54 protein-coding genes, 1 tRNA gene, 1 riboswitch and 2 other annotated features (2 of these 58 cut by a window edge) are annotated in these 57,671 nt (G+C 36.4%); of the genes, 46 read left to right on the top strand and 9 right to left on the bottom strand.

Annotated elements, in window-relative coordinates; all coding sequences use genetic code 11:
- The 15 genes from AC1DEF_RS08025 to thrS form a co-directional block, all read left to right on the top strand.
- A protein-coding gene (locus AC1DEF_RS08025; protein ID WP_097823402.1) for an amino acid permease crosses the window boundary here: on the top strand, positions 1-1,126 show its 3' portion. It extends 356 nt beyond the left edge of the window; 1,126 of the gene's 1,482 nt are visible here — the last part of the coding sequence; the start codon falls outside the window, past its left edge; the stop codon is at positions 1,124-1,126.
- Positions 1,127-1,364: 238 nt separating this feature from the next.
- On the top strand, positions 1,365-2,111 hold the full coding sequence (locus AC1DEF_RS08020; RefSeq protein ID WP_097823401.1) for an MBL fold metallo-hydrolase: 747 nt from the start codon (positions 1,365-1,367) through the stop codon (positions 2,109-2,111).
- 66 nt (positions 2,112-2,177) lie between these two features.
- Positions 2,178-2,435 (top strand): SunI/YnzG family protein, encoded by a 258-nt coding sequence (locus AC1DEF_RS08015; RefSeq protein WP_097823400.1) that lies wholly within the window; start codon positions 2,178-2,180, stop codon positions 2,433-2,435.
- Between the two features lie 39 nt (positions 2,436-2,474).
- Positions 2,475-2,936, top strand: a complete 462-nt coding sequence (locus tag AC1DEF_RS08010; protein WP_043982503.1) for a GNAT family N-acetyltransferase — start codon at positions 2,475-2,477, stop codon at positions 2,934-2,936.
- A gap of 190 nt (positions 2,937-3,126) precedes the next feature.
- Entirely contained in the window at positions 3,127-4,299 is a 1,173-nt protein-coding gene (locus AC1DEF_RS08005; protein ID WP_097823399.1) for an iron-containing alcohol dehydrogenase, read from the top strand.
- 181 nt (positions 4,300-4,480) lie between these two features.
- The gene (locus AC1DEF_RS08000; RefSeq protein ID WP_097823398.1) at positions 4,481-5,686 is read left to right on the top strand and encodes an MFS transporter; all 1,206 of its coding nucleotides are present in this window, start codon (positions 4,481-4,483) and stop codon (positions 5,684-5,686) included.
- Between the two features lie 143 nt (positions 5,687-5,829).
- The gene (locus tag AC1DEF_RS07995; protein WP_097823397.1) at positions 5,830-6,165 is read left to right on the top strand and encodes a hypothetical protein; all 336 of its coding nucleotides are present in this window, start codon (positions 5,830-5,832) and stop codon (positions 6,163-6,165) included.
- 307 nt (positions 6,166-6,472) lie between these two features.
- Positions 6,473-7,735 (top strand): ATP-grasp domain-containing protein, encoded by a 1,263-nt coding sequence (locus AC1DEF_RS07990; protein WP_318331311.1) that lies wholly within the window; start codon positions 6,473-6,475, stop codon positions 7,733-7,735.
- A gap of 15 nt (positions 7,736-7,750) precedes the next feature.
- Complete coding sequence (locus tag AC1DEF_RS07985) at positions 7,751-8,311, top strand: type 2 periplasmic-binding domain-containing protein (protein ID WP_097823395.1); 561 nt, start codon at positions 7,751-7,753, stop codon at positions 8,309-8,311.
- A 32-nt stretch (positions 8,312-8,343) separates the two neighbouring features.
- Positions 8,344-9,282 (top strand): DMT family transporter, encoded by a 939-nt coding sequence (locus tag AC1DEF_RS07980; protein ID WP_016764143.1) that lies wholly within the window; start codon positions 8,344-8,346, stop codon positions 9,280-9,282.
- 27 nt (positions 9,283-9,309) lie between these two features.
- Positions 9,310-10,545 carry a DUF6421 family protein gene (locus AC1DEF_RS07975; protein WP_097823393.1) on the top strand — a complete coding sequence of 412 codons (1,236 nt, stop codon included), beginning with the start codon at positions 9,310-9,312 and terminating at the stop codon, positions 10,543-10,545.
- Positions 10,546-10,560: 15 nt separating this feature from the next.
- On the top strand, positions 10,561-11,862 hold the full coding sequence (locus AC1DEF_RS07970; protein WP_097823392.1) for a valine--pyruvate transaminase: 1,302 nt from the start codon (positions 10,561-10,563) through the stop codon (positions 11,860-11,862).
- A 189-nt stretch (positions 11,863-12,051) separates the two neighbouring features.
- Positions 12,052-12,510 carry a cell wall hydrolase gene (locus AC1DEF_RS07965; RefSeq protein ID WP_025751889.1) on the top strand — a complete coding sequence of 153 codons (459 nt, stop codon included), beginning with the start codon at positions 12,052-12,054 and terminating at the stop codon, positions 12,508-12,510.
- Between the two features lie 506 nt (positions 12,511-13,016).
- Positions 13,017-14,759: a sulfatase family protein gene (locus AC1DEF_RS07960; protein ID WP_097823391.1), complete on the top strand. Its 1,743-nt coding sequence runs from the start codon at positions 13,017-13,019 to the stop codon at positions 14,757-14,759.
- A 403-nt stretch (positions 14,760-15,162) separates the two neighbouring features.
- Positions 15,163-15,389, top strand: a binding site (T-box leader).
- 39 nt (positions 15,390-15,428) lie between these two features.
- Positions 15,429-15,657: a binding site (T-box leader), on the top strand.
- 53 nt (positions 15,658-15,710) lie between these two features.
- The gene (thrS, locus tag AC1DEF_RS07955; RefSeq protein WP_477727344.1) at positions 15,711-16,928 is read left to right on the top strand and encodes a threonine--tRNA ligase; all 1,218 of its coding nucleotides are present in this window, start codon (positions 15,711-15,713) and stop codon (positions 16,926-16,928) included.
- Between the two features lie 171 nt (positions 16,929-17,099).
- Here thrS and AC1DEF_RS07950 read toward each other — a convergent pair whose 3' ends face one another.
- Positions 17,100-17,306 (bottom strand): hypothetical protein, encoded by a 207-nt coding sequence (locus tag AC1DEF_RS07950; RefSeq protein WP_026106588.1) that lies wholly within the window; start codon positions 17,304-17,306, stop codon positions 17,100-17,102.
- A gap of 384 nt (positions 17,307-17,690) precedes the next feature.
- Here AC1DEF_RS07950 and AC1DEF_RS07945 point away from each other — a divergent pair, with 384 nt between their 5' ends.
- Positions 17,691-19,091: an amino acid permease gene (locus AC1DEF_RS07945; protein WP_048020877.1), complete on the top strand. Its 1,401-nt coding sequence runs from the start codon at positions 17,691-17,693 to the stop codon at positions 19,089-19,091.
- A gap of 64 nt (positions 19,092-19,155) precedes the next feature.
- Here AC1DEF_RS07945 and AC1DEF_RS07940 read toward each other — a convergent pair whose 3' ends face one another.
- Positions 19,156-20,364 carry an MFS transporter gene (locus AC1DEF_RS07940; RefSeq protein WP_097823390.1) on the bottom strand — a complete coding sequence of 403 codons (1,209 nt, stop codon included), beginning with the start codon at positions 20,362-20,364 and terminating at the stop codon, positions 19,156-19,158.
- Between the two features lie 256 nt (positions 20,365-20,620).
- Here AC1DEF_RS07940 and AC1DEF_RS07935 point away from each other — a divergent pair, with 256 nt between their 5' ends.
- The 9 genes from AC1DEF_RS07935 (at position 20,621) to AC1DEF_RS07895 (ending at position 30,733) form a co-directional block, all read left to right on the top strand.
- Positions 20,621-21,082, top strand: a complete 462-nt coding sequence (locus AC1DEF_RS07935; protein ID WP_014460056.1) for a MarR family winged helix-turn-helix transcriptional regulator — start codon at positions 20,621-20,623, stop codon at positions 21,080-21,082.
- A complete protein-coding gene (locus AC1DEF_RS07930) occupies positions 21,079-23,748 on the top strand; it encodes an MMPL family transporter (RefSeq protein WP_097823389.1) in 2,670 nt (889 codons plus the stop codon). Before AC1DEF_RS07935 ends, AC1DEF_RS07930 begins: the two co-directional genes overlap by 4 nt.
- Positions 23,749-24,010: 262 nt before the next feature.
- Positions 24,011-24,175: a hypothetical protein gene (locus tag AC1DEF_RS07925; protein ID WP_016764155.1), complete on the top strand. Its 165-nt coding sequence runs from the start codon at positions 24,011-24,013 to the stop codon at positions 24,173-24,175.
- A gap of 301 nt (positions 24,176-24,476) precedes the next feature.
- Complete coding sequence (locus AC1DEF_RS07920) at positions 24,477-25,625, top strand: ABC transporter ATP-binding protein (protein ID WP_477727343.1); 1,149 nt, start codon at positions 24,477-24,479, stop codon at positions 25,623-25,625.
- A 79-nt stretch (positions 25,626-25,704) separates the two neighbouring features.
- Positions 25,705-26,691, top strand: coding sequence for an SIS domain-containing protein (locus tag AC1DEF_RS07915; protein WP_097823387.1), 987 nt, complete (start codon positions 25,705-25,707; stop codon positions 26,689-26,691).
- A gap of 116 nt (positions 26,692-26,807) precedes the next feature.
- Positions 26,808-28,094 carry an ABC transporter substrate-binding protein gene (locus AC1DEF_RS07910; RefSeq protein ID WP_013083210.1) on the top strand — a complete coding sequence of 429 codons (1,287 nt, stop codon included), beginning with the start codon at positions 26,808-26,810 and terminating at the stop codon, positions 28,092-28,094.
- 15 nt (positions 28,095-28,109) lie between these two features.
- A complete protein-coding gene (locus tag AC1DEF_RS07905) occupies positions 28,110-28,991 on the top strand; it encodes a carbohydrate ABC transporter permease (RefSeq protein ID WP_318331315.1) in 882 nt (293 codons plus the stop codon).
- Positions 28,991-29,875, top strand: coding sequence for a carbohydrate ABC transporter permease (locus AC1DEF_RS07900; RefSeq protein ID WP_043982526.1), 885 nt, complete (start codon positions 28,991-28,993; stop codon positions 29,873-29,875). Before AC1DEF_RS07905 ends, AC1DEF_RS07900 begins: the two co-directional genes overlap by 1 nt.
- A gap of 15 nt (positions 29,876-29,890) precedes the next feature.
- Entirely contained in the window at positions 29,891-30,733 is an 843-nt protein-coding gene (locus AC1DEF_RS07895; RefSeq protein ID WP_097823385.1) for a fructoselysine 6-kinase, read from the top strand.
- A gap of 41 nt (positions 30,734-30,774) precedes the next feature.
- On the opposite strand, the gene AC1DEF_RS07890 is transcribed toward AC1DEF_RS07895, so the two are convergent.
- Positions 30,775-31,506, bottom strand: coding sequence for a GntR family transcriptional regulator (locus tag AC1DEF_RS07890; RefSeq protein ID WP_013057106.1), 732 nt, complete (start codon positions 31,504-31,506; stop codon positions 30,775-30,777).
- 291 nt (positions 31,507-31,797) lie between these two features.
- Here AC1DEF_RS07890 and AC1DEF_RS07885 point away from each other — a divergent pair, with 291 nt between their 5' ends.
- From AC1DEF_RS07885 to AC1DEF_RS07870, 4 genes are all read left to right on the top strand, one after another.
- Positions 31,798-32,817, top strand: a complete 1,020-nt coding sequence (locus AC1DEF_RS07885; RefSeq protein ID WP_097823384.1) for an STAS domain-containing protein — start codon at positions 31,798-31,800, stop codon at positions 32,815-32,817.
- Positions 32,818-33,005: 188 nt separating this feature from the next.
- Entirely contained in the window at positions 33,006-33,434 is a 429-nt protein-coding gene (locus AC1DEF_RS07880; protein WP_097823383.1) for an SRPBCC family protein, read from the top strand.
- On the top strand, positions 33,435-33,770 hold the full coding sequence (locus AC1DEF_RS07875; protein ID WP_043982530.1) for an ArsR/SmtB family transcription factor: 336 nt from the start codon (positions 33,435-33,437) through the stop codon (positions 33,768-33,770).
- 184 nt (positions 33,771-33,954) lie between these two features.
- Positions 33,955-34,734, top strand: coding sequence for an MBL fold metallo-hydrolase (locus AC1DEF_RS07870; protein ID WP_097823382.1), 780 nt, complete (start codon positions 33,955-33,957; stop codon positions 34,732-34,734).
- An 81-nt stretch (positions 34,735-34,815) separates the two neighbouring features.
- Here the strand turns inward: AC1DEF_RS07870 and AC1DEF_RS07865 are convergent, their stop codons facing one another.
- Complete coding sequence (locus tag AC1DEF_RS07865; protein WP_176521219.1) at positions 34,816-35,619, bottom strand: alpha/beta fold hydrolase; 804 nt, start codon at positions 35,617-35,619, stop codon at positions 34,816-34,818.
- Positions 35,620-35,953: 334 nt separating this feature from the next.
- Here AC1DEF_RS07865 and trhO point away from each other — a divergent pair, with 334 nt between their 5' ends.
- The 6 genes from trhO to AC1DEF_RS07835 all read left to right on the top strand — a co-directional run bounded on the left by trhO (position 35,954) and on the right by AC1DEF_RS07835 (position 41,695).
- Entirely contained in the window at positions 35,954-36,922 is a 969-nt protein-coding gene (gene trhO, locus AC1DEF_RS07860) for an oxygen-dependent tRNA uridine(34) hydroxylase TrhO (RefSeq protein ID WP_097823381.1), read from the top strand.
- Positions 36,923-37,130: 208 nt separating this feature from the next.
- Entirely contained in the window at positions 37,131-37,988 is an 858-nt protein-coding gene (locus AC1DEF_RS07855; protein ID WP_097823380.1) for an SMP-30/gluconolactonase/LRE family protein, read from the top strand.
- A 224-nt stretch (positions 37,989-38,212) separates the two neighbouring features.
- Positions 38,213-38,575: a group I truncated hemoglobin gene (locus AC1DEF_RS07850; protein WP_097823379.1), complete on the top strand. Its 363-nt coding sequence runs from the start codon at positions 38,213-38,215 to the stop codon at positions 38,573-38,575.
- A gap of 139 nt (positions 38,576-38,714) precedes the next feature.
- Entirely contained in the window at positions 38,715-40,151 is a 1,437-nt protein-coding gene (gene hpaB, locus AC1DEF_RS07845) for a 4-hydroxyphenylacetate 3-monooxygenase, oxygenase component (RefSeq protein ID WP_097823378.1), read from the top strand.
- Between the two features lie 148 nt (positions 40,152-40,299).
- Complete coding sequence (locus AC1DEF_RS07840) at positions 40,300-41,106, top strand: DUF817 domain-containing protein (RefSeq protein ID WP_097823377.1); 807 nt, start codon at positions 40,300-40,302, stop codon at positions 41,104-41,106.
- A gap of 55 nt (positions 41,107-41,161) precedes the next feature.
- Positions 41,162-41,695: a tubby C-terminal domain-like protein gene (locus tag AC1DEF_RS07835; protein WP_477727342.1), complete on the top strand. Its 534-nt coding sequence runs from the start codon at positions 41,162-41,164 to the stop codon at positions 41,693-41,695.
- Positions 41,696-41,751: 56 nt separating this feature from the next.
- Here the strand turns inward: AC1DEF_RS07835 and htpG are convergent, their stop codons facing one another.
- Positions 41,752-43,629 carry a molecular chaperone HtpG gene (gene htpG, locus AC1DEF_RS07830; RefSeq protein ID WP_097823375.1) on the bottom strand — a complete coding sequence of 626 codons (1,878 nt, stop codon included), beginning with the start codon at positions 43,627-43,629 and terminating at the stop codon, positions 41,752-41,754.
- 210 nt (positions 43,630-43,839) lie between these two features.
- A riboswitch (ZMP/ZTP riboswitch) is annotated at positions 43,840-43,918 on the top strand.
- 168 nt (positions 43,919-44,086) lie between these two features.
- Between htpG and AC1DEF_RS07825 the strand changes: the two genes are divergently transcribed.
- The 3 genes from AC1DEF_RS07825 to AC1DEF_RS07815 all read left to right on the top strand — a co-directional run bounded on the left by AC1DEF_RS07825 (position 44,087) and on the right by AC1DEF_RS07815 (position 46,876).
- The gene (locus tag AC1DEF_RS07825; RefSeq protein ID WP_097823374.1) at positions 44,087-45,286 is read left to right on the top strand and encodes a phosphoglycerate dehydrogenase; all 1,200 of its coding nucleotides are present in this window, start codon (positions 44,087-44,089) and stop codon (positions 45,284-45,286) included.
- 132 nt (positions 45,287-45,418) lie between these two features.
- Positions 45,419-45,871 carry a hypothetical protein gene (locus AC1DEF_RS07820; RefSeq protein ID WP_477727341.1) on the top strand — a complete coding sequence of 151 codons (453 nt, stop codon included), beginning with the start codon at positions 45,419-45,421 and terminating at the stop codon, positions 45,869-45,871.
- A gap of 855 nt (positions 45,872-46,726) precedes the next feature.
- Complete coding sequence (locus AC1DEF_RS07815) at positions 46,727-46,876, top strand: hypothetical protein (protein WP_013057122.1); 150 nt, start codon at positions 46,727-46,729, stop codon at positions 46,874-46,876.
- 117 nt (positions 46,877-46,993) lie between these two features.
- Here AC1DEF_RS07815 and AC1DEF_RS07810 read toward each other — a convergent pair.
- A tRNA-Ala gene (locus tag AC1DEF_RS07810) sits at positions 46,994-47,065 on the bottom strand.
- A gap of 106 nt (positions 47,066-47,171) precedes the next feature.
- Positions 47,172-47,720: an HD domain-containing protein gene (locus tag AC1DEF_RS07805; protein ID WP_043982544.1), complete on the bottom strand. Its 549-nt coding sequence runs from the start codon at positions 47,718-47,720 to the stop codon at positions 47,172-47,174.
- A gap of 225 nt (positions 47,721-47,945) precedes the next feature.
- Here AC1DEF_RS07805 and AC1DEF_RS07800 point away from each other — a divergent pair, with 225 nt between their 5' ends.
- Together AC1DEF_RS07800 and AC1DEF_RS07795 are read left to right on the top strand one after the other, a co-directional pair.
- Positions 47,946-49,247 (top strand): GH25 family lysozyme, encoded by a 1,302-nt coding sequence (locus AC1DEF_RS07800; RefSeq protein ID WP_057243558.1) that lies wholly within the window; start codon positions 47,946-47,948, stop codon positions 49,245-49,247.
- 181 nt (positions 49,248-49,428) lie between these two features.
- Positions 49,429-49,659, top strand: a complete 231-nt coding sequence (locus tag AC1DEF_RS07795) for a hypothetical protein (protein WP_016764194.1) — start codon at positions 49,429-49,431, stop codon at positions 49,657-49,659.
- Between the two features lie 157 nt (positions 49,660-49,816).
- Here the strand turns inward: AC1DEF_RS07795 and AC1DEF_RS07790 are convergent, their stop codons facing one another.
- Entirely contained in the window at positions 49,817-50,716 is a 900-nt protein-coding gene (locus AC1DEF_RS07790; RefSeq protein ID WP_097823372.1) for a DMT family transporter, read from the bottom strand.
- 135 nt (positions 50,717-50,851) lie between these two features.
- On the opposite strand from AC1DEF_RS07790, the gene pdxR reads away from it, so the two are divergent.
- The 5 genes from pdxR (at position 50,852) to AC1DEF_RS07765 (ending at position 57,006) form a co-directional block, all read left to right on the top strand.
- Positions 50,852-52,285: a MocR-like pyridoxine biosynthesis transcription factor PdxR gene (pdxR, locus tag AC1DEF_RS07785; RefSeq protein WP_477727340.1), complete on the top strand. Its 1,434-nt coding sequence runs from the start codon at positions 50,852-50,854 to the stop codon at positions 52,283-52,285.
- Positions 52,286-52,796: 511 nt separating this feature from the next.
- Entirely contained in the window at positions 52,797-53,429 is a 633-nt protein-coding gene (locus AC1DEF_RS07780) for a hypothetical protein (protein WP_097823370.1), read from the top strand.
- Positions 53,430-53,567: 138 nt separating this feature from the next.
- Positions 53,568-54,413 carry a DUF2971 domain-containing protein gene (locus AC1DEF_RS07775; RefSeq protein WP_097823369.1) on the top strand — a complete coding sequence of 282 codons (846 nt, stop codon included), beginning with the start codon at positions 53,568-53,570 and terminating at the stop codon, positions 54,411-54,413.
- Positions 54,414-54,478: 65 nt separating this feature from the next.
- Positions 54,479-54,676: a ChaB family protein gene (locus tag AC1DEF_RS07770; RefSeq protein WP_013083246.1), complete on the top strand. Its 198-nt coding sequence runs from the start codon at positions 54,479-54,481 to the stop codon at positions 54,674-54,676.
- A gap of 395 nt (positions 54,677-55,071) precedes the next feature.
- Complete coding sequence (locus AC1DEF_RS07765) at positions 55,072-57,006, top strand: alkyl/aryl-sulfatase (RefSeq protein WP_097823368.1); 1,935 nt, start codon at positions 55,072-55,074, stop codon at positions 57,004-57,006.
- 9 nt (positions 57,007-57,015) lie between these two features.
- On the opposite strand, the gene AC1DEF_RS07760 is transcribed toward AC1DEF_RS07765, so the two are convergent.
- The gene (locus AC1DEF_RS07760; protein ID WP_013083248.1) at positions 57,016-57,171 is read right to left on the bottom strand and encodes a hypothetical protein; all 156 of its coding nucleotides are present in this window, start codon (positions 57,169-57,171) and stop codon (positions 57,016-57,018) included.
- Positions 57,172-57,359: 188 nt separating this feature from the next.
- On the opposite strand from AC1DEF_RS07760, the gene AC1DEF_RS07755 reads away from it, so the two are divergent.
- Positions 57,360-57,671: the start of a Glu/Leu/Phe/Val family dehydrogenase gene (locus tag AC1DEF_RS07755; RefSeq protein WP_097823367.1), read on the top strand. 981 nt of this gene lie beyond the right edge of the window; 312 of the gene's 1,293 nt are visible here — the first part of the coding sequence; its start codon is at positions 57,360-57,362; the stop codon falls past the right edge of the window.

Below are 57,671 nucleotides of genomic sequence, written 5' to 3'. Positions count from 1 at the left end.
AGAAATAGCTGCTTCTGCTATTATTATGAAGTTTTGGTTCCCTGATGTGCCAAGTATTATCTGGAGCGCTTTGTTTTTAGGCTTAATTTTTTTACTTAATTTCCTATCTGTAAAAAGCTATGGAGAATCTGAATATTGGTTTGCTCTCGTAAAAGTAGTAACCATCATTGTGTTTATCGGAGTGGGCCTTCTGACCATATTTGGCATTTTCGGCGGTGAATATATCGGTTTTAAAAACTTTACATTAGAAGAAGCGCCGGTCAACGGCGGATTTCTGTCCGTACTAAGCATTTTCTTTATCGCGGGATTTTCTTTTCAAGGTACAGAGCTAGTCGGCATTGCGGCGGGGGAAAGTGAAAACCCTCAAAAAAATATACCAAAAGCCATTCGCCAAGTCTTTTGGCGCATTCTTCTATTTTATATTGCAGCCATTGCTGTAATTGGACTCATCATTCCTTACACAAGTCCATCTCTTCTAGGAGGAGATGTGGATAACATTGCTGTTAGTCCATTTACGCTTGTTTTTGAAAAAGCAGGAATTGCTGCAGCTGCTTCAGTGATGAATGCTGTTATTCTTACCTCGGTTTTATCAGCCGGAACTTCTGGCTTATATGCTTCTACGCGAATGTTGTGGTCCATGGCAAATGAAGGGCAAGCGCCTAAAGCGCTTCGAAAAATTAATCGTCGAGGAATTCCAGTAAACGCGCTTGTTTTAACCACTATCATTGGCGGTCTTGCCTTTTTAACATCAATTTTTGGCGATCAAATGTATATGTGGCTTTTAAACGCTTCAGGCATGAGCGGATTTATTGCGTGGATTGGTATTGCCATCAGCCACTATCGTTTCCGAAAAGCATATGTTGCTTCAGGACGGGATATAAATGAACTGGCGTATAAAGCAAAATGGTTTCCTCTAGGTCCTGTTCTTGCATTTGGAATGTGCCTCATTGTTATTCTAGGACAGAATTATCAAGCGGTACTTTCCGACAAAATTGATTGGTACGGCTTGACGGTCTCATACATCGGTCTGCCTCTCTTTTTAGCGACGTGGTGGGGATATAAAATAGCAAAGAAAACCAAGGTTGTACCTTTGCATGAATGTATCCAAAGAGACGATAAGAAATAAAAAAGCTATACGGCTAACGATAAGTAAAAAAGGTGAACCTTGGACAACAAGGTTCACCTTTTTATTTATAAAAATCTATCATAATAAGCTTTATTTTATAGATATCATAGCATAAAAAGTGATTTTTTTCCAGTCTGGTTTTTATTTTGTTTATTGATAAAATTCAAGAATACCACTGCATGCTAAGCGATTATGGAGGTTGAAAATCTTTGTACTTTAATAAGAAAAGGGGTTTGTAATGAGAATTTCTGCAGGTGTTGAAATGCTACAGTTGACTGCCAGAGCTTTTGACCAAAATATAATATTGAATCCTACGTTAGTTTGGAATAACGATGAAGCTATTCTAATTGATACAGGAATGCCTGGGCAAACCGATCAACTGAAAGAGGCCTTGAGTGAATTGAATATATCTATTGAACAGCTAAAAGTAATTCTTCTAACGCATCAAGATCTAGATCACATAGGATGTGCGACTGATATACGAAAAAAATCAAATAAAAATATCATCGTATATGCTCATGAATTTGATAAGCCGTATATTGAAGGGAAACTTCCGCTTATTAAAACGAATGCGAGTCGAATGAGTAACGAAGAACTAGCAGCTATACCTGATGAAATAAAATCTTTTTATAAAAACCCTCCAAAAGTTGACGTAGATATAGTATTAAAAGGGAGTCAAATGCTCCCATACTGTGAAGGCATTGAACCGATTTTTACCCCTGGACATACGCCTGGGCATGTAAGTTTTTATTTAAGAAAATCAAAAACACTGGTTGCTGGAGATGCTTTAGTGTTGGCAAATGGACGATTAATGGGACCTGTTAAACAAACGACCTTAAATATGGACCAAGCAGTTCAATCACTCGAAAAATTCTTACACTACGACATTGAGCATGTTATTTGTTACCATGGAGGTTATTTTCAAGGCTGTCCGAAAGAAGCAATTTTAAGGATAAAAGAACACATTGTACAGGGAGAAAGTTAAGGGGAAATGAACTTGTTTTTTGCTAGAAGAAGGAAGGGAAAATAGAAACCAAAGGGGATGTATAAAATGTTTACACCAACTATCAGTGTCCGAAAAATAAATGATAATCTCATTATAAAATGGCAGCTTTCACACTTTACGATTCCGTTAGAAGACATTCTTGAAGTAACGGAAGATGACAGGTACGGAGGCAAAGAAGTAAACGCCATTCGAATTGGCCCTCCGTACGGAACGACTGACCGCATCTTTATAAAAACGACCAATAAAAACTATCTGTTATTTACCTCAAACGCACCGGCTATATTAAACGAAATAAATTCATAACGAGCATTACTAAATACGAGATATATAGGAGAGAAAAAATTGAAGATTAGCCGTACTTTCGATACTGGTAAAATTGCCAAGCTTAATCAGTCTGTTCATCAACTGCATGTAGAATTATACCCCGAGCGCTTTCAAACATATGATTTTCAGAAGATACATGAATTTTTTAAGAAAGTGATGAAAGACGATAGATCTATCTTTCTTTTAGGAGAAGACGAAGGTCAGCATGTGGGATTCGCTTGGCTGGAAATAAAGCAGTATTCAGAGACAGTGTTTAAAAAGACTTACAAGTCAATTTATGTTCATCAAATAAACATCCCAGAACCCTACAAAAACAAAGGGTTTGGTTCAAGTTTAATGAAAGAAATTTATAGCATTGCTCGTACAAACGACATCAATACAATTGAGTTAGATTATTGGAATGATAATACGATTGCCGAAAGCTTTTACGAAAAAGAAGGATTTGTTACGTATAGAAAAATGGCTTATAAAGAACTTTAAAGAGAGCATTTACTTGCTCTCTTTTTTATATCTAAGAAGCCATTTTCTTCATTTTAATTACTCAATAAAATAAAGTACGCGATATGAGAACTTAACTCTTGAAAAATTTTTGTTTTACATTTATACTTACATTCTTGTTCGCGTAATGCGACAACTCACTTTATATTCAACTAGGAGGTATACAGATAGTATGGAAAATTTCATTTATCATAATCCCACAAAATTAATCTTCGGAAAAGATCAGCTTCAAGCATTATCAGAAGAGCTCCCGAAATACGGAAAAAATATTTTGCTTGTTTACGGCGGAGGAAGCATTAAGAAAAACGGTTTATACGATCAAGTTCTTACGCTGTTAAAAGAGTTAAACGTAAATATACATGAGTTAGCGGGCGTAGAGCCAAATCCTCGACTATCTACGGTACGAAAAGGAATTGAAATTTGCCGAAATGAAAACATTGACTTCATGTTAGCAGTCGGCGGAGGAAGCGTTATTGACTGCACAAAAGCAATCGCTGCCGGAGCTGAGTATGAAGGAGACGTCTGGGATATTATTAACAAAAAAGTAACGGCTACAAAAGCACTGCCGTTCGGAACGGTATTAACATTGGCAGCAACAGGTTCTGAAATGAATCCTGATTCTGTTATTACGAATTGGGAAACAAATGAAAAATACGTTTGGGGAAGCGCCGTTACGCATCCTGTATTTTCTATATTAGATCCTGTGAACACGATGTCTGTTCCTAGAGATCAAACTATCTACGGCATGGTAGACATGATGAGTCATGTGTTTGAACAATATTTCCATAACGTGAAAAACACGCCTTTACAAGATCGTATGTGCTATTCTGTATTACAAACAGTAATTGAAACAGCACCAAAATTACTAGAAGATCTGCAAAGCTACGAGCACCGCGAAACGATTTTATATTCCGGAACAATCGCGCTAAACGGAACACTTCAAATGGGCTACTTTGGCGATTGGGCTTCACATACAATTGAACACGCGGTATCAGCGGTATATGACATTCCTCATGCAGGCGGTTTAGCAATCCTATTCCCAAATTGGATGCGACACGTTGTAGATCAAGATGTAACTCGTATGAAGCGTGTAATGACAAGCATGTTCGATATTGAAACTGCAGGTAAAAGCGACAAAGAAATTGCATTAGAAGGAATCGATAAGTTAAGCGCTTTTTGGTCAAGCCTTGGTGCACCTTCTCGCTTAGCAGATTACGATATCGGAGAAGAGAGACTAGACGAAATTGCTGGAATTGCTGCTCGTGAAATGGCGTACGGAGGTTTCGGTAACTTTAAAAAACTAAATAAAGATGATATTTTAGCTATTTTAAAAGCGTCACTGTAAAGTGAAAAACAAAAAAGAAGGAGACATCTGTCTTCTTCTTTTTGTTTTATCTTATAAATGACTGGAAATTAAGTAGAATAGGAAGAATGGTTTTTTTCTCAAATTTCAGTTAACAACTAAAGGAAAAGCTTTATAATTAAGTACAGAAAGAAAGTTTTAGAGCATTTAAGGGAGTGGGAAGATGAAAAAGTTTGCGCTAGCTTCATATGCGCTTTATTTGCTGGGCGGATTAGTCATTACAGCTGTAGGGTCCGTCTTACCGCAATTGTTAACACATTATCATGTGTCCTATACAGTTGGCGGACAGCTTGTATTATTAGGTTCTTTAGGATTTTTGATAGGAGTTCCGCTATCTTCTTTTCTATTAGGACGCTTTAGAGAAATGAATTTACTTACAGTTTCCGCACTAATGATAGCGCTATCACAAATAGGTATGCTTTTATTGCCTCCATTTGAGTGGATTATTGCATTCAATTTTTTAAACGGTATTGGTGTAGCCGCATTGGAAGTAGTTGTAGCTACTTTAATGATGGAAGTATTTATCGGTAGAAGAGCTATTGTTATGAGCTATTTAGAAGTATCATTTGGTCTAGGTGCGCTGTTGATGCCGTTAGTAGCTAGCTTATTGATTTCACAGAACAGCTGGAGGTTTTCATTTTTTATAACGAGTGTACTAGCTTTACTAATGGTTGTGGTCTGTAAAATGATTTCTTTTAAAAAAGAGACTGTTTTAACTTCAGAAAGTGATGCTTCAGACGCCAACTCAGAACCTGCGCCTGTGCTTGCTAAAAAACACAGATGGAAAATACTTGCTCTTTTTAGTGTGATGATTTTTATGTACGCCGGAGTAGAAAGCAGTATGAATAATTTTCTTTCGTCTATTTTTATCGCGTATCTAGATGTAATCCCGTCACAGGCTACTTTGAGCATAAGCGTTTTTTGGGTGGCTATGCTAATAGGACGAGTGGCTACTGGATGGATTATTCGAATCGTTACATATGAACGTTATCTTTTTGGCAGCATTGGAGGAACAATTGTGAGTTTAGTGCTGTTTATTGTGTTAAAAGAAGCAGTAGCAGGCTATATTTTATTAGGATTTTTAGGGCTTGCCATGTCAGGTATCTATTCGATAACGATGGTATATGCTAATCATACGTTTACTGGATCTGCTCGTATTGTAACAAGTTTAATTACTGGTTTTTCAGGGCTTGGAGGAGCTATTTTTCCTGCACTTATTGGCTTTACTATGGACGTAAGCGGAATTACCTCAGCACTTTGGTACATAACAGCTTTTGCATGTTTATATCTTTTGGCGCTTTGCATTATTTTTTTCGTTCAGCGTGATGCAAAACAAAAAACTAATAATCATTTGCAGACTATGAAATAAATGCTACGTCAAAAAAAGAAGTGAATTATAAGTTCACTTCTTTTTCTTTTTATTTTCTCTTTCGTTATAGTAAACAAAAAGGGTTCACATAAATTCAAACAAGAAAGTGAAAAATGGATATATCTATGAAAAAGGAGCGCAATATGAAAGAAGTGAAGTTTAACTCAAAGGACATCTTGAGTCAAAAACAAGAAAATGTTCAAATTATAAAAGCAGAAAACGTGCAGCCTCAACAAGCACGTGAAACGTTGGATAAACATTTGCTCCTTCTTCACCGTACCGCTAAGCCTGTTGTGATTCAAGAAACAGTAGCAGACAGCTTTCATGGAGGAGTAGCTTTTAAAAATGATATTAACTTTATTCCTGCTGGAGCTGAAAGCACTTGCGAATGGAAAGAACCGCTATCTTTTTTGCGTGTTGAGTTAGATCCTCAAACCGTTAAAGAAATAGCTGATAAAGAAAACTTATTTTGTAAATGATAAGTATCTATTTTAATAAAAAATATAAAAAAGAAAGGTTGAATCTATGTCGACCTTTCTTTTTTATAGAAAAATTCTCATTAAATTTTTTTAACAATATCTTTATAATCAAATAGCAAAATTTCTGCTTTTAGTTTCGCTTTAGTATTAACCCTATAAACCATTCTTTTCTTTACTTTTTACTAATATATTAAATATTCTATATATTCCTAATGTTATATAAAATTAAATTGACAAATATATGAAGCGGTCATTAGAATTTAGTCATCGAACAGTGAAGAGCTGTTTAAAAGTAGGGGGGAAGTAAATGCCGTTACAAAATAAGCATCTAGCAGTTGTGTTACAAAATACATATTTACCGTTTATTTTTGAAGAAGCAGAAGCTCTCGGAATTAAATTGACGTTTTTTTATAACCAAGAAGAAGTAGAACCTAAGCATATTAAAAACGTACAAAATTTCATACCCATTGATTTATTTCACACCCCAGACAAAGCTCTTGAGATTATTAAAGCAGAGCATCACAAAAATCCTTTTGACGGCATTATGACATTATATGAGCCTGCATTAGAGTTTGTATCTCAGCTGACAGAAGAGTTAAACTTACCGGGCTTATCACCGTTTGTGATTAGTAACTGTCGAAACAAACAGAAGATGAGAGAGGTTTTAAAAGATAATGATCTTAACACTCCGTATTTTAAAGAGGTTGAAAATACGGAGGAATTAAAGAATCTTTCACTGCCTTATCCTGTCGTAGTAAAACCTTCTAACGGATTTTCCAGTCAAGGTGTATCACGAGCGAATAATAAAAAGGAACTGATTGACAGCATAGAAAAAGTGAGACGCGTAAATGAAGAAGACCTAAGCAAATTCACAAAAAATAAAACGGGCATGGTAATTGAACAATTTATAGACGGACCAGAGTTTGCTATTGAAACGTTTTCTGTAGAAGGAGAAGTTTATGTACTTTCTATAGGTTATAAAGGAAATTCCAAAGGACCTTTCTTTGAAGAAGGTGTTTATATAGCGCCAGCTCAGCTAGAAGAAAACGTTTGGCAATCTATTGCACAAGAAGCAGCTAGAGCAACAAATGCTTTAGGAATTGAGAATGGCCCGGCTCATATTGAATTACGCCTGGACCCAGCAGGAAAACCTTATGTAATTGAAATAGGAGCGCGCATTGGAGGATCTGGGATTTCTCATTATATCGTAAAGGAAAGTACAGGTATTAACTATATGGAGCTAGTTTTTTACTATGTATTAGGGTTAAAACCTCCTGTATTAAAAAATGAAAGAAAACGAAAGAAAGTGGTGGGCAACTACATTATCCCTGTGCAAGGCCATGGGATTTTTAAAGAAATTCGAGGCTTAGAAGACGTGCGCAGAGATACTGAAGTAAAAAGAGTTATTCAATTTATAACTAAAGGGACAGACATTTTACCATATCCGCACTTTTCAGGGTACCCTGGATTTATTTTAACCACTCATGACTCTTATTCCGACTGTGAGCAGTATTACAGCTATTTAGATAACAAAGTAAAAATCGTTTATAAAAATAAAGTAAACGCATAGGGGGTATCAAAGGCTATGATAGTTGCAGAGTCGTCTAGTAAGAAAAATAAGCAGCTTCAAAAAATTAGCATTATCCATACCTTAGGGCCTGAAGGAACAAATTGTGAAAAAGCAGGCTATCTGTGGTTCGAACGCCAAAGCATACAAGGTCAGGTCTTTTTGCATCAAACGTTGGAAGAAGCTTTAGTTCATGTGAAAAAAACAGAGAGTTCTGCTCTTCTAGGCTGCGCAGTATATCCTTACTTACATGATATTGTGTTCAAAAATTTAACTAGTTTAGAGCTAGTAGATAGCTTTATTATGCCAACGTATAACATGGTGCTTGCCTCAAAAGAAGAGGTGATAACAACCAATAACCTGTTAATTGCTTCACATCCTGCCCCTGTTGATTTAGCTCATTCCATCAGTCCCAATGTTCAGTTAGTAAATAGTAATGCTCAAGCGGCGATTGATTGCTTAGAAGGAAAGGTAGACGCATGTATTACAACGAGTAAAGCCGCTAACGAGCAGGGGTTAACAGTTTTAAAAGATTTTGGAGAAGTGCCGATGTGTTTTACGCTCCACGGAAGAAAATAGGCTTAACTTTAAAAAAGAAATAAGGTGAAACAGTGATTTCTAAATTAACCCGTATTCATGTACATCTTTTGTTCTGTCTATTAGCCGTCATCGGGGGAACGACATGGGCTTTTCAAAAGACTGGATTAAAGGATAGCTTGCCTCTATGGTCAGCAGGTATGAGGTTTTTAATTGCTAGTTTAATAATTGCCCTCTACCTCTTACTCACAAAAAAAATGGCCGTTTCAAAAGAAGTAGTAATCATTTCAGCATTAAACGGAATTTTGTACTTTGCTCTACCGTTTGGTTCTGTTTATTGGGCATCCGTCTATTTGCCAAGCGGGCTTGTTTCCGTTTTAGCTGCCAGCATTTCAGTGTTTGCTCTTTTATTTAATCGCTTATTTAAAGGAACACCAGCTACAAAAGGACAAAAGCTAGGTGTAGTCATGTGCTTAATTGGTATGAGCGTTGTATTTGGAAATCAGCTGTTTATACAGGGAAATGTGATTCAAATAGTAGCCATGATCGTCATTTTAATGGCTATGCTAGGTTCTGCTTTTATAACTGTTCAAGTTCAATCTCGCATAAAATCCTTGCCTATTATGACCTTTAATTCTTTTTCGATGCTAAGTGGAGGCGCTTGTTTACTGATTGTTAGTCTATTTGTAGAAAATGGAAACCGCACTTTCTCCGGGATTAGTCTTATCTCATTATTATACTTGGCCATTATAGGGTCGGTCGTGGGGTTTTCTATTAATATTTATTTATTAAAAAAATGGCATATATCAAAAGCAACGGCGCATTTATTTATTTCACCGGTTATCGCCTTATATGTAGGATTTGTCTTTTTAGGTGAAACATTAAACAAACAGGTCTATATAGGTACAGCGTTTGTAATAGCAGGGGTTATATTTATTAACTTGAAAAAGCAAATAGAGAAAAACACAAATAATTCTACTCTTAAATCATCTAAAAATATTTCTGCTAAGTAGCTGTTCTAAAAAAGGAGGGTTTTAATCATGTTAACAAAAAATCATACTCAAAGTTTAGTGGAGTTATTAAACGATAAAATAGTACCTTCTCTATATGAGATAAGAAAATATCAGGGCCCAAATGGAGAGGTCAAAAGAAATTACGAAAAAGCTAGAGAGCTCTTATTAAAAGTAGTTGCTGAAACTAAAACAATATATAACTCTTTAAATTTAACTGAAGTGTGGAATGCATTAAAAAATGACGTATGTGATTGGATTGAAAGAGGACTCGATCAAGCTCCTTATTTTGATCAAACGTTAATTGCTTATAGCTCGCCTGCAAACGGGGAGGCGACGTTCTTTTTAGGACCGATTGTAACGCCTAATGGCCCTACAAAAAGAGGATTTTATTTAGAAGCCTTTATCGCTGTGCGCGATGAACCTGAAATCATGAAATCCATCGAAGCAGACCTTCCTCATCCTAAAAATGGGTGTGAATCTTTAAAACTGTTGGCTGGTACTCAAGGATTTATGGAAGGGAAGTGTATTGTATTTTTCCCTGAGAATGTAAAAACAAAAGAAAAGGTAACAAGTCAAAACTTCGCGATATTTTTCTTTAATAAATTTCACAGCATATACAATGAGGATACATTAAAAAGAGCGTCTTCTATCTTTCTTGATTTCAACTTTAAATCTCATACTATGAATAGAGAAGACACTTATCAGGCAAGGGTAATCTGGGGATATCTGCATGATTATTACCATCACTGCGGAAATAAACCTTTTGACCAACATATACAGGCGAAAATGAATTTTTTTGCAGGCATACTAGAAGAAGTTAAAGTAGATTGCCAGACGGTGCTGACTCTTCATAAAAGAAAATATCCTTTTTGGGAAGAGATAACGGAATTTGTTCTCTTTGAACGACTTTTAAGATACCCTAGTCAGCATAATGCACCTCGAAACTTTGATTCTGGAACAGGTTTTTTTCTTTTTAGCTGGCTAGTTGCAAATGGGCGTTCAATATCCCGAAAAGGAGACCATGCTTATTTAGATTTAGACATATGCTTAAAAGAACTGGATCTTTTAGTAAAAGAAATTGAAGAACTTGAAACGATTCAAAGTGACTCTGACTATAAAGAAGAAGCTGAACATTATGTTCGAAAATACTTATTACCTAGTGAGAACGATGATAAATTTACTATTCCGGACAATTACTTTATTAATCAGCAAAATAAAAAGATTGAAGTTCCATACTTACTATTCGATGACCATAATCTTTAAGGAGAAGGTGCACTAGTGACTGCTTTGCATTTAAGTAAAATAGGAAGCAAAATGACTAATAAAGTAGGCGTTCGCGCTATCATGCATGACATCCAAGAGGTGCTGAATTCCAATCTCAATCAATATGTGAATTTAAGTGCTGGCAACCCCGCTATCCTCCCTCAAGTTTATGAAATGTGGCAAGAAGCTTTAAGAAATATTGTGAACGACAAACAATTAAAAAATTTGATTAGCCAATATGGTTCTAGTTACGGTACGCATGAATTAATTGATTGCATAAGAGAATACTTCTTTACGAATTATCGTATTAAACTGGAAAGAGAACAAGTCTTGATCACGTCGGGAAGTCAAAATCTCTTTTTTTTAGCTTTAAATTCGTTTTGCGGTACAAGTAAAGAAGGAAGAGTAAAAAAAGCATTAATACCTATGCTGCCAGATTACGCTGGGTATAGTGGAGTCGCGCTTGAGGAAGGTGTAATAGAAGGAATTCCTCCTATCCTCTCAAAGCTTGATCGTCATACGTTTCGCTATGAATTTAACAAACAGGCATTTAAAGATAAAATAGCTCAGGACCCAGATATCGGAGCTATTGTATTATCAAGACCTAATAACCCAAGCGGCAACATCCTTTCCGAAGAAGCCGTACAGCTTATATCCCAAGTGTGCAAGGACTATCACATTCCATTGCTAATTGATTCAGCTTACGCACCGCCTTTTCCTGCTATTAATTTTATTGAAATGAATCCGATCATACATGATAATATCATTCACTGCATGAGTCTTTCTAAAGCCGGATTGCCTGGTGAGAGAATAGGAATTGCTATAGGAAAAAGTGACTTCATAAAAGTAATGGAAGCATTTCAATCAAATATTTTGATTCATTCTTCTAGGCTAGGTCAGAGGATGGTGGTTAACACCTTAAAGAGCGGGCAGTTAGCCGGAATTTCAGCTAACTATATAAGAACTCATTATAAATACAAACATGACTATTTAAAAAAACTTTTAACTACACGTATGCCGGATGATATTCCTTGGTATTTGCACAAAGCGGAAGGTTCGTTATTTGGCTGGCTTTGGTTAGAAGGTTTGCCTTTCAGTGATAGCGATCTATACAATAAATTAAAAGCAGAAAACTTGATTGTAGTGCCAGGCGGCTCATTCTTTCACGGCAGCCAATCTTCTTCTCACAACCGGGAGTGCATTCGCATAAGTCTTACTGCTGCAGATGAGGAGTTAAAGAAAGGAATTGATATTCTTTCTTCAGTAGTTAAGGAAATATACAGTTCAAACTTTATATTTCAAACAGAAAAATTATAATTTCTTTAAGGTTTAGAAGTGCAACTCATACGTAATCATAAAGGGTTCTTTATAAGCTAAAGATTGTTTAAAGAAGACAATAACATCCAATTTCTTTTGGAACTGGATAATTTTTTGCAATGAAAGACTCCTATATTTCTGCTAGCATATGAACCACGTCAAGAAATAGCAAGGAGGCTTTTTATTTTTATGATAAAGAAACTAGTGATTGCTATAGCAATGCTTATCCCAAGTTTTGGTGCAGGTTACTCAGCATTTGCAGCAGCGCCCGCTCATGAACAGCACGTTCAAGTAAATAAAAATGATAAAGAATTATTAGCTCGTCTTGTATCAGCTGAAGCCAAAGGAGAGCCTTATGCAGGCAAAGTAGCCGTGGCGACAGTTGTATTAAATAGAGTCGACAGCAGCAAATTCCCAGACACTGTAAAAGGCGTTATTTATCAAAAAGGTCAGTATAGTCCGGTCAGCAACGGTCAAATTAATAAACCTGCAGACAAAGATTCAAAAAAAGCTGTAGAAGAAGCAATTAACTTCCAAGGTCAAGGAAAAGGTTCATTATTCTTCTTTAATCCTGATAAAACGGGAGATCAATGGCTGCGCCAAAAACAAGAAACAATTAAAATAGGAAATCATGTATTTGCAAAATAATAAAAAAGCTAATGGCTAGCTACGCGCTGCTATTAGCTTTTTTAGTTATGTACATAAAATAAACAGTAGAATAATCTTTAAAATTAGAATTTCATGGTAAAATATAAAAAGTCATTCATAATTAAAAATATGAGGTGATAACGTGAAAGAGAATATGATGTTTGCTTGGATAGCTTCATGGTTAGCTCTTGCTGGTCAGCTCGTTTTTTTACGGGAGTAGCGCTTTTTACAGGTGATTGGCGCTACATGATGTGGAGTTTTATGATAAGTATAATTGTAGGTATACCTAGTATCATTAGCACCTATAAACGAAATCAGCCGCTAAAAGCTTACAAAAAATAAGGGATATCGTATTGAAACGAGTTATGAAAGACTTAGAGAAATCCTCCAAGTCTTTTTTTGTGTGGGTATAAAAAGACATGAACCGTACTCCGTTCTTCTAAAAAAAGTGCTTTTTACATAGTTTATCAATACAGAAAATTTGATAAACATGCGGAGGAATAACCATGCAGAAACAGCCTAATTTTTTGTTGATTATCGTGGACGAGGAGCGATTTCCACCCTTATATGAAAGTAAAGAACTAAAAAAGTGGAGAAAAAAACATTTAAAAGCACATGAATTTTTAAAACAGCATGGAACGGAGTTTACTCGTCACTACGTCGGTTCTACAGCTTGTTCACCAAGTCGAGCTACATTGTTTACAGGGCAGTATCCTTCCTTGCACGGAGTTACGCAAACGCAAGGTATCGCAAAGAAATCACAAGATCCTGATATGTTTTGGCTGCAGCCTAATACCGTCCCGACGATGGGAGAGTATTTTAAGAAGGCTGGATATCAAACCTTTTATAAAGGAAAATGGCATATTTCTGATGAGAACATCTTAATTCCAGGAACACATGACGTTTTTTCTAGCTATCAGATGCAAACAGGAATACCGGATCCAGAGAAAGAAGGCCTTTATCAACGGGCTAATAAGCTTGAAAAGTTTGGTTTTTCAGGGTGGATTGGTCCGGAACCGGAAGGGAGAAATCCGCACAATTCCGGTTCATCTGCGGCCGTTGGAGTGAGCGGACGAGACGAAATATATGCAGAGGAAATCATAGAGCTTATTCAACGATTAGAACATCAAGCGCCTGCGCAGCCTTGGCTCATGGTAGCTTCATTTGTGAACCCGCATGACATTGCGCTGTTCGGAGCGATTACCAAACACCTTCCTATGTTTCAGTTTTCTATTGATGAGACGATTCCAAACATCGATCCGCCACCTACCATTAGAGAACCTTTACAAACAAAGCCTAGCGCTCAAAGCAGCTATAAATACATCTATCCAAAAGCGCTGCAGCCAACCCCAAATTCTAGCTTCTACCGGCGCTTGTATTATCAGCTGCAAAAAAATGTTGATAAACAAATTTTAAAAGTTCTTCGGACCATGGAACAATCTTCGTTCTATGAAAATACAATTATTATTTTTACGTCTGATCACGGTGATTTGCTTGGAGCTCACGGGGGACTACATCAAAAATGGTACAACATGTATGAAGAATCTATTCACGTTCCGCTTCTCATTCATAACAAGCGTTTGTTTCCTAGTTATCAACGTACAGACACACTGACTAGTCACCTTGACTTGATCCCGACAATGCTTAGTTTAGCTAATATAGATGCTTCCGCTATTCAAAAGCAATTACAAAAAAGTCATACGGAAGTACATCCATTTGTTGGGCGAGACCTGTCAGGTATACTTCGAGGAGAAACGTGTGCTGAGCAAGAGGAAACAGCGATTTTCTTCATGACGGATGATGACCCGACAAAAGGACTTCACCAAACAAATTTTTTAGGAGAAAGCTACCCGTCAGTTGTTCAGCCTAATCACATTCAAGCGGTCATTGTCGAGTTTTCGTCAGCGGCAGGAAAGGAAATTTGGAAATACGCTCGCTATCATGATAATCTGCAATTTTGGTCAGCAGATGACGAAAAAGATGAATTCATTCACGGAGAGCAATATGAAGGTTACCCTGTGAGTTTTACTACCCTTAAAACAACCCGTGTTCCTGATCAAATTGAAATGTACAATTTGACCAAGGATCCGTTAGAAACAGTAAATCTGGCTCACCCGTATTTTTCGACAAATGAAACAAGGAAAATTCAGCGGCAGCTTGACGTTATTCTTAAAGAACAAGTCAGGAAAAAACGGATTTTTCCGCAAAGTGGAAGCATGCATGATGAGCTTTTGTCTAAAGATAGATAAAAAATAGTTTCTATGGATTCAAGTCAGATATTTGCGTGAGCAGAAAAAGGTGTATTTAATATTTTAGTATATAAATTGAAAACCTGATGATGCTTGTGTTAGGTTACTTGTTCTGATTTGGAATAGTATTGGGTTTAACTTCGTTAATACCGCTTAGATAAAACAAATAAGGACTTATGGTATCTTATTTTTGCTCTTTATTGCTGTGAAAATAAAGAGCAAAAATAAGAATGGAATGTATTCGTTAATAATATAATAAAAAACTTTTTAAGTCCGTATATTCTTAAGTAACTTTTCAAAAATTCAAGCATAAAGTAATTCTATACCATAAAAAAATAAAAAATTACTTCTTGACTTTTGTTAAATTTATACACTATAATCGCTTTTAACAACTAATAAACAGTATTTGGCAATGAAAAGGACATGAATTAGATGCTGTTTTCTTCGCAGAGAATAGGGTCACTGGCTGAGAGCCCTTAAGAAATCATCTGATTTACCACCTTAGAGCTATTGCAGGGAACGTGCATAACTGAAACTGCAATCGGTAAAACCGTTATCTTTTTTGAGCGTAAAATACGTATAGGTATTTTACGGAATTAGGGTGGTACCACGGCCGCATTCGTCCCTTCACTAGGGATGAGTGCGGCTTTTTATGTAGAAAAAATGAATATACAAGCAATGAAAAGGACATGAATCATTTTTGGATTTTCTTTACAGAGAATAGGGTCACTGGCTGAGAACCCTTAGAAAACAAAATGAATTTACCACCTTGGAGCTGCGGCGGGGAATGTGTATACACTGAAACCGCAACCGGTAAAACCGTTATCTTTTTAAGCGTAAAATACGTATGAGTATTTTACGGAATTAGGGTGGTACCACGGCCGCATTCGTCCCTTTACTAGGGATGAGTGCGGTTTTTTTGTTGAATAAAAACATATTGGAGGAATGAACATGTCAAAACAAGTGGAAGCAGAAAAGCGAAATCATCAAAAGTTAGGTCAAGAACTGGAGCTGTTTATGTCGATGGAAGAAGCTCCTGGTATGCCATTTTTCTTACCTAACGGAATGATTATTCGAAATGAGTTAGAAAATTACTGGAAACAAAAGCATTATAAAGCAGGCTATCAAGAAATAAAAACACCCATCATGATGAAACAGGAGCTCTGGGAACAATCAGGGCACTGGGAGCACTATCATGAGAATATGTATTTTTCAAATGTTGACAAACAAAACTATGCGATTAAACCGATGAATTGTCCGGGAGCCATTTTATTGTTTAACAGCAAACGAAGAAGCTACCGAGAACTTCCGATTCGATACGCAGAGCTTGGATTAGTTCATCGTCACGAGCTTTCTGGGTCTTTAAACGGATTGCTAAGAGTCCGTTCATTTACACAGGACGACGCTCATTTATTCGTAGAACTCAGTCAGATTGAAGCTGAGATTAGCCGCATTCTAGCGTTTATCCATGACTTTTACTCACATTTTGGCTTCGATTACAAAGTGGAGCTATCCACACGACCTGAAAAATTCATGGGAGATATTGAAACATGGAACCAAGCAGAAAAGTCGCTTCAATCTGTGTTAAGTGAAAAAGGCTTAGACTATCAGGTGAATGAAGGAGACGGAGCTTTTTATGGGCCGAAAATCGATTTTCATATTTTAGATTCCTTAGGTCGAAGCTGGCAGTGTGGAACAGTTCAGCTTGATTTCTTAATGCCGGAGAAGTTTGACTGTATGTATATTGGAGAAGACAATAAACCTCATCGTCCCGTAATGATTCACCGCGCTATATACGGTTCCGTTGAGCGATTTATGGCCATCTTGATTGAACATTACGAAGGCCAATTTCCTCTTTGGTTAGCTCCTGTTCAACTCAAACTATTGCCTATTGCACCGCCGCACGTGGAATATGCATATAAAGTGAAACACGAGCTTGAGTTAAAAGGGTATCGTGTTGAAGTAGACGATCGCATTGAAAAAATAGGGCTGAAAATTCGAGAAGCAGAAATGCTGAAAGTTCCTTATAGGGCTGTGATAGGAGATAAAGAAGTGGAAAATGAATCGCTTGCTATGCGAAAGCACGGGAAGAAAAATATAGGAACAGTAAGTGTGGAAGAGGCAGCTGTACACTTGAATAAAGAAAAGAATTCAAACAGAGTTTGTTGAAGCTATTTACCTTACTAAATAGAAAAATCTGATTTTTTAAGTCGGGTATTGATTCCCTTCATTTTGTCTCACACCAAAATGAAGGGAATATTGAACTAGAAGGGTATAAGATAATATATATCAGCAGTATAACTTTTGCCTTAGACAAACGCCGGTATTTTATAAAAAAATTTATCTTATTCCATTCGAATCGTTTGTACGGGATGAAGCTGAAGCCTCACCTGATGGTTTGTTCATGTTTTGCTGATCTCGCTTCTTTTTAGAAGGAGAGTAAAAAAGAAATTTAAACATAAAGTATACTCCTAATGCTAGTAAAATACAGCCAATAAGTAAGTTAATCATCTTTCTCCGCCCTTCATACACTTCAGTTTTCATCATTATAACACCCGGTAAGATAAAACATTCATCGTTCTGTAAATAATCTCTATGTCAGGAATTTATATCTGAAGATAGTTAGTAAAAAAGTTATCTAAAAACATATAAAGTAATTTTTTAGAATATTATTTTTATTCAAATTTATTATACATAAGCACAATGATAACCTCTTTATTTAGTTTATAAATCCAAAATAGAGCAACGATAAGAAATCGCTTACAAAAACTCTTGAAATATATATAATGATATTAGTATACTAATAGACAAGTTAGTAATTATTTCTATATAATTACTTCTGTATCTGAAGTGAAAACGCGCAGCCAAATGGGGAAAAACGTTATTTTCAAGTTTTTAATGGATGAGTGGCAACAGAGAGGAGAGAGTGCAATGGGAAAACTATTTAAAAAGAAGTCAATCGAGCAATTATTAGAACAAAGTCAAAACAAATCTCTAGTCAAAACATTAGGAGCATTCGATTTGACTCTTCTTGGTATTGGAGCCGTAATCGGAACGGGGGTTTTAGTATTAACAGGCTTAGTAGCTGCTAACGATGCTGGACCAGCCGTTATTTTTTCTTTTATATTGGCGTCTATTGTATGCGGTTTTGCAGCGCTGTGCTATGCGGAATTTGCTTCAACTATACCTGTATCTGGGAGCGTTTACACCTATACATATGCAACCATCGGCGAAGTGGTAGCGCACTTAATGGGATGGACGTTGCTTTCTGTCTATTTGTTAACAATGTCAGCAGTAGCAAACGGATGGTCTTCTTATTTTAACAACTTTTTAGAAGGCTTTGGTTTTTCGCTGCCAAAAGAATTGATTACGATCCCTGCAAATGGAGGTCTAGTGAACCTTCCTGCTATTTGTATTACGCTTCTTATTACATGGCTGCTTTCAAGAGGAACAAAAGAAAGTAAAAAAGTGAATAACTTTATGGTGCTTGTTAAATTGTTTATTATCCTTCTTTTTATTATTGTAGGAGCTTTTTATGTAAAACCGTCTAATTGGACACCTTTTATGCCTTATGGAATTGAAGGTGTTGTGACAGGGGGCGCGGCCGTATTTTTTGCTTTCTTAGGTTTTGATGCCTTATCTACATCAGCAGAAGAAGTAAAGAATCCACAGCGCAATTTGCCAATTGGAATTATTAGTTCACTTGTGATCTGCACGATTATTTATGTAGCAGTATGCCTTGTTATGACAGGAGTTGTTTCTTACAAGGAACTGAATGTTCCAGAAGCAATGGCCTATGTTCTTCATTCAGTAGGACAAAATGCAGTGGCAGGAGTTATTGCTGCAGGAGCTGTCATTGGAATTATGGCTGTTATCTTTGCCTACATTTATGCAGCAACACGCATTTTATTCTCAATGAGCCGCGACGGCTTGCTACCAAAAGCATTTGCTAAAACAAATGAGAAAACGGGAGTTCCGACTCTTTCCACTTGGCTAGTAGGGATTATCGGAGCGTTAATTTCAGGGTTTATTGATCTAAAAGAACTTGCGAATTTAGCAAATATCGGAGCTCTTTTAACTTTCGGCATGGTGGGCGTCAGCATTATCATCTTACGTAAAACGCACCCAACTTTAAAACGTGGATTTACAATGCCGTTTGTCCCGGTTTTACCAATTTTATCCGTATTATCTTGTTTATTTTTAATGATTAATCTTCCTAAAACAACATGGCTGTATTTTAGCATATGGATTGTGCTTGGTATATTTGTATATATAGGTTACTCTCGTAAACACAGTCGATTAACAAGTAAAGAAATGAAAAAAGCAAGTTAAAAGCAAAAAAGGGCCTTTCATCTAAGAAAGGCTCTTTTTTGCTTGTTGTTCAGTTGTTAGACAGTTAGGACGATTGTTCACTATGTTTTTTGCGTGTTTCCACAATAAACAGACAAGTGCTAATAACAAAAGCCGTTCCTACAAAAATGGCGCCAACCCAAGGAAGTGAAGTAAGTCCCATATGGTTAATAATCACGCCTCCGAAAAAGGCGCCAAAAGCATTTCCTAAGTTAGCAAATGAGTGATTCGAAGTAGAAGCTAAAGCAGGTGCTTCCTGTGCTAAGTTCATAATCTTCACTTGAATACCAGGCATTACAGCAAAAGCTGCTGCTCCCCAGAAAAACAGCGTGATAATAGCTGCTGCTGGGCTTTTAACAGTAAACGTAAAAATAGTCAGCACAATACAAAGAAAAGCAAATATACCTACAACCGAAGGCATTAGCTTCCAGTCTGCAAGCTTGCCTCCAACAACGTTTCCAAGCGTAACGCCACATCCGTATAATACAAGTATCCACGTAACGCTGTGTTCACTTACTCCTGTAACGTCTTCAAGAAGCGGTGTAATGTACGTAAACACAGTAAATAAACTACCGCATCCTATTGCGCTTAAAAGAAGCATTACAAGAAGTTTTGGTTGGGTAAAAGTAGCAAACTGCTGTTTTAGACCTGTTAATTTGTCTTGACCAAGCTTTGGGATAAACAGAATAATACCGATAAATGCAATAATCCCCATGATCGTAATAGCTCCAAACGAAGCTCTCCAACCTAAGTGTTGACCAATAAATGTTCCTACAGGAACACCGATGATATTTGCAATAGTTAAACCTGCCATCATCGTTGCGACAGCACTTGCTCGCTTATGCGGCTGCACGAGCCGTGAAGCAATAACAGCGCCTACTCCAAAGAACGTACCGTGACATAATGCCGTAACTAAACGAGCTCCCATCAAAATTCCATAGTTGGGTGCAATGATAGCAATTGCATTTCCGAGAATAAATAAAAGCATGAGTAAACAAAGCAGAAGCTTTTGAGGAAGTCGATGAGTAAAAATAGTTAAAATTGGCGCGCCGATTGCTACTCCTAAAGCATAGCTTGTAATGAGCTGGCCAGCAGTCGAAATGCTAACATGAAGATCTTCCGCAACGTTAGGCAGTATCCCCATAATAACAAATTCCGTCATTCCAATAGCAAAAGCTCCAAGAGTTAACGAGATGAGAGCAATTGGAAAGGAATCTTTCTTACTGACCTGCTCATTAGCATGCATTGTGTTCATGTGTGATCACCCTTTCTGTGTATAAAATTTATATCTCCTTGAAAAGAAGTCAATTACTAATAATACTTAAGTGATTGAGCTTTGACAACCAAAAAAGCTGATGTAAGCGGTATCTTTTCGAATTCCATTTATCTTTATCATATATGAAGACAGTCAGACATAAATTTATTGACAGAATAAAGTTTAGTCCTATAAACTAATTTTTAAAGTTGAATAGTTTATACCTATAAACTAAATGTGCAAAGGAGGAAAAGAAGTGACGAAAAGCAAGTTATATCAAGCTGTAGAACTTTTTGAAGAAGTGCTGTTTGTAGGAACAGAAGTAATTCACAGAGAGATAAGCCATAACCTCTTCGAACATGTCTCAAGGCAGCAGTTTGATTTGTTAAATAGTTTAATGATTAAAGGTCCATCTTCACCAGGCAGTCTTGCTGTCTTGCAAGGTGTCCATAAAAGTGCCATTTCGAATCGAATTAAAAAACTGCTCGAAAAAGGGCTTGTGGAGTGGGACACTAATGAACTAGAGAGCGATAAACGTTCTAAGCTTATTAAGATTACGGCTGAAGGAGAAAAGGTAATAAATGACGGAAATGCCGCGTGTTTTAGTATCATTGAGAATTTGTTTGATGATGTAGAAGAAGAAAAAATAGATACATTTATTGAAATTCTTACAATGGCAAAAGAAAAGTTAACTACAAAAGGGGAAAGCAAAGAATGAAATTTATTGTGAAATTTAAATGGGTGATTGCGGCCTTTATTTTAGCTTTAACGGTTATATTGATGCTAACGTCACCAAATTTAACAAAGCTCGCAAGTGAAAAAGGACAGTCTCAGCTTCCTGACGATGCCGTTTCATCTAGAGCCAGCCAAATTCTAAAAAATGCTGGAGAAGATAGTAATACCATCAGCATGGTTATCAAGTTAGATAACGCATTAGATAAAGATAGTGAGAAACAAATACAGAAAATCATTGATAAGACAGAGAAAATCAAAGGTGTAAAAGATGTCACAACGCCTTTAACAGATGATCAAGATGTTCGTAATCAATTAATGTCTAAAGACAAAAAAACTGTTTTAGTTCCGGTTACTGTCAGTGGATCGGATGAAAAAGTTGAAAAAATAGCGAATCAGATTTATGATAGCGTGCCAAAAGACACTACGGCATATGTAACAGGTGCATCTCTTATTAATCAGGATTTTGCACACAGTTCAGAAGAAGGGTTAAAGAAAACCGAGTTTATTACTATCTTTTTGATTTTAGGTTTGCTTTTACTCGTTTTCCGTTCAGTCGTGACGCCGTTTATTCCTATTTTAATTGTGGGAATCACATACTTAATCAGTCAATCGTTACTAGGGATTTTAGTTAAAAATGTCGATTTTCCAATCTCAACGTTCACGCAAACGTTCTTAGTAGCTATTTTATTTGGAATTGGTACGGATTACTGCATTCTTTTACTTAATCGTTTCCGTGAAGAATTGGCAAACGGACATGATAAAGTAGAGGCCACGATCACGGCTTATCGTACAGCAGGAAGAACGCTATTTATCAGCGGAATTGCCGTATTTATTGGATTTGCAGCCATTGGATTTGCCAAGTTTGCCATTTTCCAGTCGGCTGTCGGGGTAGCAGTGGGCGTAGGTGTACTGCTAGTCATTTTATTTACTCTGCTTCCACTTTTTATGGTTACGCTTGGAGAAAAATTATTTTGGCCGTCTAAAAAAGTGGCTTCTCATAGCGATAATAAGCTGTGGGGCTTTTTAGGAAAAAAGGCAGTGGCGCGACCGTTCGTGTTTTTAGTCATTACAGCGATTATTACCGTGCCTTTTATTGTAACGTACGACTCAAAAGTATCGTTTGATTCTACTGCTGAAATAAGCAGTGATTATAAATCTATAAAAGGACTAAATGCTATCAGTGATGCACTGGGAGAAGGAAAAGCGTTTCCTGTCAATGTTATTATTAAAGGAGATAAAGAGTTAACAAAGGCGGATGTTATTCCTTATTTAGGAAATATAAGCAAAGCAATTGAAAAAGTGGATCACGTGGATTCTGTTATGACTATCACACAGCCTACCGGAGAAAAGATTGATGATTTATATGTTAATTCACAGTTAGGCTCTGTATCAAACGGAATCAAAGATGCTGTTAAAGGAATCGGAGATGTGCAAAAAGGATTAAGTGATGTTAAAAAAGGGCTAAATCAAATAGCTGACCAAACGGGTTCTGCTTCTAAAGAGAAATCTGGCGGGTCGCTTGCACCTGCTGCAGATGGATTAGCTCAAATTAATCAACAGCTGCAGCTTGTCAGCACTCAGCTCTCTACAACAGGAAATGTGCAGCAAGCGGTTCCGCAGCTTGTTGCAATCAGTAAACAGCTTACTACCATTCAAACCGGTCTCCAACAAGCAAATGAGAAGCTTTCAGCTCAGCAAGGTCAAGTTGGAACGTTATCAGACAGTATCAATCAGTTAGCAAAAGGCGTTAACAGTGCGAATGACGGACTGACTAAGATCTCAGATGGCTTAACAAAAGCAACAGATATGCTTGATAACATGAGTGACAGCTCAACAGTTAGAGATACGGGTATTTACCTTCCAGCAGAAGTGATGAAAGATAAAGGGTTTAAACAATCCATCGATAACTATTCTTTTGCAGATGGAAAAGGAGTTAAGCTCAGTGTAGTGCTCGATCAAAATCCATATTCTGAAGAAGCCATTTCAACCGTAAAAAATATTGAAAAAGCGGTGGCAAGCGAAGTCGTTGATACGCCGTTTGAGCATACAGAAATTGTGTACGGAGGGGTATCGAGCTCAAATGCGGATTTAAAAGATTTATCTACAACGGATCTTTCACGCACAATGGTTATTATGATGATTGGATTGTTTATTGTGCTGACCATTTTATTCCGGTCAATGATCATGCCTGTATACATGATTGCTTCACTGCTGCTTACGTATTATACAGCAATGGGAATCTCAGAGCTTCTATTCGTGGATATAATGGGGAATGACGGAATCAGCTGGGCCGTGCCATTCTTTAGTTTTGTTATTTTAGTTGCCCTTGGAATTGACTATTCTATTTTCTTGTTAGACCGTTTTAACGAAGAAGTAAAAAGCGGCGTAGCAGAAGGGATGGTTACGTCTATGAGTAAGATGGGATCGGTTATTATTACTGCTGCTATTATCTTAGCCGGAACGTTTGGGGCTATGATGCCATCAGGTGTATTAACACTTGTTCATGTAGCAACGGTTGTTATTATTGGTCTTTTACTTTATGGCCTTGTCATTCTTCCGCTTCTTATGCCAGCGATTGTCGTAACGCTTGGAGAAGGAAACTGGTGGCCGTTTCTTCGAAAAAAAGAAAAATACAAAATAGAAGAATAATTTGTATATGATAGCTATATCAAAAATTAGATATCTGTTAGGAAATAGTGATACGCCTGTATAGCATTAAACATTATATAGGGTAAAAATGAAGGATAGATGAGCGTTATAAGACTGCTCTATCTATCCTTTTTGTATTATTGGAAAACGTGAGTATAGTTTAAAAGCACAATCAAGCAGGTGCTGTTATAAATACACTTAGTCGAATAAAAGACCTCTCATCAGGAAAACCTATAGTCAAAAACATGAGGGAGGTTTTTTTATGAAATTTGTAAATTTCTTAGCTAATCAGCGAGACAAACGACGGGAACAAATGCGCGAAGCAGGAACATGTCCAGATTGCTTAGGGAAACGATTCCACCATATTGGACTTTATTTTGTGCATGTTTATGAGTGTCCAAGCTGTCAAGGCAAAGAAGATATGTAATAAAATCTTCAGAAATAAGGCAAAGGCAGTCTCTATGCAGATTATGATGTGAAACCTTCTTATTTTAGAGAAGGTTTTTATTTTTTTGAAGGTGAACGGTTGCTTGTATGTTTTGTGTTAGCAACCTTTACATATTTATTTTCTGTCTAACTAGATTCGATTAGTATAGTTATTAAGTTACTTTAATGTCTCAAGTTAACAATTTAAATAAAAAGGAGGAAAGAATTAAGGATTAAGGAAAAAGAGACGCGTAACTTGCAATCATGTATCTCAAACTTTAAATATAAGGAGCTGAGGTGATATGACAATGTTACATTTAGATAAAGTATATAAAATATATGATAAAAAAAATATCGCCGTAAATGATTTTAACCTTCAGATTGGAGAGAAAGAGTTTGTTATATTTGTTGGACCTTCAGGCTGTGGTAAATCTACTACGCTGCGAATGATTGCAGGTCTAGAAACGATTTCAAAAGGTGATTTTTACATTGATGGAGATCATATGAACGAAGTAGCTCCAAAAGATCGTGACATTGCTATGGTCTTTCAAAATTATGCTCTTTACCCTCATATGACTGTTCGAGAAAATATGGCATTTGGCTTGAAGTTAAAAAAAATAAAGAAAGACGAAATTGATAGACGGGTAAATGAAGCAGCTAAAACATTAGGTCTAGAAACATATTTAGATAGAAAGCCAAAAGCTTTATCCGGAGGGCAGCGTCAGCGAGTTGCTTTAGGTCGTGCTATTGTTCGGGAAGCAAAAGTTTTCTTAATGGATGAACCATTATCTAATTTGGATGCGAAGCTACGAGTACAGATGCGTGCTGAGATTATTAAACTGCATCAAAGGCTGCAAACAACAACAATCTATGTGACGCATGATCAAGTGGAAGCTATGACAATGGCTACTCGCCTAGTTGTTATGAAAGACGGGATTATTCAACAGATCGGAACTCCTCAAGATATTTATAGACATCCTAGGAATGTATTTGTAGGCAGTTTTATTGGATCACCCGCAATGAATTTTTTTCGGGGGTATCTCCAAGGCACTTATTTTATAATGGGAGAAACTAAAATACAGCTTCCTGATTTTCTAATACACGCTTTACATTCTCAAGGTCATAATGAGAAAGAGGTCATAATGGGTGCGCGTCCTGAACACATTGTATATCATAAAGAGGATAGTAAGAGAGAGTTGAACAATGAGTTTTGCTTCACTACGACACTAGATATGATAGAGGTACTAGGTGCTGAAACAATTTTATATGCTAGTTTAGAAAAGCAAACGTTTGTGGCTCGAGTGCCTTTTTTATGTGAGTTTGAAGCAGGGGACAAAAACGCTTTTTCGTTGAATTTAACCTACGTGCATTTCTTTGATGGAGAAACAGAAGAGCGCATTTCTACAAATATAGATAAAAAAGTTAAATATTCTGATAAATGTATTGACTAGTTAACGTTTTCGGTTTAATATAACAATATATAACATTACATAATGTTGTATATCATATCTTATTTGAGGAGTGGGGAAAATGAGCAAAACAGCAGTGAATGTAAAAAGTGATGTGCAAGCCGTATTAAACGAATTAAAAAGCAAGCAAATTCGTAATGTGTTTTTCGTCGCATGTGGAGGATCTTCTGCGATCATGTATCCAGCTAAGTATGTACTAGATCGAGAAGCTCAACATATTACATCCGATTTGTATAGCTCGAACGAATTTATCCACCGCAATCCGCAGCAGCTGGGAAAAGACTCCTTAGTTATTTTATGTTCCATGTCAGGAACAACTCCTGAGACTACAGAAGCAGCTAAGTTTGCTAAAAGCAAAGGCGCTTATGCTGTAGCCTTAACAAATGAACCTACTTCACCTTTAGCACACAGTGCAGATATTTTTATTAAGTATGAGTGGGGCAATGATATCGATGCTTTTGAAACAAATTTAGGCGTTTTATATCAGCTTGTATTTGGTCTCTTATACGTAGCAGAAGAAAATGATAAATTTGCAAAGTTAGTTACTAGCTTAGAAAATCTACAGTCTGTTTATGAAAAAGCTCTAGAATACGAAGCGAGCAACGCAAGGAAATTTGCTGAATCACATAAGTCCGAACCGGTTATTTATACAATGGCCAGCGGCTCGAACTATGGAGCAGCCTATTCATTCAGCATATGTATCTTAATGGAAATGCAGTGGATTCATTCTCACGCTATTCACGCTGGAGAGTATTTCCACGGTCCATTCGAAATTATTGATGAAAACGTACCGTTTATTATCCTAGCTGGACTAGATGAAACGAGACCTTTAGAAGAACGCGCCTTATCATTCTCTAAACGATATGGAAAGAAATTAACTGTTCTAGATGCAAAAGCATATGACTCCGAAGGAATTGATAAAGATGTGCAAGGGTATATTGCTCCTCTTGTATTAAACCGTGTACTGCGTCAGTATGCCGAAGAATTAGCTGAAGCACGCAATCATCCTTTAAGTAAAAGACGCTACATGTGGAAAGTAGAATATTAATAATCTCCTAATAAAGATAGAAATCTGTATATTTTCCTTACGAGTTATACTATAATGTTATAAAACATTATAGTATAACTTATATATGAAAGCACTTACAATAAGGGGGTTTCTATATGAAAAAGACAAATTTAATCTTAGCCTCACTTTTAAGTTGTTCTTTAATGCTCGGGGGGTGTGCGGGAAAACAAACGTCTTCAGACTCAGACACAGGAAAGACAACATTAACATTCTTTCACAGATGGCCAAAAGAACCTGAAAAAAGCTACTTTGAAGAAGTTGTAAAAGAATTTGAAAAACAGCACCCTGATATTGATATTAAAACAGAAGCGGTGTTAAACGATTCGTATAAAGATAAAATTAAAGTTATGACAGGCACTAATACCCCTCCTGATGTGTACTTTTCTTGGAGCGATGAGTTTGCTAGACAATTTGTCAGAGGAAACAAAGCCTTAGATTTAACCTCTTATTATAAGAAGGATTCAGCGTGGTCTTCCAAGCTTGTTCAGTCTCAAATTAAACCATATACCGTTAATAAGAAAATTTACGGTGTTCCTGTCACAATGGACGGGAAAATGTTTTTTTACAACAAAGATATCTTCGATAAATTAGGATTAAAAGCGCCTACAAACTGGAACGAGCTATTAAATGTTTTAAGCGTGTTAAAAAAGAAGCATTATACAGCTTTAGAATTTGGAAGCCAGGATACGTGGACCATTTCTCACTACGTAGGAACCTTGAATCAGCGCATGGTAAAGCCTGACGTTCTTTCAAAAGACTATAATTCAAAAACTGGGACATTCACGGATAAAGGCTATGTAAAAGCTCTAGAAAAATTAGAAGAATTAGTTCCTTACTTTAATAAAAATACAAATTCGATTGATCATGAATATGCAAGACAACAATTTTCAAATGGAAAAGCAGCTATGTTTTATGCTGAAACCGCTGAAATTAAGCTTTTCGGTCCAACGAAATTTAAGATTGGCATGTTTAATTTTCCTAAATTAGAGGATGGAAAAGGAAATGCTACTAATTTAACTGGATCACCTGAAGGGTTTATGATTTCTTCTAAAACAAAGCATCCAAAAGAAGCGATGGAATTTCTTGAATTTTTAACATCAAAACAAATGGGTGAAAAGCTAGTAAAAGAAGTAGGGAAATACAGTGCAGTAAATGATACAGCTAACAGCAGTAATTCAACACCGGAGCAATTAGAAGCAGTAGATAATATTTTACAAGCCAAAGAGATGGCTCCATGGTTTGATATGGCAATCGATGCTCGAATTGCAGATGCTTATTTAACAGGGGCTCAGCTTATGCTAAATGGTGATAAAACACCTAAAGAAGTAATGAAAGATGTGCAAAAAGCTGCAGCCAGTGTTCGTGCTGAATCTAAAAAGTAAGGAAGTGAAAAAGCGATGTTAAAACGCAATAAGCTAACCCCTTATTTATATCTTCTTCCTGCTTTTGCTTTTTTACTACTTGTGTATATCCCTATTTTTCAGAATATTTGGGATAGTCTTTATGAGTGGAGCACATTTTCACCAGACAAAGTTTTTGTAGGAATAGATAATTATGTGCACTTATTTAAAGACCCTGTCTTTTATCAGGCACTCAAAAATAATATTCTTTATGCGGTCATTTCAATTATTTTTCAAGTGGGTGGAGGTCTAATTGTGGCTGCCGTTTTAGAAGATAAACTTATTCGAAGGTTTTCTCCTTTTTTTCGAACGGTTTATTTTTTACCAGTAGTCGTTTCGATGACCGTTATTGCCTTGCTGTTTACTTTTTTTTACAATCCTGAAGTAGGGCTTTTAAATCAAATGCTCAAAATGATCGGATTAGACTCATTGGCAAAACCTTGGCTAGGAGACAGTAATACGGCTATTTATGCAGTTATTGCTATATCTCAGTGGCAGTCTATCGGCTATATTGCCATGCTGTATATTGTAGCGATACAAAAAATCTCACCTGAATTGTATGAAGCAGCTGAAATAGACGGCGCTAATAAATTTAAAATGTTCTTTCATATTACTGTACCGCAAACAAAAGAAATGACATTTGTGGCTGTTATTTTAACGCTCACTGGTGCTTTTACAGTATTTAATGAACCTTATATTTTAACTGGAGGCGGACCGGGTACATCATCTGAAGTCCTAAGTACGTATTTATACAAAACAGCCTTTTCGAAAGATATGATGGGCTATGCTTCCTCAATTGCTACTGTCATTTTAATTATTACGCTGTTGATTTCTCTTGTTCAAATGAAAGCATTTAAAACAGGAAAGGAAGACGCTTGATGCAGATGCCTAAAACAAATGTCACCTTACCTAATGTTGTCAATACAGCCACTAAAGAAAGAAAAAAGAAGAGCTACACAGGTGTAACGATAGTATATGTCGGATTGATTGTCTATTTTATCGTCATTGCGTATCCTTTGCTTTGGATGATTATAAGTTCTTTTAAAAGCACGGATGAAATCTTTACGCACAGCTGGTCTATGCCGCATACTTGGCTAATTGAAAATTATGTGACAGCGTGGAAAAGTGGAATATCTTCTTACTTTTTAAACAGTGTAATCGTCACGGGCGCGTCTTGTTTTTTGACGGTGCTGGTCAGTGCGTTAGGAGCTTATGGACTATCACGCTTTGAGTTTCAAGGAAAAGCTTTTGTCCTCATTATATGTCTCGGAGGGCTTATGCTTTCTCCTCAGGTAAGTTTAATTCCTTTGTATAGCATTATTCAAAAACTTGGAATCTATAATACACACTTGGCACTGATTCTGCCTTATGTTGCTTATCGAATTCCTTTAACCATCTTGTTAATTCGAGCTTATTTTCTTTCGATTCCAAAAGAACTAGAGGAAGCAGCTCGGTTAGATGGATGTACAAGCTTGGGGATTTTATTTCGAATTTTTATCCCAATGAGCACGCCCATTCTATTAACAACGACAATTTTGACAGCTTACTACACATGGAATGAATTTATGTTTGCCATTATCTTTATCGACGACGACAGTTTGCGTACAATCCCAGCAGGATTAATGCAATTTAGAGACGCTTTGCAAACAGATTGGGGGGTATTACTAGCTGGACTCACCATTTCAGCAGCACCGATTGTTATGTTGTTTTTATTTATGCAAAAATATTTTATCCGTGGCATTGCTAACGGAAGTGTTAAATAATAGGAGGACAAGCAGATGAAACTAATTGGAGTAGGGGATAATGTAGTAGATTACTATAAAGATCAAGGAAAGATCTATCCAGGCGGCAACGCGCTAAATGTGGCCGTATTTTATAATAGATTGAGCAATCATCAGTCTTCCTATATGGGAATCGTGGGGAATGACGAATCGGCAGAGCATGTAGTAAATACTTTGCAGCAAGAAAAGATGGATATTAGCAGAGTAAGAAGAGCTGTAGGAGAAAATGGAATGGCGGTTGTAACACTTGATGAACAAGGTGACCGAGTTTTTGTAGGATCAAATAAAGGGGGCGTTCAATCTAGATTAAAACTAATGCTGAATGAATCGGATTTAACCTATATTCGCCAGCACGATCTTCTTCATACGAGCGTTTTTAGTCATTTAGAATCTGACCTTCCGTTGCTACATAAAATCATTGATATTTCCTTTGATTTTTCTACGAGATACGATGAGAAATATTTACAGCAAGTATGTCCATATATCAGCTATGCATTTTTCTCAGGAAGCAGCCTGCCAGAAGAAGAGTGTATGAATTTAATAAAGCGAGTACACCTGTTAGGAACCAGTGTCGTATGCGTGACAAGAGGAGAAGAGGGAGCTTTATTATCAGTCGAAAATCAGTTATTTAAACAGCCTATAATTCCTACAAATGTAGTGGATACGCTTGGGGCTGGAGATTCTTTTATAGCTGGCTTTCTTTCTTCTTATCTACCAGAAAAAAACATAGCCAAAGCGCTCCATAATGGATCATTGGTGGCATCACAAACTTGTCAAAATTACGGAGCATTTGGATATGGAAAAGAATATCATACAGACTGTGAAATGGTTCTAAAATGAATAAAATAGCGCCTTTGCTTTTGAAGCAAGGCGCTATTTTATTAAGAATTAGAACTGTCTATAGTGAACGTAACGCGATTCGCAGGGTAGTGTAGAAAAGATGAATGAATCGGTCTTTTTTGTGCATCATACGCCACTTTTTCCACTTTAAACAGCGGCTCTCCGACTTCACATTCTAAATGTTTTGCTTCATCCACATTTGCAAATACCATGTTCAATAATTTTTTATTATGAACCGGAGCAATATTGTACTTGTTTTTTATAGTATCGTACATTGAAACTGAATTATGGACGTGCTGATCTAAGTGTGGTAACAATTCTAAGGAGTAGTGAGAAATTTCTAAGGTAAGAGGCTGGTCGTCATAATACAGGATGCGCTGCAGTTCAAGGACTTCACTTTCTGGAGGGATTGATAACATCTTTGCCACATGAGCTTTTACAGGTTTTATACCAAAAGACAAAATTTTAGTCTGCGGTACTTTCCCTAATTCCGACATATACTCTGTATGCCCATTAACGGCAAACAGCTCTCTCTTAGCTTTTGGATATTGAACAAAGGTTCCTTTTCCTTGCTGACGTATCAGAAGGCCTTCTTCTACTAAATCTAATACGGCTTTTCTTACCGTAATCCGACTTACTCCGTATATATCGCACAAATCCGTTTCAATTGGAAGTTTTTCACCTGGAGTATAAACTCCTTTATTAATATCTTCTGTAATAGCCTGTTTTAACTGCATATATAAAGGCGTAGAGCTATGAGTATTTAGCTTCATCTTTTTCCTCCTCTTTCCTAAATACTTTCTTTTTGAATATAATTATATTATAACGTAATGTGATGTTATATTACAATTTGCTTTTCTTCCTTTTTATCATGTATGTTTGATACAAAAGAAAGAAAAGTTGGCGAATTCAAAGTTCTATAGCATTCACCTTTCTTTTCTATTAATTGAAAACATGGGTAATGGTTAGACAAGCAATAGAAAATATGCAACAATTTTTATTACTAGCTTCTTCAACATAAGATAAAATAGAAGGTAAGAACTTTATAAAAAGGAGATTCCGCCATGGGTGAAAAAAAGAATATTGATATAGGTGGTCTTAATTTTGCTTGGGATTTAGAAAAAGGACAATTTAGCTTTGAAGGAGAAGATGCGATCCTTTTTTGGATTTCTTCTGCGATGAAAACATTGTTTGACACAATCGAAGAAATATCTGGAGAAGAGGCAGCTTCTGTAGTACTGGAAACCACTGGTTTCCGACAGGGATTAGTAGTAGGAGAGTACTTTCAAAATATGAAAGGCGTAACGGTTTTTGAAGCGGCTGAGTTAATTACCAATACATACGCTTCGGCTGGATGGGGAAAAACTACTATCAAATATTTAAATCCTGAAAGTAAAACTCTATCTGCTGAATTAAAAGACAGTTGGGAACATAAAATTAACGTTGCGCAAAAGAAAACAAAGGGAGGAAATTTTCTTCCGGCCCATTATGCAGGGATTTTCACAGGACTATTCGGAACAAATATTTGGTACAAGGTGATTCAACATCAAATAGAAGGGCATGAATGCACCACAGTAGAATACTTCCCTTCTAACATTGATATCACTCAAAATATTCATCAATTAGCGAGAAGAAAAGAAGCGCAGAAAATAGAACATTTGCAAAACATTGTAGCAGAAAAAACAGCAGAGTTAAAAGATCTTATTAAAAAGCTTTCTTCTCCTATTATTCCGGTTTTGGAAGGCATAGTCGTCGTTCCTTTGATTGGCAAATACGACGAGGATCGAACGGAAGATTTGATTGTCAATACATTAAATAACCTCCCAAAACACCAGGCTAATTATCTTGTGCTGGATTTAACCGGATTGGATAAAGAACTTACTGAATATACGGCAAGTCTTATTGAAAAATTAGGTGCAGCAGCGTCCCTGATTGGTACGAAAACAATTTTAGTAGGGATTTCTGCCAACTTAGGCTTAGTTATATCAGAGACCCATATTGATTTATCAAAATATGATTGTTTTCAAACATTGCAGCACGGCATTCATTATGCATTGGCACAAAGCGGACGAAGCATCGTTTAAAAGATATATTTGAAATATAACAAAATGCACTCATTCAGCATCATAACAAATTTCTTTATCAAAGAACGGAAATGAATTGAAGGATTTCATTTTTCAAAAGAGGAATTGACATGAAACCAAAAGGTGTTATATTATTTTTATATAAAACCTTTTGGTGTTATTTTTAAAAAAGGAGAATGAAGATAACGATGAATGATAAAAGTGTAGTAGAAGATGTAAAACAGACGATAATATTTAACGCGCCGATTCAAAAAGTTTGGGATAAAGTAGCAACCGCAGAAGGGCTCCAACAATGGTTCATGCCTAATGATTTTCAGCCTCAGGTAGGATATGAATTTCATTTGCAATCGCCTTTTGGCCCATCTCCGTGTAAAGTATTAGAAATAGATGCACCAAACTATCTTTCTTTCTCTTGGGATACGGATGGATGGGTCGTTTCGTTTACCTTAAAAGAAATGGGTAATCAAACTGAATTTACGCTTATTCATAGCGGGTGGAAAGAAGCTGAAACACTTCTTGAAAAAGCAAACGAAAAGAGTTCAGTGGTACGAGATAGAATGAGCTACGGGTGGATTAGTCTCGTAAATGAAAAACTTCGAAAGGTTGTTGAAAACTAAATGACTTTATCAGCTGCCAAGCATGATATCTTTCAAGCCATTGCTGATCCTACTCGAAGAAAAGTACTTGAGCTGCTTTCTGAAAAAGAATTGCCTATATCAGAAATAACGTCTCATTTTTCAATAAGCCGTACCGCTATTGTCAAGCATCTTCATATACTTTCAGAAGCAGACTTAGTCCATGGACAGAAAAAAGGCAGAGAAAAAGTGTATTGTCTTCAGCCAGAGCCTTTAAAAGAGATACAAGATTGGCTTTCTTACTACGAGCAATTTTGGACGAACAAATTATCTATTCTTCAGCATATTGTTGAAAGAGATGAAGAAAGAAATCAATAGAAAAAGCATAAAAACGCTTTTTATAAGGAATATAGCAAAGCCAGTCGTTAAAAAGACTGGCTGTTTTACATAAAAGCTGGTTTTATTCTAGAAGGACAAATAAAAGAACGATGCAGAACAACATAGGACATTTCTTGAAATAAAAAGATAGACCTTTAGAAGAAAAAAAGGGGGAAACAGAGCAATGAATAAGCTTTTATTTTATGGGACGAGCGATGCTCAAGGAGTGCCTCGATTATTATGTGACTGTAAAGTATGTACACAAAAAGATCAATTAAATCAGCGCACAAGGCCTAGTGCACAGTTTACAATAGACGGTAACGTGTTTTTGATTGACGTATCACCTGATTTTAAGCATCAATTTCATTTATACAATAACAAAAAAATCCCTTCTACCGTTTTTATTACTCATCCTCACAATGACCATGTGGCTGGTTTAGGAGATTTAGCCGACTTATGCTATTGGAATAATGTAAATACAGAAGTCGTAGGAGCGCCTAAAGTCATCAGCGAGTTAATCGAAAGATTTCCTTATCTCGCAAAAAGAAAAGGGCTTACCTTTAAAGGAACGTTAAAATGGGATAGTGGAGAAACAACCATTACGTTTCATAAAGTAAATCACGGATTTAACGGTCATTCCTACGGCATTGTGGTTCATCAAAAACAAGGCGAACGCTGGGCGTATGTATCCGATTCTTTTAATGTGACAAAAGAACAGTGGCAGCCCTTTTACCACTTAGATTTACTGATATTTGGTACATCTTTCTGGAAAGAATATCTTCAAAAAGAAAAAAGATCCGTATATGACGTGACAGAGGCAATGGAGATCAAAGCGAAGCTACAGGCCAAAAACATGGTGTTTACTCATTTATCACATGATATTGATATCCAAAAGCACGCCGAGATGCTTTCAGATGAAAACGTAAGCTTTGCCTATGACGGACGCGAGATTTTATTACCCTAAAGCAATACATAAAGGCATAAAAGGTTTCATTTAACTTAAAGAAGCAGCGTAGCTAAAGCGCTGCTTCTTTAAGTTTGTAAATTAGATATGTTCGATAAAGTTGCTCACAACTTTGTTAAACCGATCGCTTTCTTCAAGAAAAGGGCAGTGGCAGCTGTTCTCAAAAACTTCAAGTACAGAACCTGAAACCAGCTTTTGAATATGTCTTCCAGCTGCTACCGGAATGAGCTTTTCTTCTTTTCCAAAGCACAGTAAGGTAGGGATTGCAATAAACGGGAGAAAATCTCGATAGTCCACAATGGATTGATCAAACAAAATAGCACTGGCTATCGACTCAGGCATTTTCGTTACTTCTTTCATAATCCAATGTCTATCTTCTTCAGTTAATTCATCCTTAAACATAAGCGGAATAAAATTTTCTAATGTACTTGTTCGATCAAGCTGAATACCCTGCATGAGCGAAATAAGCGCAGGTAAATCAAATGCACCGATCGGAAAGTCGGGCCATTTAAAATCTGAAGCCATTTCATCTACAATAATATTTCCTTTTACATTTTCTTGACCAAATTGTTTCAAATATTCCCACACAACAAAAGCACCCATCGACCAGCCTACTAATATGACGTCTTTTAATTGATGAGTGGTTATAAACTCATGCACATCATGAGCATAAGTGGAAATTGTATGGCCGTATGGAGTATGACTTGAATTTCCATGTCCTCTTAAATCCAAAAGAATAGTTTGATACTGTTTTGAAAAAAAAGAAAGCTGGTTATGAAAAAAACGACTGCTCATCCAAACTCCGTGAATGAAAATAATAGGTGTTCCTTCCCCTTGTTGTTCATAGTACAAAGTTGCACTGTCTTTTAATGTATAAAAAGGCATTATTTTCGCCCCCAATCTCAAAGATTTATATCTCATCATGTATGCGCGGGAAAATTCAGGTAGAACGTATCGCATCAATAAAATTTTTATTGAAGAACAAATCCTAGAAGTGGACGCTTTGATATGTTATACTATTACAGGCTTAAATACTGTATGTTTTTGAAACAATCATTCACTGTAATACTTTTTAGATAGAAGCATCCTCATAAAAAGGATGTTGTTTTTGTCGTAATGTACCTTTAAGTAATGAATTGTTAACATCAATTCGGTTCACAATAACCGACCTACATGCATTATATCTTGCAAATATAAACAGATAGGTGGAAGAAGCAACATGACTGAAAGAAAACCATATCAAGTACTACTATATTATTTGTACACTCCAATTGAAAATCCTGAAGAGTTTACAGCTCAGCACTTAGCATTTTGTAAAGAGCTTGAATTAAAAGGACGCATTTTAATTGCGGCTGAAGGGATCAATGGAACGGTATCAGGAACAGTTGAACAAACAGATAAATACATGGAAACGATGAAAAATGATCCTCGTTTTGAAGGTATTGGATTTAAAATAGACGAAGCAGATGAACATGCGTTCAAAAAAATGCACGTGCGTCACCGTAAAGAATTAGTAACTCTTCGATTAGAAGAAGATGTGAATCCTCTTCGCGTAACGGGTAATTACTTAAGCCCGAAAGAATTTTATCAAGCGATGCAAGATGAGAATACGGTCGTAATTGATGCACGAAATGACTATGAATACGATTTAGGTCATTTCCGAGGAGCTGTTCGTCCGGATATTCGAAACTTCCGTGAGCTTCCTGAATGGATTCGCGACAACAAAGATCAGTTTGAAGATAAAAAAATCTTAACTTACTGCACAGGCGGTATTCGCTGTGAAAAATTCTCTGGGTGGCTTCTTGAAGAAGGTTTTGAAGACGTAAGCCAGCTTCATGGAGGTATTGTAACATACGGAAAAGACCCTGAAGTACAAGGTGAACTATGGGACGGTCAGTGCTATGTATTTGATGAACGCATTAGCGTACCAGTTAACCAAAAAGAGCATGTGATTGTCGGAAAAGACCACTTTACCGGCGAGCCTTGTGAACGTTATGTTAACTGCGCAAACCCAGAATGCAATAAGAAAATCTTAGCTTCTGAAGAAAATGAACACAAATATTTACGCGCTTGTTCACATGAATGCCGAGTGAGCCCTCGCAACCGCTATGTAAAAGAACACGGTTTAACAGAAGAAGAGTTTGCAGCACGTGTTAAAGAGCTTGAAAAAGAACACGTAACTTTATAATAAAAAAAAGCAGCACGCTATACAAAGCGCGCTGCTTTTTTTATGAAAAAATTCTCTTAGAACCTGGTGTTTAAAGAATGTCATACAACGGGTATTTATGAAAAAGGAAAGATATTCCTAGCTTTTTTTATTTGTTTAAAAGAATATTTTTTTGAGAAAGCGATTATAAAAAAATGATTGTACATAAAAATGAAAAAGGAGCTTGAAAATGGAAGCAAAAATTGAAAAAAAGTACGATGGCCGTTTGCTTGAAGGACCCCTATGGGATGAAGAAAATCAAAAATTAGTGCTAGTAGACATCTTAGATAAAAAGCTTCTTACGTACGATCCAAAAACGACAACCTTAGAAGATATTGCTCTTCCTTCAGTCGTTACAAGTGTTTCTAAAACCAATCATTCAAAATTGATTGTCTCCACCCGTAATCAGCTGCTTTTAGTTGATAAAAACAAAAAGAATCATGAAGAGTATATCCGTTTAGATACTCTTGAAAAAACCATGCGTTTTAATGACGGGAAATGTGATCCATATAATCGCTTTTGGATTGGAACGATGAGTGAAGAAAATGAAGAAGGAAAAGCCCAGCTGTACGTAGTAGATGAAAAAGGTGTCATTAAGAGCGCTAAAGAAGGATTAAGCGTGTCAAACGGGCTAGCTTGGAATCGAACAGGAGACAAATTCTTTCTGGTTGATTCACCGAAAAATAAAATTATGTCTTATTCATTTTCGAAAGAAACAACAAGGCTCGAAGATGAAAAAGTGGTGATTGACCTTTCAGATATGGACGGGTTTCCTGATGGAATGACAATTGATGAACACGACCGATTATGGGTAGCGCTTTGGGGAGGTTCGAAAGTCATTTGTGTAGATCCAGATAAAGGAGAAATTATAGAATCTATTCATCTTCCTGTTTCCAATGTAACCTGCTGTACATTTGGAGGAGACGATTTACAAACCTTATTTATCACCACAGCTAAGGAAGAAGAAAAATACGAAGAAGCTGCCGGCTCTCTTTTTTCATGCCGAGTAGGAGTAAAAGGCGTGCCGGCTTATACTTACGTGTACTAGATAAGTGCTTATCAAAATGTAATGATTCCTAAAGCCCAGTAACGAAAGATGTTACATACAGCTTCTACAATTCCTTTACATTGTGTTCACTTCTTTACATTTTATTCTTTATGTGGAAGAGGAATAAAACATGGGGACAACGAATTTTCATAAAGAAGCCTTTTAAAGAATATGAACACTTCTATTGAGTAATAATGGGGAAAGGTACAAAAGGAGGAATTGTTTTGGAACAAACATTGTATGAAAAAGTGGGAGGACAAGAAGCTATTGAAAAAGTAGTTAATTATTTTTATTCTGAGCTCGTGTTAAAAGATGAAACGGTCAGTCACTTTTTCGAGCATACGGATATGGATAAACAGCGTCGACATCAAGCCAAATTTATAAGCTTTGCCTTAGGTGGACCGAATCAATATTCAGGAAAGTCGATGGCCAAAGCACATGCAAATATGAATATTCAACCCGAACATTTTAATGCAATTGCTAAGCACCTTCACGATGCACTTGCTCACTTTAATGTTGAAGAGCCGGATATTGACCAAGCATTAAATAAAGTTGAATCCCTAAGAAATGATATTCAATATAAATAAATTATAAAAAAGAAGGTTACTGTGACCTTCTTTTTTTGTGCTCAAAGCTGTGATGTATGAAGGAAACATGGAAAAGACATCGTAATATGATAAAAATGCAATAGGTAAAAATATTTATCGAAAGTCTGGGAGTGGGAGTATGTCAGCAATTAATGGGAAGCAATACGTAGAGAGAATTAATCAATTAAAAGCAAATGTATGGGTTGATGGCAAGCTCGTAACAGGCAATATATCAGAACATCCGGCTTTTAAAGGAGCCATTAACAGTCAAGCTAAACTTTATGATTTTCAGCATGATAAAAAAATTAAAGATATCATGACATACCAATCTCCGGATTCTGAGGATTTTTTTGGTACATCTTATTTACAGCCTACAACAAAAGAAGAGTTAAAAAAACGACGAGAGATGACTCAGCAATGGGCGCAATTAACCCATGGTATGATGGGAAGAACTCCGGATTATATGAATACCGTATTGATGGCTTTTGCATCCTCTGCAGAACTCCTGAGAGGAACAGAAAACTGCTTTCCTGAAAACATCATTTCTTATTATGAATATGTAAGAGAGCACGATTTATCGCTCACTCATACATTCATCGATCCTCAAGTCAATCGAATCCAATTTTATTACGAGCAAAACGACGAACCGATAGCAGCAAAAATAGTTGATAAAAATAATGAGGGAATCGTTATCCAAGGCGCGAAACTGCTTGCTACACAGGGTGGAATGACGGATGAGCTGCTCGTACTGTCTTCAGCGGGCATTCAAGGAAAAGAAAAAGGATTTGCTTTTTCGATTCCAAGTAATACAAAAGGAATTAAATTTATTTGTAGAGAATCATTTACAGGAAAAGATTCGGCGTTTGATTATCCATTAAGTTCTAGATTTGAAGAAATGGATACAATTGTTGTCTTTGACCATGTATTAGTACCATGGAACCGCGTGTTTTTCTATGAAAATGCAGACGTATCAAATACATTCCTTGCTTCTAGTTCCTTCTCAGCTTTTGCTCTGCATCAGGTAACTTCAAGGAGAATTGTCAAAACAGAGTTTGTATTAGGGATTGTACAATCTCTGATCGAAACCATTAACATTATAGACTATCCGCATGTACGAGAAAAAGCAACGGAGCTTATTATTGCGTTAGAAACGATGAAAGCTCTCGTAATGAAAGCAGAAGAAGAAGCGGAGATTGATCTATGGGGATACATGCGTCCAAATGAAACTACACTTCGTATTGCCGCAAATATATTTTCAAAAACATATCCTACCTTTACAGAGATTATCCAGCTTTTAGGTGCAAGCGGACTAATGGCAATACCAACAGAAAATACGTGCCGCTCATTGGTTAAAGAAGATATTACGCGTTATTTGCAAGCTAAATCGAGAGGGGCAGAAGATCGAATTAAGCTTTTTCGACTAGCGTGGGATTTAACTATGAGTCCGTTTGGCACAAGAGAAACACTGTATGAACGTTTTTTCTTTGGAGAGCCTGTACAGTTAACCAGTTATCTGTACTTATCTTATGATAAAGAGCGCTATGTACAGAGAGTAACCGATTTTTTGAAAAGTTAACGGAGAAAACGATTCTCCGCTGGGTATGATAGTTTCGTTACAAAAACAGCGGAGATGCTTATTGAATAAATTTTAAAAATCTGCAATAATTTTCAAGGAATCATTTCTGTGAAAATACTAAGGAATACTATAAAGATAGGATGTTACAATGAAGCAATTAATCTATTTTGGTTTAGAACAAGCAAAATCTTGTGTTTTTCCTGTTATCATTTTTCTTACGTTGGCTATGACAAAAATAATTGAAGTACCGTTTATTTCTAGATATGACCTTATTTTATTAGTCTGTCTAGGAACTCAAGTTTTAATGGTGATGTTTAAACGAGAAACGCTTGATGAAGTAAAAGTCATCGCAGTATTTCATTTAATTGGACTAGCGTTAGAACTCTACAAAGTTCATATGGGCTCATGGAGCTATCCAGAAAAAGCTTTCACTAAAGTCTGGGGAGTTCCGCTGTACAGCGGATTTATGTATGCTAGTGTAGCCAGCTACATGTGCCAAGTGTGGAGAAGGCTTGAATTAAAGCTTACGAATTGGCCTTCTACGTGGATTGTCAGTATACTAAGTATGGCTATTTACCTTAATTTTTTCACGCATCATTTTATTTATGACTTCCGCTGGTTTTTAAAACTTTTTACTTTACTTATTTTTTATCGAACTTTTGTATATTTTACGGTTAACAAACGTACATATCGCATGCCTTTAGTATTGTCTTTTGTACTGATTGGCTTTTTCATTTGGATCGCTGAAAATATCGCAACATTTTTTGGAGCATGGCAGTATCCAGATCAACAGCAGCAGTGGACAATGGTTCATATAAGTAAAATTAGCTCTTGGCTTCTTCTTGTGATTGTTAGTTTCTTGATTGTTGCTTTACTAAAGCATTTAAAAGAAAATCAAAGCCAATTTAAACAAAGAAAGAAATTAAAAGAAATAAACGAAATATATGAAAGATAGAAACATAACTATGTACACGCTGTTAATATGAAGTGCAGAACCTTTGGAGGCTTATATGCAAGAATATATTTTTTATCTTCCCTATTTTAAATCAGCGGGGAAGACCATAGCAGTTACAAATGAAAATGGAGAAAACGTCGGACAGCTTAAGAGAATGCATAAAAATATGTGGACGAAAAGTATTGATTTTTTAACTCGTGATGGACTTCCTGTTTTAGATTCTATTTCTTGGTTTCCTATCTTCTCCTGCGGCTTAAAGGTACATTTACAAGTTCAATGGGAAGAAAGAACGGTGCTTATTGATCACGTGGAAAAACATCGGTGGGTGATAAAAGAAAATGGAAAAACAGTGGGGTATTTATTAGGTAAAGGAATAATTAAAAACGAAGGCAAACAAGAAATTAGATGGGGAAATAACGTCTACATGTTAAGCAGTCATGAAGCTGTAGAGGAAGCGTGTATTTTTAATCAAAAAAGAGAAAAAGTCGCAGAGTTTAAATCAGACCTTTTTCATTTTAAAGAAGGCAAACACTCAATAAGAGTAACAGAAGAACTGCCCGTACCCATTTTATCGCTTCTTACTATATAACTACTTTTATTATGCCATACATATAATCAGGCGCAGAATCATTCTGCGCCTGATTTTTATATCATGATTTTACAAATATCATTTGTGAATTCAACGGGATCACTAATAGATAAGCCTTCAATTAGAAGAGCTTGGTTATATAATAAATTTGTATAAAGGTCTAATTTCCCTTTATCATTTTCAAATGCATCTTTTAAAGAAGCGAATACATCATGATGTACGTTAATTTCTAACACTTTTTCTGCTTTTACATGCTGATTGTCAGGCATAGCACTTAAAATTTTCTCCATTTCAATCGTTACTTCACCATCAGCTGATAAGCACACGGGATGTGTTTTTAAACGTTTAGACGCGCGGACATCTCCTACTTTTCCCGCCAAAGCTTTCTTCATATAGTCAAATAGCTCTTTATTCTCTTTTTCCTCAGACTCATTGAGCTGTTCTTCTTCTGATTCAATCCCTAAGTCACTGCTTGAAACAGATTTAAATTCTTTTTCTTCATACGTCATTAACATTTTAATCGCAAATTCATCGATATCTTCTGTGAAATACAGAATTTCGTACCCTTTATCTGCAACCAATTCTGCTTGAGGAAGCTTTTCAATTCGGTCGTACGATTCGCCTGATGCATAATAGATATACTTTTGATCCTCAGGCATGCGCGATACATATTCGTCTAGTGTTACGAGCTTTTTCTCTGTAGAAGAATAGAATAAAAGCAGGTCTTTTAATACGTCTTTGTTGCTGCCAAAGTCACTGTAAACACCGTACTTCAGCTGGCGGCCAAATGATTCATAAAACTTCTCGTACTTTTCACGTTCGTTTTTAAGTAAGCTTTTTAATTCATTTTTGATTTTCTTGCCGATGTTTTTGGCAATCAGCTGAAGCTGTCGGTCTTGCTGCAAAATTTCACGTGAAATATTAAGAGATAAATCTTCAGAATCTACCATACCTTTTACAAAGCTAAAGTAATCCGGAAGAAGATCTGCACATTTATTCATAATTAAGACGCCGTTTGAGTAGAGTTCAAGTCCTTTTTCAAATTCTTTTGAGTAGTAATCAAACGGACTATTTTCTGGAATAAATAAAATAGCATTGTAGCGAATCGTTCCATCCACATTAATATGAAGGTGAGTGAGCGGTTTATCAAATCCGTAGCGCTTTTCTGAATAAAACTGCTCATAGTCTTCTGAAGTCAATTCGTTTTTATTTTTCTTCCAGATCGGTACCATACTGTTGATAACTTGCTCTTCTGTATAATCTTCTAGCTCGTTATCAGAACCTTCTTTAGGACGTTTTTCCGTTATGTCCATTTTAATTGGGTAGCGGATAAAGTCTGAATACTTTTTAATAATCTCTTTTAAACGATAATCTTCTAGATACTCATCATATGTTTCATCTTCTGTATTTTCTTTAATTTTTAAAATAATTTGAGTCCCAACCGTTTCTTTTTCGCACCGCTCGATTGTATAACCATCAGCACCAGTAGATTCCCATTTATAGGCTTCATCGTTGCCTAACGCTTTACTAATCACGGTCACGACATCTGCCACCATGAACGCTGCGTAAAACCCAACGCCGAATTGGCCGATAATTGTGTGCCCGTCCTTTGTTTCATTTTCGTTTTTAAACGCAAGGGAACCGCTTCGCGCAATTGTGCCCAAGCTGCTTTCAAGCTCTTCTTGCGTCATGCCAATTCCAGTATCCGTAATGGTTAAGGTACGGTTAGTTTTATCTGGTGTTACTTTTATGTAATAGCTTTCTTTGTTAAAACGCAAGGAGTCGTCTGTTAAGGCTTTGTAATAAATTTTATCGATTGCATCACTTGAATTTGATAGAAGTTCTCTCAAAAATACTTCTTTTTGAGAATAGATGGAATTAATCATCATCTCTAATAATCGCTTTGATTCGGCTTTGAATTCTTTTTTTGACATAAGAAATTCTCCTTTCCAAATAGGGCTTATAAAACAATTAGCACTTGAGTTGATAGAGTGCTAATCACTCTTCTTATTTAACATGTATTAGGGTATTTGTCAATATATTAGGAGATTCGCTAAAGAGATTAAAAATTAGACTGAAAAAAGCAAACTTTTAAAAAAAGGTTGAACGTTCTGAAAGAGTTTGCTAGAATATACTTAATTTCAAAGACTATATGTGACTGGCGAAACGCGGATAACCGTGAGGAAGCATATAGTGACGTAGCCGTTCGCCTGGGCAGAGGTAAGGGATTAATACATATCTCTTACCTCTTTCTGTTTAGGGGGAGAGGATATAGAAGTTATCACATATGTAGGCTAAAAAACCAGACTTTTTAAAAAATTAAAAATGAAGTTCCTTTATCCAAAGGTAAAAACATGTAAAACTACGATGATAATCAGAGGAGAGTACAAAATGAGCACATTAACATTAAAAAAAGTACAAACAATCAAAACATTAAACAACATTGCACAAAAAGGTCTAAATGTTTTTAATCAAGAAGGTTATCAAATTGACAACGACAGCGAAAATCCAGATGCGATTGTCGTGCGTAGCTTTAACATGCACAGCATGGCATTTGACCAAAATTTAAAAGCTATTGCACGAGCTGGAGCAGGGGTTAATAATATACCGGTGGACGCTTGCACGGAGCAAGGTATCGTTGTATTTAATACGCCAGGAGCTAATGCAAACGCAGTAAAAGAAATGGTTTTAACTACAATTATGGCTTCTTCTCGTAACTTATTTGCTGGAGTTGAATGGACAAAAGGATTGGATGGCCAAGGTGATCAAATTCCTAAGTTAGTTGAAGCAGGTAAAAAACAGTTTGTTGGAAAAGAAATCAAAGGTAAAACGTTAGGCGTTATTGGTTTAGGTGCAATTGGTGCTCTTGTAGCAAACGATGCGCTTGATTTAGATATGGACGTAATTGGTTTTGATCCATTCATTTCTGTTAATACAGCTTGGAATTTGTCTCGCAACGTACAGCGTGCAATGTCTCTAGAAGAACTATTTGCAGCATCTGACTATATTACGGTTCACGTTCCATTAACGGACGATACAAAAGGTGTTTTCAATAAAGAAACGTTTAGCATCATGAAACCGGATGTTCATATTTTGAACTTCTCACGCGGTGAGCTTGTAAACGAAGAAGATATGAAAGCTGCTCTTGAAAGTGGAAAAGTTGGAAGATACATTACAGATTTCCCAAATCAAAATGTCTTGAACATGAAAAATGTTGTGCCAATTCCTCACCTAGGGGCATCAACTCAAGAATCAGAAGAAAACTGTGCGGTAATGGCAGCACGTCAAGTGAAAAATTTCTTAGAAACAGGAAACGTTAAAAACTCAGTGAATTTCCCGAATGCATCTCTTCCTTACACTGGGAAAAAACGCGTAGCTGCTTTCCATCATAATGTGCCGAATATGGTAGGACAACTTACGCAAGTATTCTCAAACTACAATTTAAACATCGCAGATATGGTGAACAGAAGCCGCGGTGAATATGCGTATACAATGATCGATATTGACAATCAAGTAAGTGACGAGATTGTGCCTGAGCTAGAAGAAAAAATCGGTCAAATTGAAGGAATTATTACAAGTCGTATTATCTAATTTGGTTCCCGTCATATTTTAGTGTTACAGCCCTAACTTAGAAAAGTTAGGGCTGTTTTTACATGGTGTTTACCTCATATCAATTCCTTCATTCTCATAGCATATAGAAATACCTTTAAAGAGGTGAACGTTTTGTCCGGAGAACTGATAGGAATTTTGATAGGGTCGCTCATCGCGCTGGCAGGAACATTCATTACGTCTGTCGTAGCTATAGTGATGTCGAAAGAGCAATACAAACAAGAGATTCGCAAAGCATTTATCCAAAAGAAAGTTGATGCCTATACCCATGTGTGTCAAGTTATTCTAGCTATAAAAAACGATTTACTTACAAAAACTGTTTCTTCAGCCAGCTTAAACTGGACGGCTCAATCTATTAACAAACTAGCAGATGTGTGTATTACGGAAGGGCTATGGATCGATGAAGAAGACAGCAAAAAGCTGGAGGTTCTGCAGAAGCAGCTTTCAAAATTTGTATTTGATGAAATAGAACTGTCTAAACATGATATTCTCACAGCCTGTTATGAAATTGTTGAATATTGTGAAAAAAAGGTAAGGATTCTTCATTCTATGACTACAAAAGAATAGGTGATTACTACTTTAAGAAGTGATAGTAGAAGTATTAAAAAAGCATCGGTCTTAACGATTGTATAAGAAGTGTATGAGCTATTTCATATTTCATACAGTTCTTAACAAACAGTAAGTGTTTATGAAAAGAACTTTGCAGCAGCATACAAAGTTCTTTTTTTATAGCTTGCGTTTTTTCGTTTGATTGTGGATATCACCCAAGAAAAACAAAGCAAGCAAAAGGATAATTCTAACTACACAAGCCATTTGAATGGTATTTAAGGATGTTGATAACTAAGGGATTAAAGCGATAATACATAAAACTAAGCTACCTAGTACAATAGCAAAACGAATAACGAATAACAAAGACGACTGTTATAGAACGAATGCCACATACAGCTGATATACTAATCACTTCTTTGTAGAATGAAATAACTTTTTTGTCCAGGGGATAAGCATGCTTAACATCTCACGTTAATGTCTACATTCACATTATCTTAAGTTTCAATTCATACTGGCTTCATATAAATTAATCATACTGAATGTATTAATGAAAGATATGAGGTGGAACAATGTTAAAAAAGCTTGTTAAACTATTTACACAAGAAACCGAGATATCTAAAGATAAAGAAGTAGATCTCCACGAAGAGAACGATTTTAACGAAGTTTGTGATGATCATTTCATTATAGATGAGTATTAGAAACCCTATAAAATGCTGCGAAATTTAAAGAATTGATTGAGTATATCCGTATAACCAGTAATTGCACAAGGGTCGTAAAGGTATACTTTTACGGCCGATTAATATTGATGAATTGCTTTTTATATGAAACAATGTGAAAAAAATGGGCATCCTAGAAGCAAAAGGAGGGGATAGAATGGGCAAAGAACCAAATGATGAAACAAGTGAAGGGCTGAATCAGCTTTTTGAAATCATCAATGCAAAAGGCGACGAGGGTGAACTTAGAGAAATTGTCAGCAGGAGCAGTGAAAAGAATAATCATAAAAATCATGAGGATCAATCGTAAAAAGAAAATAAAAAACCTCTTCATGGAAATCATGAAGAGGTCAGATGAAATAGTATTGCAACCATTCCATCCTGCAGAGTTTTAAAGCGTTTTAAACTCTTGATACGACTGGTTTTATGGAACTGATGGGATTCGAACCCACGACCCCTTGTCTGCCAGACAAGTATTCTCCCACTGAACTACAGTCCCGATTATGTAGAGCCTTTATTGCGTGTTGACTCTACTATATTTTAATACGTATGCAGCGCGTTCGCAATAGTTATTTTCAGTGTTTTCTAATTTCTTCATATGAATATTAACTTCTAAAAAAATCGTTTACTTCTTGTTTATACGTATAAAAAAAACTTGGGATTTGGCTTGGTTCCAATCCTTGTGCAGCGTATTTGCTGATGGATTCGTAGTACCATTTCTGCTTTTCGAATCCTCTTTTAAAGCTATTCCAAATCGTATCTCCTTGCTGATCGTAGCTTTCTTTTAAAGACCGTAAATTGTCTAATTTATCTGCTACAATTAAAGATTTCACTTCAAGAGAACCAGTTTTCACAATTTGAATTGTGTGCTGTTTACGTTCTTCCCAGCTTTTTGATTTGTTTTCTGTATGAGCTTCAACAATCCCCGCTACCTCTAAACCAAATCTTTGTACAATTTCTTCGAGTGTTACACTTGTATCTTCTACAGCATCATGCAGATAAGCTGCTGCAATTACTTCTTCACTAAAACCTGCTTTTTCTAAAATAGTACCTACGTTAATAGGATGAACAATATAAGGTGTATCGGACAGCTTGCGCATTTGGCCGCTATGAGCGTGTTCTGCATATCTACGTGCTTCTTTTATTAAAGACATCATATTCCTCCACTTTTTATTCAGTATATCTTCATATTATTAGTATAAACGAATATAGCTCTCCTCACTTTATAAAATTGCACAAATTCATTTCTTATAATAAGGGAAGGCTACCAAGATCCCTTCTTAGTGTAGTTTTTTTATAAAGCCTAATATCTATTTAATAGGCCTGTATCAGTTGCCATTTCCTTTTTTATTCATAGTTTGTATGAAGGAGTGATAGCAATGCAAAACCGTAATAATCAAAATATTAAGGTCATTGATGTTTCTCATCACAACGGAACAATTGATTGGGCAAAAGTGGCGTCGGATGGTGTAAAAGGCGCGTATATTAAATTAACAGAAGGTACAACCTTCTTAGATAAAAAATCATATGATAATTATATAGGTGCAAAAAATGCAGGTCTACGTGTAGGCTTTTATCACTTTGCTCATGCTGATAATGATCCCATTGCAGAAGTTAATTTCTTTTTAAATAAATTAGGCAGCATGAAGGTTGATTTGCCTCATTGCTTAGATTTGGAAGAGAATAAAGGGAAAACAAAAGCGCAGGTCACAGCCTTTGCAGTCAGATGGATGGAGTATATTGAAAGGAAAACAAGCATTACGCCTATTCTTTACACGGGGTATAGTTTTATTAAATCCAATTTTACAAGCGCCGTGGCAAGATATCCGCTATGGATAGCTCGTTACAGTGGAAGTAACCGTTCTAAGGGATTCGTTAACCCAGGTGATACGGCGATTTGGGATAGATGGTCTATGTTTCAATATACAGATCAAGGAAAAGTAAACGGGATTAAAGGCAATGTTGATATCAATGAAATGGATCTGGATTTCTTTAATAGTATTAATACAGGCGTGACGGTGGTGGAAAATAATAAGCCATCAGCACAATTGCAGCAAGGTGATAGCGGACTAGCTGTAAAAGAACTGCAGCAAAACTTAATTAGATTAGGATTTGAACTTTCCCAGCAAGGAACCGATGGTCAATATGGCAGCGAAACTGTTGCAGCTGTTAAAGCTCTTCAAGAAAAGTATGGATTAACGTCAACTGGAAAAGCTGATGAGACAACATTAGCTAAAATGATGGAATTGCTTAAGGGTGTAAGTAATCCTGTCGAAGAATCATTACCAAAGGTTACTTCACTCGGAGATAAATATTCTTTTCAAGTAAAAGCGAAGAAGGATATTGGAGTCTACAAATATGCGAATGTAACAGAGAATTTTAGAACTATAAAAAAAGGCACAGTATTTAGCGTATATGGGTATACCAATGCAGCATGGGCTATTCCAGGCGGATTTGTGCAAATGAAAGACGTAGAACCTATCCCAATTACAATTAAAACAGGCGGATTAAGTAAAGACATGGAAACAGAGTTTCGTGCTTTCTTAAAAAATGAAGGAATCGACAGTGAATTACACGTACATGCAATAGGTAATCCGTCCGCTGAACTTACCGCAGCTGGGCTGGATTTTGTAAAAGTTAAACAGTTTTTAGATAAAAAAGGCTGGTACTACAAGCAATAAACTCCCGCTCCGAAAAGCGGGGGTTTATTTTGGTATTTTGTAAAAAAAGAATAGCAGAGATGAATTAAGTAATTAAAATATGTTCTAAATAACAAATTAGGTGGTAACAAAAAAGTTTCTATGTATAGTTCACCTCTAACAGTCATATTTTTAGTCAACGGCTCATGGAGGGTGAATGAATATGAAAAATACGCAGATTCGAATTGAAACACTATCCTATCACTATGAAAGTATTATGGTGAATGATGAAGTAGAGCGTGCGATAAAAAGTATCGAAGTGACGTATCGAGCATATAAACATAACCACGTTTTAAACGGACATGTAGTACTTTCAGGAGAAGAGATTTACGATCTTCAGCAGCTGACTCACGCAGTGGCTGGAAAAATAAAAGCAGAATTAGAAACTACATAAAAAAGCGCCTTTCTTTAAATCTTAAACCAAGATTAAAGAAAGGTGCTTTTTTATTAATTATTAATTAAACTGCAAAAAGAAGAAATTAAAGTATGTTCTAAATAAAATATATAGATAAAAAACATAGCCTATAAGAGAATTACTTAAATCGTACACATTATCTTTGTATTGTGAACTTTGTCTCTTTTGCCACTACTTTTCTTTTACTATGTGTAAGCAACACGCCGCATAACGTAATGATGCTTCCAACAATGGAAGCTGCACTCGGGATATCTTTTAAAAGCAGCCACGCTAAGAAAAAGGACAGCGCAGGAGTTAAGTAAAGAGAAATGGCAGCCTCAGCAGAACCTATACGCGATGTCAGATAAGCGAGTACCATATAGGGAATAACGGTTGGAAATAATCCTAAATATGTCACGCTTATTGCTGATCTGACAGAGATATGTGCAAGTTCTGTTTCTAACCCAGGTAAAAAAACAAGCATAGAAATTGTAGCCCCCCAAATACTGTACGTCACAAAAGAAAGGAAACCATACTTTTTTAATAAATTTTTTTGACATACTATATAGATGCTTTCTGCAAGGGCAGCTAGCAGAATCAGTAAGATTCCATTAACTGAGTGTACAAAATTCTCTTTGCTCAAGGTTAAAAGTGCAATACCCGCAAAGCTTACTGCAGATCCAATCCATTTTCTTTTTCCGAACTCCTCCTGAAAAAGAAAAATAGCTAAAAGCGAAGAAAAAATAGGAGTAGTCGAGACCAGTAAACTCGCAATACCCGCACTCACCGTTTTTTCTCCAATGTTTAATGCCGTGTGATATACGGTAAAACCTAAAAAACCGAGTGCTAAAAGAAGTGGAATATCTTTTATATCAGGCAAGCACATGCGTGTGGCTATTGCAATAACTAACAGCACTAAAGAAGCAATACTTAACCGAACAAAAGCAAGGTGCTGAGGAGAAAACGATTCCAGCCCTATTTGAATAACTGGAAATGCTGAAGCCCATAAGCTAATCATCAGTATATGTAAGAACACCAAACTAAACGTTAATTTCATGCTATTCATCTCCATTTTTCATTTTGAATCCAACCAGTATCTATTGTGGTTCCCATGTTAATAAACATTTGATAAAATGTCTTCAACCAGTTTAAAAGCAATTAACCCAACCACTTTAAAAACAGGAGTAAGTGTATGAATCAAGAGAACAGTTCGAGTTATCCAAAATACAAGCAAATCATTGATTTTATGAAAGAGAAAATTGCGCGTGGAGAATGGCCGATTGGAAGTGAAATTCCTAGTCAGCGAAAGCTTGCTGCTATGTTCGATGTTAACCGAAGTACGGTCATCACGGCATTAGAGGAATTAACAGCGGACGGTTTAATTGAAGGTAAGATGGGAAAGGGAACAATCGTTATAAATAATACATGGACACTTTTGGCTACGGCTCCGCCCGATTGGAATGTTCATGTGAAATCAGGTATGCATCGTCCGAGTCAAGCAATGGTACAAGATATTAATGAATCCGAATTTAACTCAAACCTTATTCAATTAAGCAAAGGAGAGCTTTCACCTGACATATTCCCTAAAGATAAAATGAAATACGCTATGGAAAAAGTAGCAAAAAACATGGAAGTTCTGGGATACGAAGAACCAAAGGGGTATTTTCCTTTACGAAAAGAGTTAAGTACGTATATGAAAACAATGGGGGTTGAATCTTCTCCAGATTCTATTTTAATTGTTTCCGGCGCTCTTCAAGCTCTTCAGCTTATTTCAATTGGACTGCTGCAAAAAAACTCTTCGGTTTTGCTAGAAAAACCTTCTTATCTATACTCCTTACATGTATTTCAATCAGCCGGAATGAAACTCAAAGGTCTCTCTATGGATGAGGAAGGAATAAAAGTAACAGCTATAAAACGCGCTGACCCTCAAGAAGGGCAAGCTATTTTATATACAAATCCATGTTTCCATAACCCAACGGGAACATTAATGTCCTCAAAAAGGCGTTACGATTTGCTGAAAGAATGTGAGGAACATCAGCTTCCTATTATTGAAGATGATTTATACCGCGAATTATGGCTAAATAAACAGCCTCCGTTGCCATTAAAAGCTTTAGATAAAAATGGACACGTGTTATATGTTAGCAGTCTTTCTAAAACATTAAGCCCGGGATTACGTATCGGATGGATAGTCGGCCCAGAACCAGTCATTGAGCGTTTGGCGGATATTAAAATGCAAACGGATTATGGATCCAGCTCATTGTCTCAAAGAGTGGCAGCAGAATGGTTTAAAAATGGCTTATATCAACAGCATATGGAAACGGTACGAACCGAATTGCGAACAAGAAGAAAAGTTATGCTGAATGCTTTAGAAACATATGCAGGAGATGTAGCGACATGGACGAATCCTGAAGGAGGCTTTTTTATATGGGTGCATATTCAACCTTCTATTTCAATGAAATCTTTATACTCTCGTGCTTTAAAAAGAGGAATATTGCTTAATTCCGGAAGTATCTATGCACAAGAAACCGGCAGTTATCTTCGGCTTTCTTACGCCTATGCTTCTTTACCAGATATCGATAGAAGCATTAAAATTATTGCTGAACTTATTCGGGAATTGCAAGTATAATAAAAAGGAGTAGTGGATTACCCACTATTCCTTTTTATTTGTATCAAACTCTTCTTCCTATAAAAAACTCCAAGTAACAACTGACTATATATTCCCGTCTATAAATACATGTTATCTTTTATGACAAAAATAAGTTAAGAAGACTTTTAATTTGCTTTCTGTATGTTTTACATATAAATCGTGAATGGTTTTAACTACGTAATCATTATCAAACATTTTCAACACCTCAATTATTGTTAAGTTTCCTGTTTGTTATAGTTTATGAAATAATCAGAAGCATATCATCCGCCATCAGCTGTAACTTTGCGGTTCATCTTTTACAACTAAAGGCTGAAATGTACGCTCATGATTGAACGCACGAATAACAGGATATGCAAAAAAATGAAAAGTGTGCACGTTTTGTTTTAAAAAAGCTATATCTTTAAAAAAAGAAAATTGTCACACACATTTATGAATATGTATCTACTAAGTAAGAAGACTTTTTTAGTTGGTGGGATTGAAGGTGAAAAAGATGGATGAATTATTTAAAGATCTTGATGTGTACAGGACGCAAGAGGAAATGAAGCAGTATTTTGAACATACGCAGAAAATGATTCATCAAAACAGAGAATATATAAAATTAGCTCGACTTAAAAAAGGGCGTTTCAAAAAGTTTTTTGAAGAGTTTTATCCGCTTTATTGCTTCAGCCAATCTTCCTATTGTCCGAGGAATTCAAAATTGAAGCTTATTATTGGAAGTCAAGGATACGACGGATTAATTCTTCAGCCGGATGGTACTGAAAAACGAATTGAAATTACTTCTTACAAAGATGGGAAACTGGAATTTGAAGATGCACAGAGGGTGAATTCAGGAAATTTTGCTCCACCCCGTATCCAGACGGAAGGTTCTGTAGAAGAGTATATAGAAAAAGTGCTAGAAAACATCCAAAAAAAGAGCAAAAAAGATTACAGTGGAGCATCCATTCTATTTGTTGTACACACGTTTCATTATTTTGAAGCCTACGGAAAAAGTTCAGCTGCCTTTATTCGTGCCTTAAAAAAAGAAATGAAGAATACTGATTTTCGAGCGGATAAAATTTATTTATTGGAATTAAATCAGCCAGAAAGTGAAAGTGTTAAGCAAAATATTCATTTCATTAAATAAGAAGACACGCTGCAGATGTTGAGGCGTGCCTTCTTTTCTGATAACAGAACTCTCCTAATACAGGTGGATAATTTTGAAAATTACAACAATTAAGTGCTATAATTCAAGTGTGAATATGCATTCAGAGGAGGAAAACCAATGGATTTAGCTTATAGAGATAAAGCTTACGAATATGCCAAAAGATTCGAATCTAGCTATGACGATTATGATGAACGCTATAAGGTGCACAATAATCCGACGGTGTGGCGATTTATGCCGCTGTCTGATTTTCAAGATTTACTGGAAACCAATGCGCTTTTTTTTGCAAAACCTGATGCATTTTCGGACCCTCTTGAAGGATGCTCTTCAATGTGGAACATAGAAGAGTTAAGAAAAAAAGGCGAACGTCATAACCGTACCTCTAGAACCTATATAAGAAAAATCCATGAATTTTCTGCTGTTTCATCCTGGCATATCAATGATTACGAAGCCGCTGGAATGTGGAATCTATATTTAAAGGGGAATGATGGCGTAGCTATTAAAACCACCTATGAAAATTTATTGTGCAGTATTAAAGATTTACGCTATAAAATCTTCTCTGGCAAAGTGCAGTACATAGACTTCCAAAAAGAAATGGTTAGTCACTCTGTATATGACACGTTATTTTACAAGCGCAAATCCTATCAGCATGAAAATGAATTGAGGCTTGTTATTGTAGCAAGTTGTATACACGCTTGGAAGCTGCAAAAGCTGTTCGAAATTCAAGGTATTTCCGCAAATCAATGGCAACAACGAATGGATATCCTTGAAAAAAGATCGTATGAGTTTTCTCATGAGCATGGTAACCTCCTTACATGTAATTTACATCAGCTTATCAATGAAATTTACGTATCACCAAGAAGCGCTCAAAGCTGTGTAGATGAAGTAAAAGCCCTTGCTAAAAAACACGGACTCGCTTATAAAAAGGTCACTCAGTCCGACTTGTATAAGGACTATATTTATTAAATGTTTATGTTATTTGAAAACAGGTAAATCAGTAGTAAAAGATGTTTTCAAGGAGGAATACTATCATGCCTTACAATTCATTAAAAGAACTGCCGGATGGAGTAAGAGATAATCTTCCTCATCATGCTCAGGAAATTTATAAAGAAGCATTCAATTCAGCAAGTGATGAATACAAAGAAGAAGCTACCGCTCACAAAGTCGCTTGGAACGCGGTGAAAACGAAGTACAAAAAAGATGATAATGACAACTGGGTGAAAAAATAGAGACAAAAGAGCCTAACCATAATGGATTTATTATTTTTTGAAAAAATCTCCCAATCAGGTTTCAATTATTTTTTCGAGGGTATACACTCTATGTAAGGCCAATACAAGAAAGGAGAGACTGTACACATGCATTGTTTTACAGCGACTTCAAGAAACGTATTGAGCACCTTAGAAGGAAGATTTGTTTTGATTACAAAAGGCACATTGGTAAACAATCGTTATACTAAGTGCTAGGCTGTCTAATTCAGACAGAATACTCGACTATTCAAACATGACATTCAGTATAAAAAAGAAGATGCGTGCTAAGCGCATCTTCTTTTTTGTTAACTCTATTTTCCCTCCCTTTTTGTACTTCGTCTCATTTTTACGCATAAAGTAATAAAAAGGAGGGGGTTATGCTGTTTGATTATGAACAGGAGTTAACGATTCACCGAAAAGATGCTACTCAAAAGACTGCAGCGACTAATGCTGATACTTATAAAAACATAGACTGGGAACAAGTGAAATTAGAACAAAATCTTGCTGATTACCAAGCTCTTGTACGCGTACCTTTTCCTCTGATTTTCAAAAAAAATCAGCTGTATCCTGTATGGGATTTAAGAAAGTACGCTTTTTTATTTGAACAATCTACACCTGCTACTGTCCACCCTAAACTGTGGGAACAAGGAAAATTAAATGTACAAGCCGGCTTATATCAAGTAACTGAAAATATCTTTCAAGTAAGAGGCTTTGATATGGCTAATATTACATTTATTAAAGGGAAAACGGGATGGATTGTTATTGATTGCTTGACGTCAAGAGAAACAGCAGAAGAAGCACTTAAACTAGTAAACCAGCACTGGGGGAAGCGTCCTGTTAGAGCCGTTATCTTCTCACATTCACATATAGACCATTACGGTGGAGTTTTAGGAGTATTACCTGACTCAACACAAAATAAAACTAGTAAAGTTTATGCTCCTGCTGGGTTTATGGATGCGGTTATCGATGAAAACGTCACGGCGGCAACAGCAATGACACGAAGAAGTCAATATATGTACGGTATTCAACTGCGACGCGATGAAAAAGGCTTAATTGACAACGGTATCGGAAAAGAAATTTCATTTGGAACAATCACGCTTATTAAAGGCATAGAAGAAATCCGTCCTTCCGAACATCATTCTTATGTAAGTAAGAAAATTGACGGCGTCTCATTTCAGTTTCAGCTTACGCCAGGAACGGAAGCGCCTGCTGAAATGAACATCTATATTCCTAGTGAAAAGTCTCTGTGTATTGCAGAAAACTGTACGGCCACTCAGCACAACATCTATACGCTCAGAGGAGCAAAAGTAAGAGACGCAGCAGCATGGGCAAGATACTTGCAGCAAGCAATCGATTTATTTGGCCAAGAACTAACAACTGTATTTGGGGTACATAATTGGCCAAGGTTCGGAAACGAGTCGTGCATCACATATATCGAAAATCAACGAGATGTTTATCAATATATTAATGATCAAACATTAAGGCTCATGAATCAAGGATATACCATTGATCACGTCGGCCGAATGATGAAGCTCCCAGAAATCCTATCTCACGAGTGGTATACCAACGGTTTTTATGGAACGGTTAACCACAACGCAAAAGCGGTTTATCAGCGCTATATGGGCTGGTATAACAGCAATCCTGTCGATTTAAATAAACTGTTTCCTGAAGAGTCAGCTAAGAAGTATGTAGAGTATATGGGGGGAGCGGACAACATTGTCAAAAAAGCGCAGCGTTGTTTTCAACAAGGCGACTATCAATGGGTAGCTGAAGTGACCAAACAAGTTATTTACGCTGATCCTCACCATGTAAAGGCAAAACTTTTATGTGCAGACGCGCTTGAACAATTAGGGTATATAGCGGAATCCGGCCCTTGGCGAAATGAATATTTAACAGGAGCCAAAGAACTTCGTTTAGGTAATATACCGCTGCCTGCCAACATTATCACAAAAGAAGTATGGGATACACTTCCTTTAAAAAATATTTTAGAACTATTTAGCATTCGCGTAGATGGATTAAAGGCAGGTGCATGTAACTATCGTCTATTGTTTGTCATACCAGATCGTAATGAAGTAGCTCTCACAGAATTTAAGCATGGAATCTTTAGGTATCTCGGAGATACGCGAAAGAAAGCTGAGGTGACGGTAACGATGTGGCAAGATACCTTATATCGACTCACAACTACAAATGATCACTCTTATAGCTCGGTCATATTTGTTCAAGGAGATAAATCAAAATGGGATTTCTTTTTGTCTTGTCAGGATTCTATCGATCCAAACTTTAACATTGTGACACCTGTTTCTAAAAAATAGAGCATCTGATTACAGCTCAGAAAGCACATCGTTGACTTTTTGTTCAAAGCAGCTGTCGCATGTGAATATTTCTTTTTCTTGAAAAGATGTTAGCCTTTCTCCGCAGATGGAACAGCATTCTATACAGTGATTGTTTCGCTCTTGTTCTTTTCTTTCATGTAACATAGCACTTTCCTCCTTTGCGGTATAAATAGTTTGTCTTATTTCTTTAAGTATATACTAATATCAGCCTATGCAGGGAATATAAGGCTTGCTAATAGAGATTATTTATAATATAAAAGCGTTGCAAACTGGCACAGGAATTGCATGTTAAATCGTTGAGAAAATTCAATGATTAATATGGGGTGAACAGAATGTCCATTACAAAAACAGCTAGTGAATTAAAAAGAGAACAGCAGCAAGAACAGGAATCACTTAATTTATTTTTATCTACTCAAACAGTTATTCAAGAAGCGCTTCAAAAGCTAGGCTATGGTGAAGAAGTATACCATTTATTGAAAGAACCGCTGCGCATGATGACGGTTCGCATTCCGGTTAAAATGGATAACGGATCGGTAAAAGTATTCACCGGCTACCGCTCTCAACATAATGATGCTGTCGGGCCTACTAAAGGAGGAGTACGTTTTCATCCTGAAGTAAATGAAGAGGAAGTGAAGGCATTATCC

It is taken from the genome of Priestia sp. 10L35, assembly GCF_056395685.1.
This window is presented reverse-complemented; position numbering and strand designations above follow the sequence as displayed.

Excerpts from the sequence above, each read along its gene's own strand:
- trhO (WP_097823381.1), top strand. The coding sequence starts at position 35,954 with ATGACTGAAAGAAAACCATATCAAGTACTACTATATTATTTGTACACT.
- AC1DEF_RS07795 (WP_016764194.1), top strand. The coding sequence starts at position 49,429 with ATGAAAAATACGCAGATTCGAATTGAAACACTATCCTATCACTATGAA.
- AC1DEF_RS07930 (WP_097823389.1), top strand. The coding sequence starts at position 21,079 with ATGAAATTTATTGTGAAATTTAAATGGGTGATTGCGGCCTTTATTTTA.
- AC1DEF_RS07760 (WP_013083248.1), bottom strand. The coding sequence starts at position 57,171 with ATGTTACATGAAAGAAAAGAACAAGAGCGAAACAATCACTGTATAGAA.
- AC1DEF_RS07890 (WP_013057106.1), bottom strand. The coding sequence starts at position 31,506 with ATGAAGCTAAATACTCATAGCTCTACGCCTTTATATATGCAGTTAAAA.
- pdxR (WP_477727340.1), top strand. The coding sequence starts at position 50,852 with ATGAATCAAGAGAACAGTTCGAGTTATCCAAAATACAAGCAAATCATT.
- AC1DEF_RS07870 (WP_097823382.1), top strand. The coding sequence starts at position 33,955 with ATGAATAAGCTTTTATTTTATGGGACGAGCGATGCTCAAGGAGTGCCT.
- AC1DEF_RS07975 (WP_097823393.1), top strand. The coding sequence starts at position 9,310 with ATGTTAACAAAAAATCATACTCAAAGTTTAGTGGAGTTATTAAACGAT.
- AC1DEF_RS08005 (WP_097823399.1), top strand. The coding sequence starts at position 3,127 with ATGGAAAATTTCATTTATCATAATCCCACAAAATTAATCTTCGGAAAA.
- AC1DEF_RS07895 (WP_097823385.1), top strand. The coding sequence starts at position 29,891 with ATGAAACTAATTGGAGTAGGGGATAATGTAGTAGATTACTATAAAGAT.
- AC1DEF_RS07840 (WP_097823377.1), top strand. The coding sequence starts at position 40,300 with ATGAAGCAATTAATCTATTTTGGTTTAGAACAAGCAAAATCTTGTGTT.
- AC1DEF_RS07905 (WP_318331315.1), top strand. The coding sequence starts at position 28,110 with ATGTTAAAACGCAATAAGCTAACCCCTTATTTATATCTTCTTCCTGCT.
- AC1DEF_RS07960 (WP_097823391.1), top strand. The coding sequence starts at position 13,017 with ATGCAGAAACAGCCTAATTTTTTGTTGATTATCGTGGACGAGGAGCGA.
- AC1DEF_RS07920 (WP_477727343.1), top strand. The coding sequence starts at position 24,477 with ATGACAATGTTACATTTAGATAAAGTATATAAAATATATGATAAAAAA.
- AC1DEF_RS07765 (WP_097823368.1), top strand. The coding sequence starts at position 55,072 with ATGCTGTTTGATTATGAACAGGAGTTAACGATTCACCGAAAAGATGCT.
- AC1DEF_RS07900 (WP_043982526.1), top strand. The coding sequence starts at position 28,991 with ATGCAGATGCCTAAAACAAATGTCACCTTACCTAATGTTGTCAATACA.
- AC1DEF_RS07990 (WP_318331311.1), top strand. The coding sequence starts at position 6,473 with ATGCCGTTACAAAATAAGCATCTAGCAGTTGTGTTACAAAATACATAT.
- AC1DEF_RS07825 (WP_097823374.1), top strand. The coding sequence starts at position 44,087 with ATGAGCACATTAACATTAAAAAAAGTACAAACAATCAAAACATTAAAC.
- AC1DEF_RS08020 (WP_097823401.1), top strand. The coding sequence starts at position 1,365 with ATGAGAATTTCTGCAGGTGTTGAAATGCTACAGTTGACTGCCAGAGCT.
- AC1DEF_RS07950 (WP_026106588.1), bottom strand. The coding sequence starts at position 17,306 with ATGATGAAAACTGAAGTGTATGAAGGGCGGAGAAAGATGATTAACTTA.
- AC1DEF_RS07985 (WP_097823395.1), top strand. The coding sequence starts at position 7,751 with ATGATAGTTGCAGAGTCGTCTAGTAAGAAAAATAAGCAGCTTCAAAAA.
- AC1DEF_RS07855 (WP_097823380.1), top strand. The coding sequence starts at position 37,131 with ATGGAAGCAAAAATTGAAAAAAAGTACGATGGCCGTTTGCTTGAAGGA.
- AC1DEF_RS07945 (WP_048020877.1), top strand. The coding sequence starts at position 17,691 with ATGGGAAAACTATTTAAAAAGAAGTCAATCGAGCAATTATTAGAACAA.
- AC1DEF_RS07775 (WP_097823369.1), top strand. The coding sequence starts at position 53,568 with ATGGATTTAGCTTATAGAGATAAAGCTTACGAATATGCCAAAAGATTC.
- AC1DEF_RS07925 (WP_016764155.1), top strand. The coding sequence starts at position 24,011 with ATGAAATTTGTAAATTTCTTAGCTAATCAGCGAGACAAACGACGGGAA.
- AC1DEF_RS07790 (WP_097823372.1), bottom strand. The coding sequence starts at position 50,716 with ATGAAATTAACGTTTAGTTTGGTGTTCTTACATATACTGATGATTAGC.
- AC1DEF_RS07915 (WP_097823387.1), top strand. The coding sequence starts at position 25,705 with ATGAGCAAAACAGCAGTGAATGTAAAAAGTGATGTGCAAGCCGTATTA.
- AC1DEF_RS08015 (WP_097823400.1), top strand. The coding sequence starts at position 2,178 with ATGTTTACACCAACTATCAGTGTCCGAAAAATAAATGATAATCTCATT.
- AC1DEF_RS08000 (WP_097823398.1), top strand. The coding sequence starts at position 4,481 with ATGAAAAAGTTTGCGCTAGCTTCATATGCGCTTTATTTGCTGGGCGGA.
- AC1DEF_RS07940 (WP_097823390.1), bottom strand. The coding sequence starts at position 20,364 with ATGAACACAATGCATGCTAATGAGCAGGTCAGTAAGAAAGATTCCTTT.
- AC1DEF_RS07770 (WP_013083246.1), top strand. The coding sequence starts at position 54,479 with ATGCCTTACAATTCATTAAAAGAACTGCCGGATGGAGTAAGAGATAAT.
- AC1DEF_RS07835 (WP_477727342.1), top strand. The coding sequence starts at position 41,162 with ATGCAAGAATATATTTTTTATCTTCCCTATTTTAAATCAGCGGGGAAG.
- AC1DEF_RS07910 (WP_013083210.1), top strand. The coding sequence starts at position 26,808 with ATGAAAAAGACAAATTTAATCTTAGCCTCACTTTTAAGTTGTTCTTTA.
- AC1DEF_RS07805 (WP_043982544.1), bottom strand. The coding sequence starts at position 47,720 with ATGTCTTTAATAAAAGAAGCACGTAGATATGCAGAACACGCTCATAGC.
- htpG (WP_097823375.1), bottom strand. The coding sequence starts at position 43,629 with ATGTCAAAAAAAGAATTCAAAGCCGAATCAAAGCGATTATTAGAGATG.
- AC1DEF_RS07865 (WP_176521219.1), bottom strand. The coding sequence starts at position 35,619 with ATGCCTTTTTATACATTAAAAGACAGTGCAACTTTGTACTATGAACAA.
- AC1DEF_RS07880 (WP_097823383.1), top strand. The coding sequence starts at position 33,006 with ATGAATGATAAAAGTGTAGTAGAAGATGTAAAACAGACGATAATATTT.
- AC1DEF_RS07800 (WP_057243558.1), top strand. The coding sequence starts at position 47,946 with ATGCAAAACCGTAATAATCAAAATATTAAGGTCATTGATGTTTCTCAT.
- AC1DEF_RS07815 (WP_013057122.1), top strand. The coding sequence starts at position 46,727 with ATGGGCAAAGAACCAAATGATGAAACAAGTGAAGGGCTGAATCAGCTT.
- AC1DEF_RS07885 (WP_097823384.1), top strand. The coding sequence starts at position 31,798 with ATGGGTGAAAAAAAGAATATTGATATAGGTGGTCTTAATTTTGCTTGG.
- thrS (WP_477727344.1), top strand. The coding sequence starts at position 15,711 with ATGTCAAAACAAGTGGAAGCAGAAAAGCGAAATCATCAAAAGTTAGGT.
- AC1DEF_RS07995 (WP_097823397.1), top strand. The coding sequence starts at position 5,830 with ATGAAAGAAGTGAAGTTTAACTCAAAGGACATCTTGAGTCAAAAACAA.
- hpaB (WP_097823378.1), top strand. The coding sequence starts at position 38,715 with ATGTCAGCAATTAATGGGAAGCAATACGTAGAGAGAATTAATCAATTA.
- AC1DEF_RS07780 (WP_097823370.1), top strand. The coding sequence starts at position 52,797 with ATGGATGAATTATTTAAAGATCTTGATGTGTACAGGACGCAAGAGGAA.
- AC1DEF_RS07875 (WP_043982530.1), top strand. The coding sequence starts at position 33,435 with ATGACTTTATCAGCTGCCAAGCATGATATCTTTCAAGCCATTGCTGAT.
- AC1DEF_RS07965 (WP_025751889.1), top strand. The coding sequence starts at position 12,052 with ATGATAAAGAAACTAGTGATTGCTATAGCAATGCTTATCCCAAGTTTT.